Below are 55,716 nucleotides of genomic sequence, written 5' to 3' on the forward strand. Positions count from 1 at the left end.
GCGCCGACGCCGAGCCGTGTCGCTCAGGTGCCATCGACCGCGGTGCGGCCGTCACGGGTCGAGACCGTGGTTCGTCCGGCCACGCCGACGCTGGCCAGCCGCCAGTCGGCGACAGCGCCGGTGCGCTTCGAGTCCGCCGCCCCGATCATCTCCGATTCGCGTCGTTCTTCGTCCGGTCCCGACCCGCTGCGCAACCTGATCGACCAGCCGAGTGCCTCGGCACCCGCCCTGGCATCGATTCCGGTGGCGGCCTCGGTGCCCGACGCGGCAGCGGCGAGGCCTGAGCCCAGCCCTGTGTCGAGTTCCGTGTCGAGCGCGCCGTCCAGCGCGCCGTCCAGCGTGGCGAGCACGAACACCACCAGCGCGAATGCGAACAGCACCATCGCGCAGACCGGCGACTGGGGGGTCCAGGTGGGGGCGTTCAGCGACATGGACAGCGCGCGCAGCCAGGCCAGCCAGGCGGCCGATCGTCTGGCGGGCGAGATGGCCCACGCCCGGGTAGCGGTGGCGCGAGCCGACAATGCCAACATCTACCGTGCCCGCGTGGTGGACCTGCAGGAAGGCCAGGCCCGTTCGGCCTGTCGGCGACTGCTGCAGCAGGGCATGGACTGCATGGTCGTTCAGGCCAGCCTCTAAGCGTCAGTTCGCGCCACCTTCACGTCGTTCTCCGACAAGGCCCGCCTCTGGCGGGCCTTTTGCTGCATGGCATACACCAGTGCACAGTTCTGGTGCGTCTGTTCTTGCCAGCGAAGCGTTCGCCCCCTAACGTTGTCCCTGTTACCCCCGTCGGCCCCGTGCCGGCGGGGTTCGTTTTTAGGTCAGGTAGATGGTGGTCGTGAGCCACTTGCCATCAGTGCTGCGGACAGGGAGGAGAGCATGGGATCATCGTTCAAGGGTATCGGGTTCATGTGTCTTGGCGTGCTGTGCCTGGCGCTCGGTGACGCCATTTCCAAGTGGCTCGGCGAGGTGCATTCGCCGTTGCAGATCATCTTCTTTCGCACCCTGGTGTCGTTGCCGTTGATCATGCTGCTGGCGCACCAGGGGGGCGGCCTACGCACCCTGTCGACCCGACGTCCTGGGGTGCATCTGATCCGTGGTCTGATCTATACCGGCACCATGGGTTGCTTCGTGCTGGGGTTGACGATGATGCCGCTCGCCGAGGGCACCGCCATCGCCTTCGCCGCGCCGCTGTTTGTCAGCCTGCTGTCGGTCCCGCTGCTGGGCGAGCGGGTGAGCGTGCCGGTGGTGCTGGCGTCGTTGGTGGGCTTTGCCGGTGTATTGGTGATCGTGCGTCCAGGCAGTGAAGGCATCTCGCTGGGTGCTCTGTCGATGCTCGGGGCGGCGGTGTTCTATGCCTTGATGATGATCACCGCTCGGCGCTACGGCGCCCGCGAGCACCTGTGGGCGATGGTGTTCTACATGACCCTGGTGCCCTTTGTGGTGACCGGCGTCGCCCTGCCGCTGGTATGGCAGGCGCCGGCGCTGGAGCATTGGCCGGCCTTTCTCATGTCCGGGGTGCTCGGGGTCGGCGCCACCGCCTTTATTACCCTGGCCTTTCGTCACGCTCCGGCCGCTATCGCCGCCCCCTTCGACTATACCGCCATGCTGTGGGCGGTCCTGCTCGGCTGGATGATCTGGGACGAGGTGCCGGATCTCGGGGTGCTGATCGGCGGCACCCTGATCATCGCCAGCGGCCTGGCGATCGCCTACCAGGAGGGGCGCACCAGCCTCAAGCGGCGCCCTTCGGCCTGAGCTGGGCACTTGCCGTCCTAAGCTTGCCTTAAGTTGCTGCCGTCAGGCTGCCTGTTACGCGACAAGGCGTATCACCTTCAGGGAGCAGGACGATGGCATCGATTCCGTCACATTCAAAAAGCCGGCAGATCAAGGTGTGGGACCCGTTGGTCCGCGTCTTTCACTGGGCGCTGGTGCTGGGGTTTGCCCTCAATTACGCCGAAATTGGCCCTCATCGTTATATCGGCTACACCCTGATGGGGCTGATAGGGCTGCGTGTCGTCTGGGGGCTGGTGGGGCCCTGGTCGGTGCGCTGGTCGAGCTTCTGGCCGACACCCTCGCGCCTTGGAGCGGCGCTCAAGAGACAGGCCGCAGCACAGGAAGCAAAGGAAAACAGTTCCCCTCAGCGCATCACCCATACCCCGCTGGGGGCGGTGATGATGTTGCTGATGCTGGCCTTGCTGGTGGGGCTCGGTACCACCGGCATCTTGATGGTGCACACCGAGCGTTTCCACGATGTGCACTGGATGGAGGAGCTGCACGAGGGCCTCGCCACGGCGGTACTGTGTCTGGTGCCGTTGCACGTGGGCGGCGCCATCCTGGAGGGGCGACGACTGGGCGACAACCTGATCGCCGCAATGGTCCATGGGCGTCGAAGGGTCGGGCCTCGCGTCTGAGGGTCGCGTTCGGCGGTGGGCTGCCTGGCCGGGCTCCCAGGCCGGTTCAGCCTTCCCAGGCCGTCAGCAGGTCCCTCGCGGCGCACGCCGGGTCCGCCTGGCCGCAGATGGCGGAGACCACGGCCATGCCATCGGCGCCGCTTTGACGCACCGCCGAGGCGTGCTCGCGCTTGAGCCCGCCGATGGCCACGCTGGGCAGCGGGCTCGCCGCCACCAGCGAGGTAAGACCATCGAAGCCCAGCGGCGTGGCGTGGTCGCTCTTGGTCGGCGTGGCGAATACCGGCCCGAGTCCGAGATAATCCAGTGCCTGGACATCCAGGCGCGACAGCTGGTCGGGGTGCTGCACCGACAGGCCGATGATCGCCGTCTCGCCCAGCAGGCGGCGGGCTTCGCCCACGTCGCCGTCGTCCTGCCCCAGATGCACGCCGTCGACCTGTGCCTTTAGCGCGACCTGGACACGGTCATTGATGACCAGCGGGACGCCGTGTTCGGCCAGCACCGGTTTCAGTCGGCGCGCCAGTTGCACCAGTTCGTCATCGCTGGCGGTCTTGTCACGTAGCTGCACCAGGCTGACTCCGCCGCGTACCGCCGCCTCCACCGTCGCTTCAATCCCCATGGATGCGCACAGCCCGGGGTCGGTGACCAGATAGAGGCGAAGGCTGCGGGGGGCGAACGGGCGCGCATCAAGGCGTCGAGGAGAGTGGGTCACGAGGGGCTCCTGGTACATGAATCGGGTAGGGCGGTCGGGTCAGTCGAGAGACTCGATGGCGAGAGGTTCCCGCCGTAACAGCGTCTCGGGATTGAGCTGATGCAAGGCGTCGATAAAGGCGACGGCGAAGCTGCCAGGACCCTGGGCGGTGCGGCCGGCGCGACTGCCGGCTTCGCCATAACAGGCCAGGGCCGCGCAGGTGGCGACCAGCGGATCCTGATCGGCGGCGAGAAAGGCCGCGACCACACCGGACAGGGCGCAGCCCAGCGCCGTCACGCGGGGCATCAGCGGGTGTCCACCGGGCACGCGCACCAGCCGCCGGCCGTCGGTGACCAGATCGACCTCACCGGTTACCGCTACCACCGCCTCCTGGCGCCGGGCCAGGGCGACGGCCGCCTGCACGGCGTCGTCGCTGGCGGCAGTGGAGTCGACGCCGCGCCCGCCAAGACCGTCCTCGGCCAGGGCGATGATCTCCGAGGCGTTGCCGCGAATGACGCTGGGCCTCAAGTCCAGCAGCCTGGCGGCCGACTCTCGCCGATAGGCGGTGGCGCCAACGGCGACGGGGTCGAGCACCCAGGGGGTCTGGTGCTCGCCGGCACTGGTGGCAGCCTCGACCATGGCCTCGACCCAGTGAGGCGAGAGCGTACCGATATTGATCAGCACAGCGTCGGCCAATGCCGCGAACTCGGCCGCTTCCTCACGCGCATGGACCATGGCCGGTGAAGCGCCCACGGCCAGCAGCACATTGGCGGCGCTGTTCATGGCCACGTAGTTGGTCAGGCTATGGACCAGCGGCGCCGCCTGGCGCAGCCGGGTCAGCCGTGCGCCGATGTCGGCGCCGGTGAGTGTCGTCGTCATGACAGGCCTCCCTGGCGTTGGACGAAGGCGGTGAGGGTCGCCTTGCAGGGAGTCATGATCCGGTCACTGCGCGCCGCTGTAAAGCGGCGATGGCCTGAGATATCCCCCTTGAGCCGGGAGACGGTGAACCGCGACAGCTCGCCGGGCGTCAGCCCAGCAGTTGCAGTGCGATCAATACCCCCAGGGCGGCGAGGGCGAGCTCGCGAACCGGTACGCCGTTGCCGCTGTCTGTGGCGTCGTCTCGACGCTCCGAGCTTGCGGTTCGGGGCCACAGGGCGAGGCCACCGAGAATCAGGCTGAGGCTACCGAGGGGCAGGCTGATGGACGACCAGAAGGCCATCAGGGCGAGGCCGCCGACCAGGGCCAGAGAGATACGAAGAAGCCCCTTGGTGGCGAAGCGGGGGCGAGTACGGGAGACCTGCTGTAGGAAGGGCATGTTCGGAATTCCTTGTCGGTGCAGGGGGCGGGCCAGAAGACATCTACTGACACCATCGCTAGGGCTGCAGCGTAGCGGCTTTGCCTTAACGCGCGCTTAAGCTTTATTGAAAGATTTGTGACAAGGTCTGATGCGCGAATCTGCAAAATGTTCAGTCGGCGAGCTGCGACATTGGTCGAACGCCATTGGCAGAGCGTGGGAATCGTGGGGGCAGAGGGCGCGTCGCGCCTGGCTCCGTTCTCGCCTTCAAGGGTGACCTGCAAGGGCGACCTGAAAGGGTGACCAGCAAGGGTGATCTGCAAGGGCGACCGCAATGGCCTCCTGCCAAGGCGGTCTGTCTGGACGTGGATCAAACGCGTGCGTCAGGCGCGGATATAGGCCCAGCCCTGGCGCTGGCCCTCGGCCAGGGTGAGTACCGCTGCCTCGACGATGGCCAGTCCCCGGGTGTCGACGATGCCCTGGGCGTCGAGACTGTTGCGACACAGTCTTAACCATACGTCGGTGTCGTCCGGGGTGGCGACGGCGGCCGCCGCGCCGCCGGCATTGGTGATGATCAGCACCTCGGCCTCGGGGCTGGCGGCCTTGAGGTTGCGGGCATTGCGCCTGGCGCGGGCAAGGCTCTCGGCGCAGGGAGCGTGAAGCATCACCTTCAAGCGTGAATCACCCGCTTCGCGGGGGGGCAGGCCGGTATCGCTCATGACGCCTCCGGGGCGGCGCCGATCAATGTTTCCAGATGATGGACCTGGGCGCCGAAGTCGGAATGCTCACGGCGATTGTCGGTGGGCAGCGTGATCTCGAGGGTGTCGATGACCCGCGCCGGGGCCCCGCCCTGATGTCCACCGAGCACCATCACCCGGTCTGCCAGCAGCACCGCCTCTTCGATGTCGTGGGTAACGAAGACGATGGCGGCCTCGGTGCGCTGGCGCAGGTCGATCAACTCGTTCTGCAGGCGACGGCGAGTGATCGCATCCAGCGCCGAGAAGGGCTCATCCATGAACAGCACCCGGGGCTTTACCGCCAGCGCCCGGGCGATGCCGACACGCTGTTGCTGGCCGCCGGACAGGGTGGAAGGAAAGCGCTCGGCCATGTCGCCCAGGCCGACCAGCTCCAGCGGCGCAAGGGCGCGGCGCTGGCGCTCCTCCCGGGACAGCCCCAGTCCCTCGAGCCCGAGCGCCACATTGGCGCGGATGCGTCGCCAGGGAAACAGCCGCGGCGCCTGGAAGACCATCGACCAGGGCCGCGCTCCATCACGTGGGCTCTCGTCCAGCCAGCGCTCGCCTGCCACCGCCGGCAGCAGGCCGCAGAGTGCCCGCAGCAGTGTCGACTTGCCGACCCCGGAGGCACCGACGATGGCGATGAACTCCCGTGGAGCCAGGCGCAGGTCGACATGTTCGAGCACGCGCTGGCCGCCGAAGCCCAAGGCCAGGTCATGGGCCTTGAGCACGCAGGCGTCGGCGTTGCGTTCGGCTGTCAGGGTGTCCATATCAGCAGCCTTTTTTGCAGATGCAGGAAGCCCAGGTCGAACAGGGCGTAGAGCGCCGCAATGGTCAGCATGTAGACCACCACGATATCGGTGGCCAGCAGGCCCGAGGCCTCCATCATGCGCTGGCCGATGCCGGGAATGCCGAACAGTTCGGCCGCGACCACGGTCATCCAGCCCTGGCCGAGGCCGGCGCGCAGGCCACCGAGGATGCCGGGGGCCGCCGCTGGCAGGCTGACCTTGGTCAGGCGGGCCAGCAGCGAACCCTGGCCGAAGGCCCTGGCTACCTCGTCATAGCCGGGGTCCACCGCACGCACCGCGCTGTAGCTGGCGAAGTAGTTGATCCAGAACACCCCGATACTGATGATGAAGGCCGCCGCCGATGGCGTGATCCCGAACCAGATGATGGCGAAAGGGATCCAGGCCAGTGGCGGGATCGGGCGCAGCAGGCGCGCCAGCCAGGCGTGCAGGGCGTCGAACACCGGCAGCAGGGCCGCCGCTACGCCCATGGCGATGCCTGCCAGCGAGCCGATAGCCACCCCTACGCTGTAGTGAGACAGGCTCGAGCTGACGACTTCCCACCAGATGCCGTCGACCACCTCGCCCCAGAAGACCGTCGGGATCGCAGAGGGCAGCGGAACCAGATTGCCGGGCAGCAGCCCCAGGCGCAGTGAGATCTCCCAGAGTGCCACAAAGGCGACGAGCCCCAGCGCACCGAGGCCGGTGCGCCGGCTACGAGATACCGACTTCATGGGCTCGTGTCGCCTTCTTCGGCGTCTGCGTCAGCGCTTGCGGTCAGGTCGTCGTACCAGCGGGTGTCGAACAGGGTGTCGATGTCGAGGCCCTGCTTGAGGGTGCCGTTGGCCAGCTGGAAGTCATGCATGGTGCGGGTGCCCTCGACGATCGCGTGGGGATCGGCGCCGTAGTTGGCGAAGGGCGAGGACAGTGCAGCCTCTACGGTTTCCAGCGGCACCAGACGCTTGCCGACGAACTCGCGCACCGAGGGGGCGACCTGCTGTGGCGTATCGACCAGGGCGTGGGTCGCTCGCAGGTGAAGTTCGAGCAAGGTGCTGACGGCATCGGGGCGCTGTTCGAGCAGGCTTTCGCGTGCTGCCAGCACCGCGCCGGGTTGACCCGGCAACATGTCCGAGGCGTGGGCCACGATCTGGGCGTCGTCGAGGCGTTCGGTCACGGTGGAGAGTATCGGCTCCAGGGTCGAGGCGGCGTCCACTGCACCGGCCAGCAGCGCCTGCTGGACACGATCGGCGCCCATGGCGACGATCTCGACGGCGTCACTGCCGATGCCCAGGCGTTCGTCCAGCCAGTAGCGCAATACCGTGTCGGGTACCGAGCCCTTGGGGAAGGTGGCGATCTTGGGCCGACGGCCTTCGCGCTCGGTAAAGTCGGCGATGGCCTGGGCCGGGTCGGCGTCGGCCATCAGGCTGGCCAGTTCGCCGCGGGCGACCAGGCCGATCTGCTCCTGGATGGCGGCCGCCAGTACCTTGATCGGTACCCCGTTGGCGCGAGCCACCATGGCCGGGCCGATACCGAAGTACATGACGTCGAGATCACCCGAGGCCAGCGCCTGGACCATCGCCGGCCCGCTGGAAAAGCGTGTCAGCTCAAGTTCCAGGCCGGCCTCTTCGGTCCAGCCTTCGCCCTCCATCACGAATAGCTGAGCCACCGGCAGGATCGGCATATAACCAACCTCCAGCGGACCTTCGTCGGCGGCGATGGCGGTACCAGGCAGAAGCAGGGCGGCGGCGGTCAGCCAGCGGTAAAGGAGCTGGGGCATGGAGCCCTCCCGGAGCAATGAAGTTAATGATCAGCATGATAACGATCGGGGGACGAGGGCGACACGCAGGCGTGCGATCAATCCGTTATATGCTTATTAGGCGTCGGAAGACGCCGACACGACGATGGCCGCCCGGGGGCGGCCATCGCTGAGGGGACAGGCTGTCTGACGTAGCGGTAGATAGAGAGGGGGCGCTGCTCGTCCCTCCCTCGGCTACTTTCCGTCCTTACTTCTTGCCGGGCTGTTTGACAAAACGGTAGATAAAGAGAGGGGGCGCTGTTCGTCCCCCTCGGACGGTCTCAGTCCTGTTGCTGGTTACTTTTTGCCGGGCTGTTTGACAAAACGCAGGTACGGACGCTGTTCGTCCCAGCCCTCAGGGAACAGGGTCTTGGCCTCGTCGTTGGAGACGGCAGGCACGATGATGCAACGGTCGCCATGGTTCCAGTTCACCGGGGTCGCCACCTTGTAGCCGTCGGTCAGCTGCAGGCTGTCCAGCACCCTCAGGATCTCGTCGAAGTTGCGTCCGGTGCTGGCCGGGTAGGTCAGCGTCAGGCGCACCTTCTTGGCCGGATCGATGATGAATACGCTTCGCACCGTCAGGGTGTCGTTGGCGTTGGGGTGGATCATGTCGTATAGGTCACTGACCTTGCGATCGGCGTCGGCGAGCAGCGGGAAGTTGAGCCCGTGGCCCTGGGTGTCCTCGATATCGCCGGCCCAGGCGTGGTGATCTTCGATGGGGTCCACCGACAGGCCGATGGCCTTGGCGTTGCGTTTGTCGAATTCACCCTTGAGGCGCGACACTTCCCCGAGTTCGGTGGTGCACACCGGGGTGAAGTCCTTGGGGTGAGAGAACAGGATGACCCAGCTGTCACCGGCCCACTCATGAAAGTGAATGGTGCCGGCGGTGCTTTCCTGTGTGAAGTCCGGTGCGGTATCACCCAGTCGTAGCGTCATGGTCGTCTCCTTGGCGGTTGATGGCGACGGGCCCGGACGGACCCGTCGGGTCGATCGGTGAGACCGGGGCGCGGCCTCGTGGCAGCGAGCGTCAGGGCGCCGGCGCGGCCGCCCCGACGAAGCGATCCTGCCAATAGTCTATGGACAGCGAGGTGGTGGTGACCGTTCGCCCGCGTCCGGGCGCGTGGATCATCACATCGTCGCCGGCGTAGATGCCGACATGGCTGACCCCGGGACCCTTGCCGGTAGCGAAGAACAGAAGATCACCCGGCCGTGCCTCGTCGATGGGCGGCAGGCGCCGGTATTGCTCCCGGGATGAGCGCGGCAAGGGGATACCCGCCCGGGAATACGTCATCTGGGCCAGGCCGGAACAGTCCAGCCCGCGCGGATCGTTGCCGCCGAACCGGTAGGGGGTGCCGACGGCGCTGCGCGCCTCGGACAGGATCAGGGCACGTTCCATGGACAGTCCCTGGCCGCCGTCATCGGTGCTCAGCGGGGCCGAGGCACAGCCCCCCAGCAGCACCAGCAGCAGTGCCATCAGGGCTGTCCAAGAGGATCTGGTGTACCACGGCATCGAAGTGGTCATTGCGGCTTTCCCTGCACAGACGAGGCGCCCTCTACGGTACTCTGCCCTACCAGGCAGGCCAAGGGGGCCGAGGCGTAATGTGTCGCTGGCGCCGCAGGCGTAGCGACAACGACAATGACAAGGCGACCAGGCGACCAGGCGACCAGGCGACCAGGCGACCAGGCGACCAGGCGACCAGGCGCGGACGCGACCGACAGGCCGATGCCCCCTGACGACAGGAGATACGTGCCCCCTAACGAAAGGAGATGCGTGTGCCGTTGGCCAGCATCTCGTCGGGGGTCATGGCCTTGCCCTCCACGCCGATCATCTCGTCACCGCACTGGTCGGTCCAGGTCAGGACGCCATGGGTCAGGCCGACGCCGCCGAGTAACTCGCGGATCTCGCCGGTGCCGAGAAAGGTGCGGGTTCGCCCCTTGTCGTCGGCAAGCTCTGTGGTGCCGTTGGCGTGATGAAAGCGCACCGTGTAGATGCCATCCATCGACTCCACCTCGACGATGGGCGAAAACCCGCGGGACAAGGCCTTGGCGAGTGCCTTGAGGGTAATCTGGCGCTCCAGGGTGTAGTCGATGTCAGCCATCTTGGTGTTTCCTCCGGCGAAACGGGCCTCTTAAGACTGGTCCAGCAAAGGACTTCTGGCAAACAGGTAAGTGCGGTGCCGTGACCCAGTCGTTGAAGGCGCGTTCTTGAGGCGGTGTGCCGAGCCGGTATGGTTGATGGCTTCTACAGCTATCGACAGGTGAACCATGCGACACCATTCCATGCCCTTGGCCCTGGCGGCCTCGATTGCGCTCGCGGCTTCCTTCGGCGCCCATGCTCAGGACCAGGAAGATGCCCAGGTTCGTTTTTCCGTGCCCGCCTGGCCCGGTGTAACGGTCAAGACGGCCCTGGCATCCACCCTGCTCGAGACCCTGGGCTACGAGCCGGTCCAGGAAGAGCTGGGCTCCACCATCACCTATCAGGCCCTGCGCCAGGGAGAGCTCGACGCCTTTCTGGCGGCCTGGTTGCCGGCCCAGCAGGGCATGTACGACGCCAGCTTCGAGGATGGCGAGTCCAAGCTCGAGGACCTTGGCAACAACGTCGACGGTGCGCGCCTCGGCTTTGCCGTACCCACCTACGTCTACGAAGCCGGCGTGAAAACGGCGGAGGATCTGGACAAGGAAGAGTTTGCCGACAAGCTGGACCGCACCATCTATTCCATCGAGGTGGGCTCCGGCATGAGCGACTCGCTCAACAGCGCCGTGGATGAGGACACCTACGGTCTGGGTGACTGGAACCTGTCCGAGACCTCGACGCCAGGCATGCTGAGCGCCGTGGACGCGGCGATCGATCGTGAAGAGTGGATCGTGTTCGCCGCCTGGACCCCGCACTGGATGAACATCGAGTTCGACGTGCGTTATCTGGATGACCCCGAGGACATGTGGGGCCCGGAAGGCGGCCGCAGCGACGTGCGCACCCTGGTGCGCAGCGAGTTCGCCGAGAGCCACCCCAATGCCACCCGTCTGCTCGATCAGCTGGTGTTTACCGCCGATGACCAGAGCGCCATGATCCGTGGCTTCAGCTACGAAGAGCGCGAGCCGGAGGAGGTTGCCGTCGATTGGCTGCGTGAACACCCCGAGGAGACCAAGGGCTTCCTCGAGGGGGTCACCACGCGCGACGGCGAGGAGGCCTGGCCCGTGGTGCGCGATGCACTGGAGATCCCCGAAGCCTGATGTCGGTTGCCTCAAGCGTCGACTGAAGACCGCCGTTTGGAGCGAAAGATGAAAGGACCGCCCCAGGGCGGTCCTTTGTTTTCTGCAGGTCGACAGGACGGCGTGTGGCGTCCACTCGAGCTGTCGAGAGAGGCAGGATCAGTGGTCGTGGTCGTGGTCGTGGTCGTGGCCATCGTGGCTATCGTCATGACCCTCGGCATCGACCAACCCCTGATGCAGCACCTCGGCATTGTGCAGGATCATTCCCAGGTAGTGAGACGTCATCCCTTCTTCGGACAGGGCGCCGTTGTAGAGTGAGCCGGCGATGGGCACGCCGGTTTCCTCGGACAGTTGTTCCATCAGCGCCGGGCTGGACATGTTCTCGACAAACAGCGCCGGAATCTGGCGTTCACGGATGACGTCCACCATGCGCGCGATATCAGCCGCTGACGGTTCCGCTTCGGTGGACAGACCGACCGGCGACAGGAAGTCGATGCCGTAGGCCCGAGAGAAGTGGCCGAAGGCGTCGTGGCCGACGATGACCTGGGCGTGTTCCGGCAGGTCGTCGAGCAGCGCGAGCACCTGGTCGTGGGCCGCCTGGATATCCTCCATGTAGCTGTCGGCCCTGGACGCGTAGTGCTCGCTGTTGTCAGGGTCGACGGCGATCAGCCCGTCGCGGATATTGGCGACATAGATCAGTCCTGCCGACAGGTCGAGCCAGGCATGGGGGTCGTACTCGCCATGGTCGTGGCTGTCGTGATCATCGTGGCCGTCGTGATCTTCATGGTCTTCATGGCTGTCGTGATCACCGTGGCCGCCGTGCTCTTCATGGCTGTCGTGCTCTTCATGGCTGTCATGATCGTGGCCATCGTGCTCTTCATGATCGTGCTCTTTATGGTCGTGTTCGGCCCCTTCCTCTTTCTGGCGATGCAGCGATTGGCCGCCATAGGCCAGCAGCGGCACTCCGTCCGTGGCGACAACGGTCTTGCCCTGATAGCCGCTGGCGTCGAGCAGGCGCGTCATCCAGCCCTCGAACTGCAGGCCGTTGAGCACCACCAGGTCTGCCTCGGCCAGGGCCCTGGCGTCGGTCGGGCGAGGGGAGTAGACGTGGGGGTCGCTGTCGGGGCCGACCAGTGAGGTGACCTCGACCCTGTCGCCGCCGACGTTGCGTACCATGTCGGCCAATACACTGAAGCTGGCGACCACCTGGGTGGACTCGTCTGCCACGGCCTGGGGGCCAAGGGCGAGTCCCGTCAGGGCAATCCAGGCGTGGCGTTTGACGAAGGCATGAGGCAGTGACAGTGGCATGGACGTTGATCTCCGGTTGGTCAGGGGACGGCGGGGCGCGTCAGGCGTGGTCGTCGGCGCGCAGCGGTGTGGCGCGACGACGAAGGCGAGCAGAAAGACTGTGCTGGCGGCCAAACAGCGCCGACAGCAGATAGGCCACACCGGCCAGCAGGATGATGGCCGGTCCAGAGGGCAGGCTCAGGTGGTAGGAAATCAGCAGGCCACCGAGGCTGGCGCCCAGCGCGATCACCACCGACAGCACTATCAGGCCCTCGAGGCGCGTGCTCCAGAAGCGAGCGGTGGTGGCCGGCAGCATCATCAGACCGACCGCCATCAGCGTGCCCAGGGTCTGAAACCCGGCGGTAAGGTTGAGCACGACGAGCCCCAGGAAGACACCGTGGACCAGACCGCTTCTGGTGCCTTGGCTGCGCAGAAACAGCGGGTCGAGGCATTCCACCACCAGGGCGCGGAAGATCACCGCCAGGGTGATGACGATCAGGCTACTGATGCCGGTGATCAGCACCAGGGCGGTGGTGTCCACCGCCAGGATGGAGCCGAACAGCACATGGGTCAGATCGACACTGCTGCCGCCCAGGGCGACCAGCATGACCCCGGCCGCCAGCGAGATCAGGAAGAAGCTCGCCATGGCCGAGTCTTCCCGGTGGCCGGTGAGCTGGGACACGCTGCCGGCCAACAGCGCGATCAATAGCCCTGACAGCATGCCGCCAAGGCTCATGATGGGCAGCGAGAAACCGGCCATCAGAAAACCCAGCGCAACGCCGGGCAGGATGGCGTGGGACATGGCGTCGCCGATCAGGCTCATGCCGCGCAGCATCAGGAAGACCCCCAGCGGCGGCGCCGCCAGCGACAGCGCCAGGCTGGCCAGCAGTGCACGGCTCATGAAGGCATAGTCGAAAGGGGCGATCAGCCACAGGTACAGGGTGGAAAGCAGCGAGTCGAGCATTCAGACAGATCCAGGAAAGGTCAGCGGCAGTCGAGGTGGGCGGGTCAATTGACCGGTGTGACGCTCCACCAGCGCATCCGGCGTGGCCCAGCGGCCGTGGCCCTGGGACAGGATCAGGACGTCATCGGCCAGGCGTGCCAGTTGCTCCATGTCGTGCAGCACGATGATCAGGGTCGCCCCCTGTTCGGCCATCTCGCGCAGCACGTCCATCAGCATCTCGACGGTATCGACGTCGACGTTGGCAAAGGGTTCATCGAGCAGCAGCAGTTCGGCTTCCTGCATCAGCGTCCGGCCGATCAGGGCTCGCTGGCGCTGGCCTCCGGACAGCTCGCCCAGCGGGCGGTGGGCCAGCCGCGAGATGCCCAGACGTTCCATGATCTCGCGCCCACGGCGATAGTGAGCGGCGCAGTAACCCTTGAAGGCACCGTGGCTCGGCCAGGTGCCGGTCATGATCAGTTCCTCGACGCTCATCGGGAAGCTCAGGTCCAGCGCCAGCTGCTGCGGCAGCCAGGCGCGGCGCGCCGCCGGAACGGCGCATTCGACGCGGCCCGCGACCGGCGTCAAGTTGCCCATGATGGCCTGGATCAGGGTGCTCTTGCCGGCGCCGTTGGCGCCGATGAGCGCGGTGATGGCGCCATCCTGAAAGCGCCCCTCGAGATGTTCGAGCACGGTGCGCCCGCCGCGTGCCAACTGCAGATCATGCAAGACGAGGCGTGACATCAGTGCCACCATCCGGCGGACCAGGACACCGCCAGCCACAGTGGCAGCAGGGGAATCAGCACCAGCATCAGTCGGCGCCGCATGGACAGGGACATCAGCGAGAAGTGGCAAGGCCCTTCGGGGCGGTGACGATGGGTCATGCAGGATAGCTCCGGGGCAAATCGGTCGAGCAAAATGGTTGAAAGTTATAACATAACAATATCTGGGATTCCACGACTTCCCTCCCTCGGGCCATCCACTTGAGGTAGCCGCCAGAGCGTTCGAGGCAGGCGTGGAACTTTCCTACAATCGGTACTGCAAAGAATGTCTTCCCACGATAGACTGAAATAAGGTGTCAGGTGTGCCTGGTCTCGCACAACAGGACAACGTTTCTACGGAGTTTTCAGGATGTCACGGATATTGCGGCGGATGGCGCTGGTCGGGGCGGCCCTTGGGCTGGCCCTGCTGACGTCGACCCACTGCGTGGCGGGCGGCAGTACCGGCTTGTACGTCGGTGTCGGCGCCGGCCAGATGCAGGGCGATGACGACTTTGACGACGAGGCGTCGGCGGCCAAGGTCTTTGCCGGCTACAACTTCGGCTGGCTGCCCTTCCTCGACCTGGGGGCGGAGCTGTCCTACCTCAACGGCGGTGAGCTCGACGGTGAGGTCGACGGCACCTCGGCACGGCTCGAGGTGGAGAGCCTGCAGGCCATGGGCATCGCCGGCTTCAGCTTTGGCCCCTTCGGCGTCTACGGCAAGGCCGGCATGGCGGACTGGGACGCCGACCGCAGCGGCAATGGCCTGAACAAGGACTATTCCGGCACCGACCCGGTATTCGGGCTGGGCGCCCGGGTGCAGCTGTTCGATGTGACCGGGCGTCTGGAGGTCGAGCGCATCGATGCCGACGAGATCGGGCACGTCGATAGCCTGACCGGCAGCGTGGTCTATACCTTCTAGCCTGGTGGGTGCGACTCAGGTACCGGTTTCCATCAGGTGCGTTCTACCCCGCAGGGCCGACGCCAAAGCGTCGGCCCTGCGCTGTTTTGTCGTCACGTATCGGCCGTTGGTACTAGTCGATTGACGATTTTTCGTCGGTTCAGAGGACGTTCTGCACAAAACGTGATGTAGGTCATGCTGATTGTGTTGTAAGTGATTACGCACACAAAGGTCAGTCAAAGGGGGTAGGGGAGGAGCAGTATAGAGTATGAATATCTTCCTGCTCGGTGCTCCCCATGCTCACGCTGCCCCACCGGTTCCCACGGCTGCCCGCCCTGTCGACGGAACCTCGCCGCATTTGTCGATGGATGGCGCTTCTCGTGCTGGCCCTGCTGGCGCTGGTCAGCTTGGTGCCCCATGGCGTGCCCGTCGACCTGGCTATCTGGGCCGGGGTACTCAATGCCATGCTGTTGCCGAGCATGGATCTGGTGCTGGGTGTATTGCTCGAGGGGCTTCGCCCGCTGCTGACCTCCCTTGAGCGTCCGTGGACGCGCCTCCTGCTTGTCGTTTTGGTTGCCGCCGCGATGTGGTGCTTCGCCATCTTTCTGCTGCCGCTGGCGCTGGCCTGCCGTCATCTGCGCGGCCATGGAGCAGCGCAAGACTACTGAGATGGCCGTCAGACCGTTACCATGATGGCAACGCATCGACGCCATCGAGGAATCCCATGACGACAACGCCCTTCGACCAGGCCCAGGCAAGGCTCGACGCCCTGCATGCCGAGGACCCTCGCCGCGTGGAGGTGGGCGGGGCGTCACAGCCCCAGGAGCTGTGGCACGCTGGGCGCATGAGCGCCTGGCTCGAGCGACTCGATCCCGAAGCACCGGAGCTGGTGCAGCTTGCCGTGCACAACCAGCACCTGAAACGCTGGGAGGTGCCGCGCAGTGACTATGAAGAGGGCCGCATCGGCTATTTGACCTGGCGACGTGACCAGGGCAAGCGCGCCGGCCAACTGGCGGCGGAGGTGATGCGCACCTGCGGCTACAGCGACGCTGACGCCGAGGAGGTGGCGCGGATGATCCGCAAGCAGGGACTGGGGCGCAACCCCGGCACCCAGGCGGTGGAAGACTGCGCCTGCCTGGTGTTCCTCGAGAACTACTTCGCCGACTTCTCGCGTCAGGTCGATCACGACCACCTGATCCGCATCGTCCAGATGACCTGGAAGAAGATGTCCCCCGCCGCCCACCAGCTCGCATTGGGCCTGCCCATGAGCGACGAGGCCCGCGCCATCGTCGAGGAAGCGCTGGGGTAGCCGTAGTCCCTCTGCGGCGCGAGCCCTGAGCTGGCTTGGCCAACCGTCTGCCCGGGGCGCACGGTCATCGATGGGGATGTATCACCCGCCTGACCGTCAGAAAAGTCGGAACTTCGTCGCTGTCAAAGCTTAGCGCTCTAAATTGTGCCACAGTGAACATGTGGGCCAAGGAGGGCGCTGATGAACTACTTTCGCTATTGGGGCAAGGCCAGAGCCGAAGCGGGCGGAGAGCCCTGCCACCTATTGCCCTTTCACAGCCTCGATGTGGCGGCGGTCGGTTGGCAACTGCTGGCCCCGGAGAGGCCGCTTTCCCGGCACTTGGCATCCCGACTAAGACTCGATCCCGTCTCCCTGAGAACTCTGCTGGTCTTCGCCCTGGGGCTTCATGATCTGGGCAAGTTCGCCCGTTCCTTTCAAAGCGTTGCCCACGTCGATGGGGTTGAGCTTGTTCAACCTGTCTCGCGATTTACCTATTCGATTGAGGCCCGTCACGACCGGCTTGGCGCGGCGCTGTGGCGAGATAACTCCACTGACTGGGCTCGCGATGGCGCGCTGGGAGACTGCCCACTCCCCGAGGGGCGCCGAGAGAAACGAGCCGCAGTCAGTGCCATGGGGCTGCTCATGGCTCCGATGTTTGGCCATCATGGAGTGCCGGTGCAGGCGGGTAACCTGAATGTCGACGCCCACTTTACCGGCGATGAGACCAGCGATGACGTCCTGGCCGCCAAGGCGTTTGTCGCGGATTGGGCGGCATTGTTGCAGGTGTACTGGCCGCTTGAACGGATGCAGGGCGAGGACTTCGCGCGTCAATTGGCGCAAGCAAGCTGGGTGCTGGCGGGGTGGGCCGTGCTAAGCGACTGGGTCGGCTCCAACCGGGACTGGTTCGCCTATCGCTCTACCCCCATGGCGCTCGAGGACTATTGGTTTAACGAAGCGCTACCCCGCGCGCAGCAGGCGCTGGATGCGGTGGGGCTCGCTGAGTCGCCGCGACCACTGGCCTACGCCGGGATGGCTCCCTGGTTCTCTACCAAGGCGGTGACGCCGACGCCGTTGCAAGCGGCGGCCGAGACCCTTGTGCTCGCCGACGGCCCGCAGCTCTACATCCTTGAGGACGTGACCGGAGCGGGCAAGACCGAGGCCGCCTGTATCCTGGCCCAGCGGCTTTTGCATGCCGGGCACGGCGAGGGGCTCTACTTCGCGCTGCCCACCATGGCGACCTCCAATGCCATGTATCAGCGGATGGGCCCGTTGCATCGACACTTCTTTCATGAGGACTCGCGGCCATCGCTGGTGCTGGCCCACGGTGCGCGCGAGCTTAACGACGACTTTGCACGTGCCCTGGGCGCTGTTCAGCCACGAGAGCATCGCTACAGCCGGGAAGAAGACAACGCCAGCGCCCAGTGCAACCGTTGGCTGGGTGACTCGCGCAAGAAGGCGCTGCTTGCTGACGTTGGTGTCGGCACCATCGATCAGGCGCTGTCCGGCGTACTGCGGTATCGCCATCAATCCCTGCGTCTGTACGGCTTGGCACGCAAGGTGCTGATCGTCGACGAGGTTCACGCCTACGACGTCTATATGCAGACGCTGTTGCATGAACTGCTGCGCCACCATGCGCGCATGGGGGGCAGTGCCATTCTGCTGACCGCTACGCTACCACTGGCCTCGCGCCAGGCGCTGGTGCACGCCTGGAGTGAGGAGGTGGATGGCAACGAGCGGGAGACACGCAAGACGGATTTTCCATTGCTGACGACGGCGCGGCGCGAGGGAGTCGAAGAAATCCCCATCGACACCCGCCCTGAGGTCGAGCGGGAAGTGGGCTTGCAGTGGTTATGCGAAGAAGGGGAGGCCGTCGAGGCTGTGCTGGCCGCAGTTGACGCCGGTGAGTGTGTGGCGTGGGTACGCAACACCGTCGATGACGCCCTGCGTGCCTTCGATGTCATTTGCCAGCGGCATCCCGACTCCGAGCGCTGCCAGTTATTTCATAGCCGATTCGCTATGCAAGACCGTCAACGTATCGAGTCCGATGTGATCCAGCGGTTGGGAAAGCACTCAACGGCCCAGGAAAGGGCCGGACGAGTGATTATCGCCACCCAGGTATTCCAGGAGTCCCTGGACTGTGACGTGGATCTGATGATCAGCGATCTGGCGCCTGTCGATCTGCTGATTCAGCGTGCCGGTCGGCTGCAGCGCCACCAGCGCGTCGAGCCACGTCGCGCTCCCACCCTGATGGTGCTGGCACCCAAATGGACTGATGAACCGGATGCCCTGTGGCTAAGGCGGGCGCTACCCGGCACTCAGGCGGTCTATTCCGATACGTCCCTGTGCTGGCTGACCCAGAAGGTGCTACGTGAACGGGGCGCCATCCGTATGCCCGGAGAGGCGAGGGCACTGATTGAAGGCGTCTATGGTGCCAGCGCCGACGAGGTGCCGGATGAGCTGCATCAAGCCCGCTTCGAGCAAAAGGGCGAGGACAGGCGTGCCGGGAGCGTGGCGCTGTTCAACGTATTGGCACTCAACGAGGGCTACGGTGATGACAGCGATTGGTCATCGGAGCTGGAGTTCGGAACCCGGCTAGGCGATGAGCCTAGCGTCAATCTGGCGCTGGTGGAGCGGGTCGACGGCGAGCTGCGTCTGTACGCCCACGGCGAGCGACACGTAGCCATGTTGAGTCAGCTACGGCTGCGCGAGAGCCAGGTGCGACGCCTGGCCGAATTGCCGGAAACATGGATGCCCCAGTGGCAGTCCCTGGTCGCACGGTATCCCGCGCTGCGTTTTATTCAGCCGTGGTTGGTGGGAGGGGATAGCGACGCGGATTACAGCGCAAGCCGCGGGCTGGTGTTCTTGGCGAACGGAAGGCCATAGGCCTGCGCCTGCAGGAAACGTAGCTCCGAGCGGCTATGCACCGGGTCATCCCGGCACTTGCGGGAAACCTGCGTATTGTCTCATCTCGACAGTATCCAAACATTTCGGAGATGGGCTAGCATGAGATGTATATTAAATATTAACAATAAAACTAAATGTCTTTTATCTGTTTGTTTTTTTAAATGGTTTTTTCTTTTTGCGTGTCGGTGGCGTCTATGCTGCTTGTCAGAGGTAGCTGAGAGCGGTGGCACTGTGGTGCATGGGTTGCGCTAGTTGCTTGATGAGCTGGACGCTTGGGACTAGATGACCATGGTTGGGCGATGGCTGCTGAGAGGGGTGTTTCTGTGGGTGCTCAAGAAGACGTGTCATTGGGTAGTGTCGATCATCCTGCGAAGGAGGTAGGGCAATGAGCTTGCTGTACGCTGATTGGTTGCCGTTTCGTTATCAGGAGGGGCAGCTTCGCTATCGCTCGATCGAGGCGATCCTTGACCCCGAAGTGGTGGATCTGGCGCTGCCTCGGGAAGACTTTCAGGGGGCGGCCTACCAGTTTCTGATCGGCCTGCTGCAGACGGCGCTGGCCCCGACCGATATCGATGATTGGCTGGATGGCTGGGCCGAGCCTCCTGGTGTGGAGGCGTTTCGCGCGCGGCTCTCGCCGCTGGCGCCGGCGTTCTCTCTATTCGATAACTGCGGTAATGGTCCGCGCTTTATGCAGGACCTGGACGCCCTGGAGGACGTCAAGCCCTCGCCGGTGGCGGGGCTATTGATCGACTCCCCCGGCGCCAACGGCATCAAGCTCAATACCGACCATTTCGTCAAGCGTGGCCGGGTCGAAGCGATCTGCCCTGATTGCGCCGCACTGGCGCTTTTCACCCTGCAGATCAACGCGCCTTCCGGCGGCGCCGGGCATCGTGTGGGACTGCGCGGCGGCGGCCCCATGACCACGTTGGTGATGCCCGACGATCAGAGCGCCAGTCTATGGCAGCGACTGTGGCTGAACGTGGTGCCCGGCTTGGGGCGGACGCAAGGTAGCCATGACGGTCCGGTGTGTGCCAATGACGCCAGCCTGTTTCCCTGGATGGGGCCCACCCGCACCAGCGAGACCAAGGGGGCCATCCTTGTCCCCGAGGACATGCATCCGCTGCATGCCTACTGGGCGATGCCCCGGCGCTTTCGACTGATCGAAGAGCAGCGCGCTTGCACCTGTGACCTCTGCGGGCGCGACAGCGACAGCAGCGTCCGTGAGGTGCGCACCAAAAACTATGGCGCCAACTATGACGGGCCCTGGCGTCATCCGCTGACCCCCTACCGCCGTGATCCCAAGAAGCCCGCCGAGCCGCCGTTGTCGCTCAAGGGCCAGCCTAGCGGCATCGGCTATCGCCACTGGTCCCATCTGGTGCTGCGTGACGACACCGGAAGCGGCGCGCTGCCCGCACTGACGGTGGCCGACTATCTAAAGCACAAGGCCCATGCCGTCAGCCAGGCGCGCAAGGACGGTGAGGCGCTCGACCCGCTGGCCAGACAGGCCAGGCTGTGGGCCTTCGGTTTCGATATGGACAATATGAAGCCCCGCTGCTGGTACGGCGTGCAGCTTCCTCTGCTGGCGGTGCCGGTAGAGCGCCAGGCCGTGCTGCGTGACTGGGTGGTGTGTTTTACCGAGCTGGCGCGAGAGGCAGTCAGCGAGACCCGCCACTGCCTCAAGGAGGCCTGGTTCAATCGGCCAAAGGATGCAAAGGGGGATCTGAGTCAGTTGGACGCCGAATTCTTCGATGCCACCCAGCCGGCGTTCTTTCATGCGCTGACCGAGTTGGTCGAGGCGCTCAAGGATGACCGCTGCCAGCATATGCCCAGCCCTGCCGCGAAGGCCTGGCACGCGGCCCTCAGACGCGAGGCACTTGGGCTGTTCGATGCCCGGGCGCTGAGCGGTGGTGAGATGGATAAGCGGCTGATGCGCGCAGTCAAGGCTCGCCGGACGCTGGTGTACTGGTTTGGTGCCGGTAGCAGGGCCAAGTCGGTACGTAAGTTTTTCGAGAAGGGCGACTTTCTGCCCAACGAGGCGTTGCCCGAGGATGGGGCCTCGCTCCTAGAGGAGAATCCCGCATGACCGATATCGCCAGGCAAGCTGGCGCCGGTGAGTCCGCCACGAAAGAGGATGTCTGGCCGCTGACGGCCCAGGAGGCCCGGATCATCCGACGCTGGTGGATCAGGTTGACCCAGACCCAGCCGGCCATCGAGGCCATCAAGGTTGCCGAGGGTTGGCCAGAAGGCGCGGACACCCGCCCCTTCCCCAACGGTGTCCGCGCGCGCCTCAGGCGCTGCGCCACCCCCGAGGCGGCGATGCTCAGTGAAGGTTTTCGCCTGCTGTGGAGCCAGCGAGAACTGCTTGTCGACTCTGCGTGCGAGCCTCGCCAGTGGCGGGAAGAGGCGCTTTTGCGCTGGGCCTGTATTGCCCTGGTGCTCGCTGATCTGCGCAGCGAGCAAAGCGAGAGTGGCAAGAATAAAGGCCCTCGTCCGCTGGGGGAGTGCCTTGGCAGCAAGAATCCCAGCACCGACCTGCCCATGATGAGCGAGCTGCGCCTGGAGCGACTGATGCGGGTACGTGATCCCGCCGAGCTTGCCATGCGCCTTCGTCGGGCGCTGGGGCTGGTCAGGCAGCGAGGCGTCTGCGCGCTTTCCATCGCCAGGCTGGTCGCCTTGTGGTTCAGCGAACAGCGCTCCGAGGCGCCTGCGCAGCCCACCCGACGCTACGCCTTTGTGCTGGCCAATGACTACTTCAAGGCGTCGGGGCGCTAAGGCCGCTGGCAGCCGTTCTTGAACGCCTCGCGTACTTTCGTTTCACGTGAAAGGAATCCCTCCATGAGTCATTTTCTGCAACTGCACCTGTTGACCTCCTACCCGCCCGCCAACCTCAACCGCGATGAGCAGGGGCGCCCCAAGACCGCCATGATGGGTGGCGCCCAGCGGCTTCGCGTGTCGTCCCAGAGCCTCAAGCGCGCCTGGCGCACCAGCGAGCTGTTCGAAGAAGCGCTGGCGTCCCATATGGGCAAGCGAACCAAGAGAATTGGTGTCGAAGCCTGCAAAAGGCTGATGGACCAGGACATCAAGGAGAAGCAGGCCAATGAGTGGGCCGCTAGCATCGCCACGGTTTTCGGCAAGGTCGAAAAAGGCGCCTTGGAGACGGGGCAACTCGTCCACGTGGGGCCGGAGGAGTGGAGTGCGGTAAACGCGCTGGTCGATACATTAGCGCAAGAACAACGGGCGCCCACCAAGGAAGAACTGGATCTGTTACGCAAGCGCCCCGCCGCCGTCGATATCGGCCTGTTTGGCCGTATGCTGGCGGAGCATCCCTCGTTCAACGTCGAGGCGGCCTGCCAGGTGGCCCACGCCATCACCGTTCATGCGGCCGAAGTGGAGGATGACTACTTCACCGCGGTGGATGACCTGAACACCGGTGATGAGCATCGCGGTGCCGCCCACGTGGGCGAGGCGGGATACGGCGCTGGCCTGTTCTATCTCTATCTATGTATCGATCGTCGGCTGCTTGAGGAAAACCTCAACGGTGACAAGGCCCTGGCGGACCAGGCCATCGTTGCACTGACTCAGGCGGCGGCGCGTATCTCGCCCAAGGGCAAGCAGAACAGCTTTGGCTCGCGGGCCCAGGCCAGCTATGTGCTGGCGGAGAGCGGCGACCAGCAGCCGCGTTCTCTGTCGGTGGCCTTTTTGCGCCCGGTGCGCGGGGAAGATATGGCCGGGCAGGCCATCACCGCTCTGGAGCAACAGGTAGAGGCCTTCGATGGTGCCTACGGCCCGGGGGCAGATCGTCGTTTCGTCCTTTGCGCCGTGCCGGGTGTTGAAGCGGCCAAGCTGAGCGGCGCCGAGCGCGGCAACCTCGACGGCCTGACGCGCTTTATCACCGAACAAGGCTAAGGAGCTGGCAATGACCGACTACCTGGTCTTTCGACTCTACGCGCCACTTGCGAGCTGGGGGTCTCCAGCGGTGGGGGAGCGCCGCCCCAGCGCGGACCATCCTGGTCGCGGCGCGTTGTTAGGCCTTATCGGCGCCGCCATGGGAATCCGCCGTGACGACAGCGATGCCCTTGCACGGATCGACAAGGGGCTGGCCTTCGGCATCCGCCAGCGGACGTCGGGCACGCTGCTGCGCGACTATCACACCGCCCAGGTGCCCTCGAGTGAGCGTAACGTTCGCCACCGCACTCGACGCGACGAGCTCAGCGGCCCCGGTCATCGACTCAACACCGTACTGTCGACCCGGGACTATCGCTGCGACGGCCTGTGGACGGTGGCCGTCTGGCTCACACCTGAGGCCCAGATATCGCTCCAGGAGGTGGAGCAGGCGCTGTTGACGCCGCGCTTCGTGCTTTACCTGGGGCGCAAGGCCTGCCCACTGGGGGCACCGCTGGCGCCGCGCATTGTGTCGTGTCGCCATCTCAAGCAGGCGCTCGATATCGACTTTCCCGCGCTCACGCTGCGCCCAGGCGACCTGGCGCAAAACGCCCGTGACTCGGCCAAGTCAGATGCCGCCAGGCGGGAGGTGAGTGCGCTGAGCCTGACGGGGGCGGACCAGTACGTCTGGGAAGGCGAGGCTACTTTTCTGGATGGCAACGAGGACGGGGTGGAGGCCAATCACGTCTGGGATCAACCGCTCGATCGCCAGCGCTGGCAGTTCGGCGCGCGCAGCGAGTTTAGCCGTACCCAGCAAATCGACCGTACCTCAACGGAGGCGCACTGATGTACTTGTCGAAGGTTCGACTGGACCTCAATCAACTGTCCCGTGAGCGGCTGTTCGCGATCATGGAAGGCAACGCCTATTCGGCGCACAAGCTTCTATGGGAATTGTTTGCAGACGATGACGAAACGCGCGACTTCCTGTTCCGTCAGGAGCTGGAAGAAGGCGAGTCGCCTACCGCCATCAAGGGACTGCCGCTGTTCTACGTGCTGTCGCGGCGCCTGCCTAAGACCTCGCTTGCCCACCTGGAGGTGACGACCCAGGCGTTTTCCCCGCGCCTCAGCGTCGGCCAGACCCTGGCCTTCCGCCTACGCGCCAACCCTACCGTGGCCAGGTGCGGCAACGGTGAAGGGCGTTCTCATCGCTGCGACGTGCTGATGGATGCCAAGCGCCGGTTTGCCAAAGAGCAGCGCTCAAGCACCCAGTGCATCGAAGCGATGGACCAGGCGGCCAGGGACTGGCTGCTAAAGCGAGTCGACCGGCTGGGTGTCGACATCGATACCGACACCCTGGCGGCGGGGAGCTACCGCCAGCACCTGTTCTACAAGACGCCTGACGGCAAGGAAAAGCGAGGGCGAGAGGTCCGCTTTTCCAGTGTCGACTACGAGGGCCGACTGACGGTGACCGATCCCGAGCGATTGCTCGAGACCTTGTCCCAGGGGCTTGGCCGGGCCAAGGGCTTCGGTTGCGGCATGTTGATGGTGCGTCCGGCGTAGATCAGATCGGCGTCGATGTATCCCCCTGAATGCTGCTGGAGGGTTGTCGTGACCTTTATTCCGCTCAAGCCCATTCCTATCAAGGACCGAGTATCGATGGTCTTTGTCGGCAAGGGGCAGATCGACGTGCGAGATGGCGCCTTCGTCGTGATCGATGAGGTCAATGGCGAACGCATGCATATCCCGGTGGGAGGCGTCGCCTGCCTGCTGTTGGAACCGGGGACCCGTGTATCTCACGCAGCAGTCAAGCTGGCAGCAGCGGTTGGCACTCTGCTGATCTGGGTCGGCGAGGCTGGCGTCAGGCTGTATAGCGCTGGACAGCCCGGTGGCGCGCGATCCGACAAGCTGCTGTACCAGGCTCGGCTGGCGCTGGATGAGGGGCTGCGCCTCAAGGTCGTGCGCAAGATGTTCGAATTGCGCTTTGGCGAGCCGCCGCCAAGTCGGCGTAGCGTCGATCAGCTTCGGGGTATGGAAGGGGCCAGAGTGCGCAAGACCTATCAGACGATGGCGCGCCAATATGGCGTCAGTTGGCAGGGGCGCCGCTATGATCCGGCAAGTTGGAACACCGCTGATGTTCCCAACCAGTGCCTGTCGGCGGCAACGGCGTGCCTGTACGGCGTTACCGAAGCCGCCGTGCTGGCCGCAGGCTACGCCCCCGCCATCGGTTTTCTGCATACCGGCAAGCCCTTGAGCTTTGTCTACGATATTGCCGATATCGTGAAGTTTGAAACTGTGGTGCCGGCGGCTTTCAAGGTGGCGGCAGATAACCCCCGCCAGCCCGAGCGAGAGGTTCGAGTCGCCTGTCGCAAGGCCTTTCGCAAGGCACGCCTGCTGGAACGGCTGATACCGATGATCGAAGAGGTATTGGCTGCCGGGGAGATCGAGGTGCCAGCGCCCCCTCAGGACGCCGTGCCACCAGCAATCCCCGCCGCCGCACCGAGCGGTGACGACGGTCACAGGAGCTGATGCGATGGCGATGCTGGTGGTAGTGACCGAAGCGGTTCCGCCGCGCTTGCGTGGGCGCTTGGCGATCTGGCTGCTCGAGCTGAGGGCCGGTGTCTACGTAGGGGACGTCAGCCGTCGTATCCGAGAAATGATCTGGGAGCAGATACAAGCCCTGGCGGAGGACGGCAATGTGGTGATGGCCTGGGCCTGGGCCTGTGCCGAGGAATCAGGTTTTGACTTCCAGACCTACGGCGATAATCGGCGTTTTCCGGTAGACCATGACGGACTACGGCTGGTGCGCTTTATTCCCAATTTTACAACCGATTGATTTTTATGGCTCTTTAAAAATCAGTAATAGCTAAAACGGCTGGTGGAAAGTTGCTTTAAGATTTTTCACTGCTAAAACAATCGTCTACGATTAGTCCGTTCCCCGCAGGCGCGGGGATCAACCGCAATCGGGCGACGTGGTGGTCGAGTCGTTCAACCGTTCCCCGCAGGCGCGGGGATCAACCGCGAACTCCTCATGCGTCACCCCCGGCGCGATACCGTTCCCCGCAGGCGCGGGGATCAACCGGCCGACCAGATGGGCTTCTGATAGCGCACGCCCCGTTCCCCGCAGGCGCGGGGATCAACCGACGGGGTGCCGCTGCCCCGGTTACGCACACCCCCGTTCCCCGCAGGCGCGGGGATCAACCGACTCAGGCACCGGGCAGACCTTTGACGAGGCGCCGTTCCCCGCAGGCGCGGGGATCAACCGGTCCACCCGGACTGGGTCTCCAGGGTCATGCGCCGTTCCCCGCAGGCGCGGGGATCAACCGATGGCGTAACCTTCGTCCGTGTAGGAGGTGCCCCGTTCCCCGCAGGCGCGGGGATCAACCGACAACGCTATGACTGGGAGGCGATCGAGCGCGCCGTTCCCCGCAGGCGCGGGGATCAACCGCGCACCGGATACGTCCCGTTCACCCGCTATGGCCGTTCCCCGCAGGCGCGGGGATCAACCGGTGCCAGTATTTCCTTGACTGGTACGAGGGCGCCGTTCCCCGCAGGCGCGGGGATCAACCGTTCTCCGGCGACCAGTCCTTCAGCACGGTCTGCCGTTCCCCGCAGGCGCGGGGATCAACCGGAGTAAACATCATGTGAGCACTGATCTTGATCCCGTTCCCCGCAGGCGCGGGGATCAACCGTCTTCAACGACTTCCTGTACTCGGCAGCCACCCCGTTCCCCGCAGGCGCGGGGATCAACCGGCCCCCATAGCACTTACTTGTTAGCGTCGAATCCGTTCCCCGCAGGCGCGGGGATCAACCGGCGGCTCCGAGATTTACATGATGCTGACGGCCCCGTTCCCCGCAGGCGCGGGGATCAACCGTACTTGCTCAGTGACAGCGGGCGCCCGTTGTTCCGTTCCCCGCAGGCGCGGGGATCAACCGAATGTTGCCTGGCAATCGCACATCCATGACGTCCCGTTCCCCGCAGGCGCGGGGATCAACCGCACACAGACCAAGAAGTCATCGAGGCGCTGGACCGTTCCCCGCAGGCGCGGGGATCAACCGCGCGCCTTTCATAAAAGGGTAAGAGATGACCGCCGTTCCCCGCAGGCGCGGGGATCAACCGTTGGCGAAGACTCGGCCGCCCTCGGCATTGAGCCGTTCCCCGCAGGCGCGGGGATCAACCGTGAAAGACCAGGCAAAGAAGAATGCGGCAACGCCGTTCCCCGCAGGCGCGGGGATCAACCGTAGGATGGGGTGTCGATCGACGGCGCTGCCGTCCGTTCCCCGCAGGCGCGGGGATCAACCGGTCGGCACCTCGACCTTTCCGGGAGGCGAACACCGTTCCCCGCAGGCGCGGGGATCAACCGGCCGACGCTTTCCCTTATCGTACCCGTCCTCACCGTTCCCCGCAGGCGCGGGGATCAACCGGTTGAGTAGACGCCGATGTCCTTGAACGCCTTCCGTTCCCCGCAGGCGCGGGGATCAACCGGCGTCGGTCTGACACAGTACGGCGGTGATCTCCCGTTCCCCGCAGGCGCGGGGATCAACCGTCGTCGCGCAGCACCCGCACCTGCTCCAGGTCCCGTTCCCCGCAGGCGCGGGGATCAACCGGACGGATGATGCGAGAGACCACAAAGCAGTGCCCGTTCCCCGCAGGCGCGGGGATCAACCGCCTGAACCCCCTACAAGCATCATCGCCGTGATCCGTTCCCCGCAGGCGCGGGGATCAACCGGCGTATCTGCCACTAGTAGTGTTGCTTTCGATCCGTTCCCCCGCATGCGCGGGGATCAACCGCGTTCTGCGCGGAGCATATCGAGCGCTATCAGCCGTTCCCCGCAGGCGCGGGGATCAACCGACGAGGTGCAGTGCAGCCTGCCGGGCGACCAGCCGTTCCCCGCAGGCGCGGGGATCAACCGGGCGGGTGCTCAGGCTCGTTTTTACGACACACCTGTTCCCCGCAGGCGCGGGGATCAACCGGGCGTGATGCGGTACGTGGTCGAGAGTGGCGACCATTCCCCGCAGGCGCGGGGATCAACCGGCCGGGCACGTTGCCCAGGTCAGAGCAGAACGCCGTTCCCGGCATTAGCAGGGATTAACCGAGATCGATGTGGACTTAACCACCGGCGGGACTCCATTCCTTACAGGTACGGGGCCAAATGGCGCCAGAGTCCACGAGGCGAGAGGGTGGCTGTGGGCTCTGTGAACGCGAAGAAAGATCTGGGGCTAGCGGTATCGCCAGCGAATCAGTAGCAAGCTCACGCCGAAAACGACGGCGGGCATGAGCCCCAGGACAATGATGGCGGCATTGTGACTCATGAGCTGCCTCCTTTGACGGCGTCTTCGGCCGCGCGTAGATGACCGAGGTAAGTGGCAATCCCCGCCAGGGTCACTGTGGCCAGGCCTATAGCCAATAGTAACAGGCCCACCGGGGCGTGCCTGTTGATATCACCAGAACCAGGGGTGTCGGTCGAGTTACGGATGCCTGCGCAGGTCCTGAAGGCGCATGATCAGCATGCCGACCAGATAGACCAGTGCAGGCGACAGGCCGATGGCGGCGCCAAGCAGGAGTTCGTTGAGTGTCATGCCTTACCCTCCTCTGTCGCGTCCTCATTGGCTCGAAGGGAGCCTAGCCGGTACGCGATCAGTGCCATCAGCAGCATGCCAAGCCCAATGGCGACCAGGGAAGTGGCCATCTGGGCCCTGGGGTTGATCAGGGCGCCAATGGTAGAGCCAATGATGACCCCTGTGGTGACCTTTTCAGATGCCTCCAGCAGTGCCTTCTCCCGATGATGTCTGACATTCATTGTAGCTCCATGGGGTCCTGGTCTCCACGAGGGGCCGTCGGCCCGCAGGAGTCGCCTGAGGACGCAAGCGCCGAGCACAACATGGTTGAGCGTAGCAGCCATGGTGCCAGTCCTCAGGTTCTCTGCTGGATGTTGCCTAGACACCATCTCTCCTAATCGGCCACAAACTTCACATCAGGCGGTTTGTAGCCGATTCTTGCCTTGTCTAGCCATCGCTCGTCGACTTTTTGTATGAAGCCTAGAACCCCTTGGCCTGCCCTCTGGGCCTAGCCGGGGTGGGCTTGTCGCAGCGCAGGAACTGGCCGTCACCGGCTTGGCCGCAGGGCTTGCCGTCGCGGGCGACGACCTGGCCTCGGCACAGCGCCATGACCACCCGCCCGGTCAGCTCCAGGCCTTCGTAGGGGGTGTAGTCCACCGCGTGGTGCAGATCGTCGTTGCGCACCGTGACCCGGGCCTCGGGGTCCCATAGGGTCAGGTCGGCGTCGCTGCCCACGGCGATGGTGCCCTTGCGCGGATAAAGGCCGTAGATCTTGGCCGGGTTGGTGGCGGTCAGCGCGACGAAGCGGGTGGCGTCGATGCGCTGCTTGACCACGCCCTCCGAGAACAGGATCGCCAGGCGCGTCTCGAGCCCCGGAATACCGTTGGGGATGCAGGAAAAACTCGCCTCCTCGCCATGCAGCTTCTTGCCCTTGTCGTCCTCGTAGCGGAAGGGCGCATGGTCCGACGAGAACACCTGGAAAACACCGCTTTCCAGCGCCTCCCACACCGCCTGCTGGGCCGCCGGGTCTCGGGGCGGTGGGCTGCACACGCACTTGGCGCCTTCGAAGCCGTCCTGGTCCAGGTCATCGGCGGTCAGCATCAGGTACTGGGGGCAGGTCTCGCCGTAGACCCGCAGGCCACGGCTCTGGGCCCAGCGGATCTGTTCGATCGCCTGGGAGCCGGAAACGTGGACGATCAGCAGCGGTACGTCGATCAGCTCGGCCAGCGAGATCGCGCGGTGGGTGGCCTCGCGTTCGGCGATGGAGGAGTGGGCCTCGGCGTGGTAGCGCGGGGCGGTGTGGCCCTGGGCTTCCAGCAGTTCGGTCAGGTAGGCGATGCAGTCGGCGTTTTCGGCGTGGACCATGACCATGGCGCCCTCGCGGCGGGCCAGCGCCAGCACTTCGAGCACCTCGCGGTCGTTGAGCTTCAGGTCATCGTAGGTCAGGTAGATCTTGAACGAGCTGTAACCCTCCTCGATCAGCGCCGGCAGCTCCTCGCGCAGCACCGTCTGGTTGGGGTCGGTGACGATCATGTGAAAGGCGTAGTCGATCATCGCCTTGCCGTCGCTCTCGCGGTGGTAGTCCTCCACCGCCGCGCGCAGCGACTGTCCCTTGAACTGGGCCGCGAAGGGAATCACCGTGGTGGTGCCACCGGCCGCCGCCGAGCGGGTACCGCTGGCGAAGTCATCTGCCATCACCGCGCCGTCACCCAGCGGCTGGGCCAGGTGGCAGTGGGCGTCGATGCCGCCGGGCATCACCCACAGGCCGCTGGCGTCGATGGTCTCGCCGACTGGGCCTGCACCCTCGGCGAGTCCTTCGCCGAGGGCGACGATACGCCCGTCGCGAATGCCGATATCGGCGACAAAGCGGTCGGCGGCGGTGATCACGGTGGCGTTGGTGATCAGAGTATCGAGGCGTTGCATCTTGCTCTCCAGAGACCGGCTCGCGCCGGAGTTATTCATTGTTGTTCAGGTGCTTGGTGCCAAGGCGTGGCGGATATCGCCGATCATCCCATCACCCCCGGCAGCCACAGCACGATGGCCGGCCATGCGGTGATCAGGGCGACGAAGGCGAGCATCACCGCGAGGAAGGGCAGGCTGCCGATCATCACGTCGACGATCGAGCCGCGTCCGCGCACCCCCTGCACCACGTAGAGGTTCATGCCGATGGGCGGGGTGATCAACGAGATTTCCATCATGATCACCAGAAATACGCCGAACCACACCGGATCGAAGCCGAACTGCACCACCATGGGCACCACGATGGGTACGGTGGCGATCATCATCGACAGGGTCTCGAGAAAGCAGCCCAGCACCAGGTAGAACACCACCAGTGCGAGGATCAGCCCCAGCGGCGACAGTCCCAGTTCCGAGACCCACTGGGTCAGGGCGAAGGGGATGCCGAGAATGCCGACGATATAGTTGAGAAAGAACGCCGCAGAGATGATCAGCATGATCATGGCGGTGGTACGTGCCATGGACAGAAAGCACTCGTGAAGCATGGCGATGGTCAGCTTGCGGTTGAGCGCCGCGAGCAGCAGTGCTGCCACCACCCCCAGGGCGGCGGCCTCGGTGGGGGTCGCCCAGCCGCTGTAGATGCTGCCGATGACGATGGCGAAGACGAACGCCGGCGGCAGCAGATCGACCAGCGAGCGCAGACGTTGGGCCAGCGGCACGCGCGGCTCGCGCTCGCCGGCGACCCCGGGGCGCAGCAGGCTCATGCCCATGATCACCAGCATGAAGGTGGCCGCCAGGGCAAGCCCGGGCACGATACCGGCGATAAACAGGGCGCCGATGGAGGTGTTGGTGATCGCCCCGTAGATGATCATGTTGATGCTGGGTGGAATCAGGATGCCGAGCGTCGCCCCTGCGGCCAGGGTGCCCAGCGCCAGGCGCTCGCTGTAGCCGCGCTCGGCGAAGGCCGGCAGGGCCACGGTGCCGATGGTGGCGGCGGTGGCCACCGACGAGCCGGACATGGCGGCGAACACCGATGAGGCGCCGATGTTGGTGTGCAGCAGACCGCCAGGCAGGCGGTTGAGCCACACCGACAGCGCCGAGTACATGCGCTCGGTGATGCCGGCCCGCAGCAGCAGCTCGCCGAGCAGGATAAACAGCGGAATGGCGGTCAGGATGAAGTCGTTGAGGGTGCCCCACAGCAGGTCGCCGAAGGAGAACAGCAGCGGGGTACCCAGGTAGAGCATGGCGCCGAGGGCGGCGGTGGTGAAGATGGCCACCGCCACATGGATGCCCAGCGCCATCATGGAAATCATCAGGCCAAAGCCCAGCAGTACCTCGGTGACGGAGATCATGGTGTCTTCTCCCGGCCGGCTATCTGGCCATCCGCCGAATGGCCAGGCGTGGCAGCCTCCGCTGCAACATAGTGGCGGCGTGCCTCGTCGAGCTCGTCATCGGCGCTGAGCGGGTCGCAGCCGGCGTTGAGCGCGTCGATCTGGCCGCGCGCCAGCTGGACTCCGGCCCGGACGGCGGCGCGCAGGGTGACGATGGCGAACACCGAAAGCCCGATCAGCCACAGCGACTGGGGGATCCACAGCGGGGTCTGCAGTGGGGTGCTGGCCAGGCTGGAGAACTCCAGGGTCTCGCCCAGGGTCGCGCCCGCCCGCCACAACATAAACAGCGAAAACACGCACAACAGCACCAGCGCCACCAGGTTGAGCAGGGCGCGCAGCCGGGGCGGCAGTCGCGTCAGCAGGACGTCGACCCGGGTATGGGCGCGCTGGGTCAGGGCGAAGGCGAAGCTGAAGGCGACACCGATAGCCAGCACATAGCCACCGATCTCGTCGACCCCCTGCAGCGAGAAGGCGAAGAACTTGCGCGCCAGCACCTCGAAGGTGATCAGCGCAGACAGCAACAGCGCGCCGTAGCCGGCGGCCAGAGCGGCACCGCGGGACAGTCGGGTGAGTCCCCGGTCGAGCCGGGAGTCCGGCGATGCAGCCGTCGAGGCGGCAACGGATGAAGCGCCGGGCGATCTGGCGTCGGGTGGCGGATGCGCACCGGAGGGACGGGAATCGGACATCGGGATGCTCCTGGGGTCGGGGCCGCCGCATGGGCGGCCCCTGGTCGTGGGCGACAGGGTCGATCAGCCGCCGCTCAGGGCGCGCTGGCGCTCAGGCCGGTGACCTCGCCGACGCTTGCGTTCCACAGCGCGGTGCACTCGGGGTAGCGGGCGTCGCAGGTCTCCGCCCACACCGGCAGCACCGCCTCGGAGGTGATCTGTTCGATGCGCGCGCGGGAGTCCTCGTCGATGTCCACCAGGGTCATGTCGTAGGCGGTGTGGTTCTTGCAGCTCGGCTGACCGGTATTGCAGGCGATGGCATCGTCGTTGACGGTGTAGGCCAGGTCCCACATCTGGTCCTCGAGGCGGGCGAAGGCTTCGCTCAGCGACGCCTGCTGCTCGGCGTCGAAGCCGTTCCAGGTGTCCAGGTTCATGAAGTGGCCCTGCACCGAGTAGGACAGCGGCAGCGGCACGAAGTGATCGGTCACCTCCGGCCACTTGCCGTTACTGCCGGCCGACGGTGCGGTCACTCCGCAGTCGGCGACGCCGCGCTGCAGCGCCAGGTAGACCTCGCTGAACTGCAGCGTCACCGGCACCGCGCCGAGTCCTTCCACCAGCCGTGACATCGACGGCGTGAACACCCGCACCTTCTTGCCCGCCAGGTCGTCGGCACCGTTGATGTCACCGTTGCAGAACATCATCTGCGGGCCGAATGGCCACAGCGTCATCAGCTTGGCGTTGAAGCGTTCCTGCAGGCGGGCGTCGAAGTCGGCGCGGAACGCGTCCACCGCCTCGCGCTGCTGGTCCAGGTCGGCGGTGACCCCGGCCAGATCGATGCCCTCGAAGAACGGCTCGTCGCGGGAGGCCATACCGATCTGCACCGACATCACGTCGAAGGCACCGGAGCGTATGTTGCGCAGGGCGTCCGCGGCTTCCACGCCGATGGCGTCCATCGGGTTGTAGCTCACCGCCAGGTCGTCACGGGCATCGAGCTCGGCGAAGAAGGGCCGCTCCACGTTGTCCACGTGCAGCTTGTTGCCGGAGAAATTGCCGGCTACTCGCAGCAGGGTTTCGGCCTGGGCCTGGCTGGTGGCCACCAGCAGGGGGGCGGCGATCAGGGCGCCGAGGGTAAGCCGGCGGGTCGCCGTCACGAGGGTGGGAGTCGTCATGGGAGAACCTCATCTTGTTGTTGGTGGTTGTTGCAGGTGCTGATGTTGCTATTGCTGTTTCTGTCGAGAGGGCAGGGGAGTGTCAGCCGAGCCGAGGGTCGTGAAACAGCTGGCCCCAGCCGTTGATGGCGCTGGGGTCCTGGCCTGCCAGCAGCAGGCTCTTCCACACGGTGACGCTGACCGAGTCGTAGATGGGAATACCGAGTTCCCGCTCCAGCTCCTCGACGATGCCGGCCCCGCGCAGGTTGGTGCACAGGATGGTGATCGCCTCCGGCTCGGCTCGGGCGACCTCGCGGACCATCTCGGCCAGGGTCTGCTCATCGTATTCGGAGAACGAGAAGTTGCCGCGGTCGTTGAGGTGACGCTCGGCCACCACCTCGACTCCTTCACGCCGGTAGTTGTCGACGATGGCGGTCTGGATGTCGTCAAGGTATGGGGTGACCAGCCCTAGACGCTTGACCCCGGAGCGCTCGAGCACCTCGTTGAGCGCCAGCACGCTGCTGGTCGCCGGTATGCCGGTGGCTTCGGTGATAGCGGCGCACAGGCGGCGGTCGGCGTCGAACCCGAGCCAGCTCGAGGAGGTGCCATTCCAGGCGATCACGTCCATGCGGGCATCGCTGAGCAGGCGGGCGGCGTCAAGCTGTGGTGCGGGGTCGAACTGGGCCAGGGCCGCCTCGCTCAGCGAGATTTCCTTGACCGTGAAGCGCTGAAAGTGGGCACTGACCGCTGGCATGAGGTCTCGCAGGATGGCGCTGGTGTAGGGCTCCAGCACGGTGTTCGACGAGGGGGTCAGCATTCCGAGAAGGGTGCGTTGCATGGGCGTGGCGATCCTGTGCAAGGTCGTGTTGTTGTTGTGTGGGGCGTGCCCCGGAGGCGGATCGGCGGTGGCCGGTCTTGCCTGTGGCGCGCTACACTGAATCTTGAAAGAAATTCGGAATTCCAAATTTCTACGACCTTTTCAGCATTGCATAACATCGAGTTTTTGCAAGTACACTGCATCAATCGCCGTGACATCTTGCTGTGAAGGCGGCAGTGAACACCTGGCGACCGTCGTGGAATCCGCGCCTTGGGATCTTCGATGGGGGGTGGAAACAACTTTGATTTCAGCGCTTTGTTGAGTGCTGGTGGTCGATGGTCGGCGTGCTGAGCACTCGGTGCCCGCTCCAGGGCGCTGTGGGCTGAAGCGACGCCCGAGTCCTCCGCAAGCAGTCAGCATGAGCACCCAGGAGCACCGAGGAGCAAAAGGAGCCGCCATGAACGAGTCCCTGGATCAGGACGTGCTGTCACCGCCTCGCCCGGCGCCGCTCAAGCGCTCGAGCCTTTACGAGGCGGTGGCCGAGCGCCTGCGCGAAATGGTACTGGAAGGAGAGCTGGCCCCCGGCAGCCGGATCGCGGAAAAACCGCTGTGCGAGGCCTTTGGGGTGTCGCCGACGCCACTGCGCCAGGCGCTCAAGGTGCTGGCCAGCGAAGGCTTGGTCGAGATGCTGCCCCATCGTGGGGCCCGGGTGACCAGGGTGGATCGTGACGAGGTACGTGATCTGTTCGAGGTCATGGCGGCACTGGAGTCGCTGGCGGGCAACCTGCTGGCGGTGCGCGCCTCTGATGCTGACATCGCCGAGATCCGCCGACTCCATGACGAGATGATGGGCTATTTCGCGGACAATCAGCGCAAGCGCTACTTTGCCCTCAATCAACGCATTCACCAGCGTCTGGCGGACCTGTCCGGCAATCGGGTGCTGAAGGACCTGGAGCAATCGCTGACGTTGCGTATTACCCGGGCGCGCTACATGGCCAACCTGGACGCCAGCCGCTGGGAGGAGTCCGCTCGCGAGCACAGCTACTTCGTCGAGGCGCTTGAGGCGCGGGACGCCCAGGCGCTGTCCGAGGCCCTGAGCCTGCATATGCGCAAGACCGGCCAGGCCGTGCTGCAGGGGCTGCCCGACAACGCTGGCGACGACTGACCGCGAGCGTTGCCTGGCGAGGGGCCGCAGGTGCTGGCCGCGCCGTCCCCCGAACCCTTTCTGCCGAACCTTTTCTCCCGAACGCTTTCTCCTAAACCTTTGCCCTCGAGCCCCTTTTCCCAGGGCTCTTTTCCCTTCGAGCCTCCCCTCAAGCCCTGCATCAAGGGGCTTGGTCTCACTGCTCCTTGCTACCGGACACTCCCCGCCGTGCACGGCTTGCCACCCATGGTTCGCCACCCACGGCTCGGCGCCCGGAAGATCTCCTTCCGCATGGCCTCCGCATGTCATAAGTCGCTTCTTGCTGAATTGGAAAACAATAACTATCTGATAAATAAAGTGTTTAAAAAAAATAGTATTCAAGATTTGGAATTCTTGAGTGTGTTCGACTAAGGTCAAAGCAGGTGGGCTCGCTTGAGCGTTCCATCACCGATTCCTTACCCAATACCAACAACAAGGATTGCGACATGACGACTCCCTCCCGTCTTTCCCTGCTGGGTGCCGGCGCGCTGGCCCTGGGTCTTTGCACACCGCTGCTGGCCCAGGCCGAAGACCTGCGCTTTGGCGGCAACTTCACCGATGATCACTCCAGCAGTCGCGCCATGGTGCGCTTCGCCGAGACCCTGGCGGAGCAGAGCGATGGCGATCTGACAGCCCAGCTGTTCCCCAACATGCAGCTTGGCGGCGCCGGCGAGAATCTCGATCAGGTCAGTTCCGGCGCCATCATGGGCAGCTGGATCGGCATCTCCTACCTGTCGCGTACCGTGCCGGAACTCGAGGCGCTGAGCCTGCCGTTCGCCTTCGACAGCCGCGAGGACGCCTTTGCGCTGATCGACGGCGAGGTCGGCGAGCTGCTCGACGAGAAGCTCGCCGAGGCCGGGTTCGTGGCGCTGGGCTACATGGAGCTTGGCTTCCGCCACGTCACCAACGCCGAGCGGCCGCTTGAGTCGATCGAGGACTTTCAGGACCTGAAGATCCGCCTGCAGCCCAACCAGACCCACCTAGACACCTTCCGCGCCATCGGTGCCAATCCGGTGTCGATGGACATCAAGGAGGTCTACGGCGCGCTGCAGCAGGGGGTACTCGATGGTCAGGAGAACCCCTACAGCATCATCGAGACCAAGCGTCTGGACGAGGTGCAGCCGTACCTGTCCGATACCGGCCACTTCTACGACTACATCGTGGTGGTCGCCAATCGCGACAAGTTCGAAGACCTGAGCGACGACCAGCGTGCCACCTTGATGGCGGCCATGGACGAGGCGGTGGCCTGGCAGCGTGAGACCGCGGCGGCCGAGGATACCCAGGCCCGCGAGACGCTGATCGAGCGCGGCATGCAGTTCACTCCGATCAGCGACGAGACCCGCGCGGCCCTGCGCGAGGCCAGCCAGAGCGTAGTGGATGATCTGCGCGAAAAGCTCGGCGCTGAGCTGGTCGACAAGGTGCTCGAGGAGCTGGGGGCATGACACGGGCCTGGCAACGCCTGGAGGCCCACGCGGGCCATCCGGTTCGGCGCCATTTCCTGCATCTGCTGGCATGGCTGGACCGTGGCTCCTACTACGCCATCCTGCTGGCCATGGGCCTGATGACGGTGCTGGTGTGCGCCCAGGTGGTGGCACGCTACCTGCTCGGCACCAGTATCGACTCCGCCGATGAGCTGTCCCGGTTGTGCTTTGTGTGGGCGATCTTTCTGGCCATTCCCCACGGTATCAAGAGTGGCATCCACGTCGGTATCGATGCCCTTGTCAGCCACTTGCCCGCCGGCGCCCAGCGCCGGCTGGCCCAGCTGATGGCGGCGTTGGGGGTGGTACTGATGGTGATCCTGGGGGTGGTGGGAACCGGTGCGGTGATCGACAAGTGGCCGCAGCTGATGCCAACCATGCCGATCACTGCGGCGGTGTTCTATATCGCGGTGCTGATCTCGGCGATCCACTGTGCGCTGCATCTGATCGCCCAGTGCCTGGAGCTTGAGCCGCTGCCTTCCGCCCCGGTTGGACCCGACTCAGGCCATGACCGCGGTGAGGAGGTGCGCCCATGACCCTGGCGATTATTCTGAGCTTTGCGGTACTGGCGCTTCTGCGTATGCCGCTGGCCTTTGCCCTGGGCCTTGCCTCGCTGGTGGGGCTGGTCGTTGGCGGCATGGACCTGGCGGTGCTGCCACAGCGCATGATGCACTCGGTGGACAGCTTTCCGCTGATGGCGATTCCGTTGTTCATGCTGGCCGGCGAGTTGATGGTGGCGGCAGGGATTCTTCAGCGCCTGGTCGATTTCGCCAACTCGTTGATCGGCCGCGTCCACGGTGGGCTCGCCCACGTGGCGATCGTCGCCGGCATGGTGCTGGCGGCGGTCAGCGGGGCGGCGGTGGCCAGTGCCAGCGCCCTGGGCAGTTCGCTGGTGCCGTCCATGCGTCAGCAGTACGACACCGGCTACAGCAGCGCGGTGGTCGCTTCGGCGGCCAACCTGGGGGCGATCATCCCGCCCAGCAACGCGATGATCGTCTACGCCTTGATGGCCGGCTCCAGCGTCTCGGTAGGCGGGCTGTTCATGGCGGGTATCGTGCCGGGACTGGTGCTGGCGCTGGGCTTCATGGGCCTGGCCAGCTTCCTGTCGATGCGCCGTGGCTATCCGCTGGCCGGCGGAGTCATCGGGCTGCGCCACGTGCTGGTGCAGACCTGGCGGGCGCTGCCCATTCTGCTGATGCCGATCGTCGTGGTCGGCGGCATCGTCGCCGGTGCTTTCACCCCGACGGAGGGGGCCGGCATTGCCGTGCTCTACGCGCTGGTGATCGGCTTCTTCGTCACCCGCCAGCTACGCCTGTCGCACCTGCCGCGGGCGATGTTCAACGCCGCGGTCACCGCCGCCATGGTGGGGGCGCTGATCGCCTTCGCCTCGACCATGACCTTTGCCTTCACCATCGATCTGGTGCCGATGCGTCTGACCAGCGCCCTGCAGGGGCTGACCAGCGACCCGCTGATGTTCCTTCTGCTGGTGATGGGGCTGTTGATCCTGGTCGGCATGTTCGTCGAGTCCAACGCCGCCTACATCATGCTGGTGCCTCTGCTGGCACCGATCGCGCTGTCCTACGGCATCGATCCGCTGCTGTTCGGCTTTCTGTTCGTGATGAACCTGGTGGTGGGCATGATGACGCCGCCGGTGGGGGTGCTGCTGTTCGTGATGTGCGGCATCTCCAATATCAGCCTGAACGAGCTGATGAAGAGCGCCTGGCCCTTCATCGTCTTCCAGTACGTGGTGCTGGTGGCGTGTATCGCCTTCCCCTCGCTGGTCACCTGGCTGCCGCGGGCACTGGGGTACTGAATGATCGAGGTACTGACGTCTGAGGTACTGGCGACTGAAGTACGGCATCGACCGAACGACAAGCTACGAAAAGGCCGAGGTGTCGCATCCGCCGCCTCGGACCGGCCCACTACAAAGAGACTGCCATGAAGCTTCTGGTCATCAATCCCAATATCTCAGACGACGTCAGTGCGCTGATCGAGCGTGAAGCACGGGCAAGCCTGCGCCCGGGCAGCGAGCTGAGCATCGCCACCGCGCCCTTCGGTGTGGCCTACATCGAGACCCGCGCCGAGGCGCTGATCGGCGGCTATGCGACCCTGGGTCTCGCCGCCGAGCGCTACCCCGGCCACGACGCTGTGGTGGTGGCCGCCTTCGGCGATCCCGGTCTGCCCGCGTTGCGCGAGGCCCTGCCGATCCCGGTGGTGGGGCTGACCGAAGCGGCGCTGATGAGCGCCTGTCAGTACGGCGGGCGTTTCTCGATCATCGCCATCTCCCAGCGCATCCAGGCCTGGTACCGCGAAACCGTGGACAGCTACGGCCTGGGCTCGCGGCTGGCCAGTATCCGCGCCCTGGATGAACCTCTGGCGGCCATCGGTAGCGTGCAGCAGGACCAGGGCGGGCGCCTGATCGAGCTGGCCGAACAGGCGGTCAGAGAGGACGGCGCCGATGTGCTGATCCTGGCCGGGGCCCCGTTGGCGGGGTTGGCCCGCCAGGTCGCCGCCGAGCTGCCGGTGCCGGCGCTGGACGGCGTGACCTGCGCCATCACCCAGGCCCAGGCGCTGGTCGATCTCGGTCGCGCCAAGGCCACCGTCGGCAGCTACGCCGCACCCCCCGACAAGCCGCACAAGGGCTTGAGCAGGGAGCTGGCAACGCTGATCGGCCGGCGCTGACCTCTCGTCTCCGGGCCAGCCCCGTCGCTATACTTGGACGCTGGCCCTATCCTTGTTCCTTTCCCTCACCGGTCGCTGGATCCTGCCCATGACGTCGACAACCGACGACGCCACCGTCGCTTCACCCTCCGAGAGAGGCGCGCGTCAGCGAGCGCCTCACCGCCGCCGCATCCAGGCGCCGTCCCTGGCCGATGAAGCCTACGACTTGCTCAAGGGGCTGATCGTCCACGGTGAGCTGGCCCCGGGGGAGCGTCTGCTGGAGCCGGCTCTGTGTCGGCGTCTGGGCATCTCGCGCACGCCCCTGCGCGATGCCTTGAATCAGCTGGCGGGTGAAGGCCTGGTGACCCTGCGGCGCAATCGCAACGCCCTGGTCACCCTGCTTGATGGTGACGAGCTGCGTCATCTGTTCGAGGTCGAGGCCGGGCTCGAGGCCATGGCGGTGGAACTGGCGGCCGGGCGCATGACAGAGACCGAGCTCAAGCGGCTGGCCTCACTGCAGACTCGCCTGGAAAAGCAGCACGCCAAGGGCGATCGCGACGGCTACTTCGCCACCAATACCCGTATCCACGCGCTGCTGGTCGAGGCGGCGCGCAATCCGGTGCTGGTGGAAACCCACCAGCGCCTGCTGGGTCGGTTGGAGCGGGCGCGTTATCTGGCGCTGAATCGCCTCGGCCGCTGGCAGGAGTCCACCGATGAGCATCGCGCCATCCTCGATGCCTTGATCGCCAGGGACGCCGACCTTGCCCGCCGCCACATGCACGAACACGTCATGCACACCGGTGTCGCCATCAGCGCCTTGCTGACACGCTGAGTCTTGCGACAGACATGGCGACGGTCGCCTGCTTCTTCTGGTCGCTGAACAGCGATGATCAGGACGAGCCTTGACAGGCCACCCAAACACGACCATATTTCAAATGTTAATGATTCTCATTGTTTTGGGCTATCAGCGTCTGCAGGAGGTCGTCATGTCCTATCGCATCAAGACCGCGCTTCACGGAGCCAACCCGACCCTCGAGATCTTCGACGTCAGCTCGGGCTCCATGCGCATGGCGTGGAAGTACCCGAAGGAGGTGGGCAGCGAAGAGAAGGATCCCGAACTCGCCTCGCTGCGCCGAGAGGAGGCGATCCACGAGCTGTTTCGGCGGCTGTTTCTGCTGACCACCGAACAGTACCTGAAAGGCGAACTCGGCAGGGACGGAAGCGAGGCGTCAGGGTCACACGGCGGTGGGCACAAGGCGCATTGAATGGGTGGTCTGGCAGGGCTTGCCGTGGCGTAGCCACAGCACCTTGTCGGTCAGGTCCATGACCACGCTGAACAGCGTTTCCATCCGCTCGGCTTCAGCGACGCTCGGGTCGAAGTGGCGACACAGGCTGTCCTCGCCGGGGGTATGATCGCCGAGCAGATCGAACAACCGCTCGGCGTCGAGGGTGGCGCTCTCGTTGGGGGCTGTGCTCGCTGTACCCCGTTCTGTCCCCCTCTCATCCGCACCCGAGCCATCCATACCCAGGTCGTCGAGCAGTTGCTCGACCAGCGCGTCGAGACGACTCAGGCGGGACCAGGAGTCCGGCTTGGGGAAGTCCTCGACCCAGTGGGTGGCGGTGTCACTGACCAGGTGATTGGTATGGGTGACGACCCCGCGAGCCGATGCGATGGTTCCCGGTTGCCCGGGGTGAACCTCGAGCCCTTCCGCCTGGCCGCTGCCGTCGGCCAGCAGGAAGTGGGCGGGTGCACAGACACCGTCGTGGGCGATCTGCCGGGCGGCGTCGAGGGTCTCGCACTCGAGCATGGCGCGCAGGGCGATATGGATCGGCAGACCCTCGCCACAGGTCGCCGAGCGGATGGCATTGAGTCCGACTCCGACGCCATTGGCGTTGAGTCCTATCTTGCCGACCATGCCGGCCTCGCCCACGCTGATCAACGGCGGCGCGCCGGGAGCCTGGATCTCGAGGATCACCAGATGGTCGAGTTGGTCGGCGCGCCAGTCCCAGTTCTGGGCGAGCCACTGGCGGCCGGCGTGATAGAGCGAAAAGGCCGAGCAGCCACCGCCGGCGCGGGTCAGCGACACCTCGCTGCGACAGTTGAGGGTAAGCACGTCGGCCAGATCACCGCCGATGCCCTGGGCGATGCCGTCTAGCTCCTCGAGGATGGCCGGGTAGCGCCGCTCGATCATCGGCAGGAAGCGTTCGGCGTCGCGTCGCGCCTCGTGCCAGCGCAGGCCCGCCAGGTCATGAAACAGTCGGTCGTAGACGTCGATGCTGGCAAGGATCGCCTCACGGTGCTGGCTGCCGTGGGCACGGCCGATGTCGAGGCGGCTGCCGGAGAGCCTGGTGGGTGTCAACGACGAGCAGGAGGGGGTGGGAGAGGACGTGGAGGGGGTCATGAAGTGCTCCCTGCGATCGAAGCGGCTGGCGCCGGGTCGCTGACATGGGTGGATATCCCCTCAGCGTAGCAGTTCTGCGCTTGGCATGGCGTCGTAGAGGTGGCCATCGAGGTGTCTTGGATGAATTTTAATATATTGATATCGTTCAGTTTTTACACGATTCGCTACCCTTCTCGACAATTCCTGGCGAGACTCCCACAGAGCGTTTCACTTTATTAGTCTGCGAAGTTGTATGCTGCCAGAGAGCCTTACCGGCCATCTCAGGAGACACAACATGAAGACCAGAAACGCGCTGCTCGTATTGGCCCTCTTGGCCCTGCCGTTGTCCGCTCAGGCAGGTGTTGTCGACGGCAAGATCGCCAAGCTGGCTGAGCCGCTGGCCCCTGCAGAAGGGCCCTGCGCCAATCATCACACCACTTACTGCGCGGCTGAACACGCTGGTGCCACGCAGGATGCCGACTTCGACGCCCGCGAGACGGCAAGCCAGGAGCAACAGGGCCACAGCTGAAAGCGATGATGCTGGCGGAACCCTGAACGACGATGCCCCGGCCAACTGGCCGGGGCATCGTCGTCTGGCAGGGGCTCGGGGTGCTGGTCAGGTCTTGTTGGCGGCGTTGTAGACGTTCTCGTCGAGTTCGCCTTCGCTCTTGCCGACCAGGGTGGTGACCATCAGGTCTCCGGCCACGTTGACGCTGGTACGGGCCATGTCGAGGATGCGATCGACGCCGGCGACCACCGCCAGGGCTTCCAGCGGCAGGCCGATCTGGGCCATGACGATGGACAGCATCACCAGGCCGGCGCCCGGGACACCGGCGGTGCCGATGGAAGCCAGGGTGCCGGTGACGATGATCATGCCGTAGTCGGCCAGGCTCAGGTCGACGCCGATCAACTGGGCGATGAATACCGCCACCACCCCCTGATAGATGGCGGTGCCATCCATGTTGATGGTGGCGCCCACCGGCAGCACGAAGCCGGCGACACCCTCGGACACGCCGAGGTTCTTCGTCGCGCAGCGCAGCGAGACCGGCAGGGTGCCGGACGAGGACGCCGACGAATAGGCCACCACCAGGGCATCGAGAATGCCCTGCAGGTAGCGCACCGGATTGAGACGACCGAGCAGCGACAGCAGACCGGAGTAGACCACCAGCACGTGGACGACGCTGGCCAGGTAGGCCACGCCGATCACCTTGACCAGGGGCAGCAGCACCTCGGCGCCGTAGCTGCCGGCGACGTGGGCGATCAGACCGAACACGCCGAAGGGCGCCAGCGCCATCACCAGGCTGGTCAGCTTGACCATGGCCTCGGCGAAGCTTTCGAACACCTTGACCACCGGCTCGCCCTTCTCGCCGATCAGGGTCAGCGAAACACCGAGGCCAATGGCGAACACGATGATCTGCAGGATATTGCCGCTGGCCAGGGCGTCCACCGGGTTCTGGGGCACCAGGCCGACCACGATCTGCACCAGGCTGGGGGCTTCCTTGGCCGCGTCTGGGTTGGCCTCGAAGGTCATGTCGAGGCCAACGCCAGGCTGAAACAGCCAGGAGGCGGCCAGGCCGATGGCGATGGCGAAGGCGGTGGTGACCAGATACAGCGCGATGGTCCGCGCGCCGATGCGGCCCATCTTCTGGGGGTCACGCATGGCGGTGATACCGACCACCAGGGTAGAGAACACCAGCGGCACGATCAGCATCTTGATGGCGCTGATGAAGATGTCACCGATGGGCTTGAACACGCTGGCGCTTTCGCCCATCAGGGTGCCGACGAGGACACCCAGGGCGAGGCCGACCAGGATCTTCTGCCATAGCGGGATACGGCGCCACAGGCCGGGGGAACGATCGGGGGTGGACATGGGGAGGCTCCAGAAGGACAGGGTGGATGGCCTGCCGTGCAAGGTGGGAAGACGCGATACCCATCGATAGCCAGCAAAATGTTCTCGTTGACTGCTATCGAATGGGCGATCGGCACGATGGAGGCGGATTCTACCGAATAATCTGCCTCGGTGTTTTCATCCGTTGCACACCTTCTGGTGCTCAGAGGCCACCTGGGCGCGGCTTCCAGGTGGCCGGGCTGTTGACGACGCTAGCGGTTCAGCCCTGATCCTGCTGTTCCAGGGCGCGCCGCAGCAGCTGGTGGAAGGCCGCCCAGGAGGCCTGGTCGGCCCGAGCCTGGTAACGATCGCTGCCGAACACCGTGAAGGCGTGGGGAGCACCGGAGTAGACCTGGATCTCATAGGGGGCGCCAGCCGCCTCCAGCTCCTCGGACAGCGCCGCCACCTGGTCCATGCCGATGGAGGCGTCGGCACCACCGTGGGCGACCAGGATCGGTGGCGTATCGGCGGAGTAGCCCTGGCCTTCCGGTGTGTCGAGGCCGCCGTGGAAGGTAGCGAAACCACGCACACCTTCGTCGGCGTTGGCGCGGGCCATCTCCAGCACCACGGCGCCACCGAAGCAGTAGCCCATCACCACGGTGTCTTCGCCGGCGCCCTGTTCACGGGCCTGGGTCAGCCCCGCCAGGGTCAGCCGGCGCATGCGTTCACGGTCATCGTAGAGCACCGCCATCTCGGCCTTGCGCGCGTCGATCTCCTCGGGGCGGTTGCCGGCGCCGTAGAGGTCCACGGCGAAGGCGTCGTAGCCCGCCTCGGCGAGCATGTCGGCACGCTTTCTTTCATAGTCGGTGAGGCCATCCCAGTCGTGGATGATCAGCACGCTGCCCTTGGAAGAGGACGTGGCGGGGGCGAAATAGCCCTGGAAGGCTTCACCGTCCACCTGGTAGTCAACGTTTTGTCCGGCCATGGCGCCGGCGCTGGCGAGAACAGAGCCGAGACCGATCAGGGCAGGGGCGAGCAGGGCGCAACGAGACATGGTGTGCTCCTTGGCGAGTGAGGGGCGTTGGCCCCGCCAGATGGCAGGGCCTGTGCTGAGTATAGAAGCCTGGCCACAGACGTCAGTCCTGAACCCCGTCTTGTTGCATCCAGCCGGCCTAGCGTTGGCGGCGGGGACTTGAGTTTTCCCCGGCGGCCTTCCAGATTGGGGGTATGAAGATCGAGTGGGCGAGCCGCGGCTGACCGCGCTCGTCTCGGCTTCATCTCAGGACAACCAGAGCGAGACCAACAATCATGAAAAAGCGCGTACTGGCGACCGCCGTGGCTGCAACCACCCTGGCGGTCGGCTCCATGGCCCACGCAGAGGTCAAGATCGGATTTCTCGGCGGCTTCACCGGGGGGATCGAGAGCCTGACGCCGCCGATCTACGACGGCGCCCAGCTGGCGGTTGACCATATCAACAACCAGGGTGGCATCCTCGACGGCCAGGACGTGGTGATGCCGACCGGCGACACCACCTGCGGCGACGCTTCGGCGGCGTCCAACGCGGCTGACCGCATGGTCAACACCGAGCAGGTCACCGCCATCGTTGGCGCGCTGTGTACCGGTGCCACCATCGCCGCGGCCAACAACGCGGCGATTCCGGGTGGCGTGACCATGGTGTCTCCGGCCTCCACGGCGCCGGCGGTCACCGACCTCGACGACAATGACCTGGTGTTCCGCACCGTGCCCTCCGATGCCTTCCAGGGCGAGATGCTGGCCAAGTTGCTGATCGACAAGGGCATCGAGGAAGTCGCCGTCACCTACGTCAACAACGACTACGGACGCGGCCTGTCCGACGCCTTCAGCTCGGCCTTCGAGGACGGCGGCGGCAGCGTGCTGGAAAACCTCGCCCACGAGGACAACCGCGCCGACTACCGCAGCGAACTCGGCACCCTGTCGGCCACCGGCGCCCAGACCCTGGTGGTACTCGCCTACGCCGATACCTCCGGCCAGACGGTGGTGCGCCAGGCCTACGAGAGCGGCATGTTCACCCAGTACGTGGGGGCCGATGGCATGGTCGGCGACAGCCTGGTCGAGGCCATCGGCTCCGACGTGCTCGACGGCATGATCGCCACCCGTCCGGGCAGCCCGGACCTTCCCGGCACCGAGATCTTCACTGAACTTGCCAACAACGCCGACATCGACCCCACCGCCGTATTCGCCGCCCAGGCCTACGATGCGGCCTTCCTGCTGGGGCTGGCCATCCAGCAGAACGGCAGTGCCGAGCGCGAGGGTGTGTCTGAGGCGCTGCGCAGCGTGTCCTCTCCCCCCGGTGAGGTCATCCTGCCCGGTGAGTGGGAGAAGGCGGTGGAGCTGATCGCGGCGGGGACCGAGATCAACTATGAAGGCGCCTCCGGTACCCAGGACTTCGACGACAACGGCGATGTGCCTGGTGTGGTACAGGAAATGGCCGTGGAAAACGGCACTTTTACCGGCAAGGGCTTTGTTGAATAGCCGCCATGACGTAAAGTAAGGCGAGTCGTCGACGGACGACAACGCATCCGGGCGGTCGCCTCCGCCCAATGACCGCGCCAATGCTCGCAACAGAGGCGCTCAAGGAAAGCCCCCGGCCATCTGGCTGGGGGCTTTATCGTTGGTAGGGGCCTGTCATTGGCGTCGAGCTGGCGATGTCGTGCGAGATGGCCAGTGATGGGGCAAGAGGCGTGAGAGGCGGGCCCTGGCGACCCTGGGCCGCCAGGATGAGACCATCAGTGACGACGACCGGCGTCAGGCACTGTCCGCAGTAGCGGTGTCGACGGACACGCCTCAGTCATGGTGCTTGACCTTCTCCGGCAGCAGCCCTTTGGGGGCGACGCGCAGCACCACCGTGATCAACAGCCCGATGACGAATACCCTGGCCTGCAGGGCTCGGCTTTCCAGGTTGCTGGGTAGCTCCCAGCCGAAGCTGGCCTGGCCGAAGTGGGCGATCAACTCCATCACGTAGAGCGCCAGCGGCTCTGACATGATCCAGATGATGTACACCGCCACCGCGCCGAACAGGGTACCGAGATTGTTGCCCGGCCCACCCAGGATGACCATCACCAGCACCAGGAAGGTGTGGTTGAGCGGCAGGTAGCCGTTGGGGTCGAAGATGCTGTTGAAGCTGCCGAGTGCCGCGCCGCCGAGGCCCATCAGCACGCAGCCCAGCACGAAGATCTCGAGCCGGCGGCGATTGATGTCCTTGCCCATGGCGGCAGATGACACCTCGTTGTCGCGAATCGCCCGGATCATGCGGCCCCAGGGGGCGTTGTAGGCTCGGTTGAGCAAAAAGAAGATGCCCAGGATCATCACCGCCGTCACCGACAGATAGAGCGCCCGCGCCAGGGTGAAGCCGACCTCGCCGGGATCGGGTACCGGCCACGGCAGCGGCGACACGGTAGCGGTGCCACGGGTCAGCCAGTCAGAGTTCTTGAGAAAGGCCTTGATGATCTCGGCGATGCCCAGGGTGGCGATGGCCAGATAGTCGCTGCGAAGCCCCAGGCAGACGTGGCCGATAAAGTAGCCGATACCGCCGGCCAGCGCTCCGCCGACCACCCAGCCGACCCACACCGGCAGGCCGAACCCGCCGATGAAGCCCATCTGGCTTTCGATGGCGTCGGTGACCTCGCGCAGTTCACTGATCACCACCATGTAGACGACGAGGCCGATCACCACGGTGATCAGGGTGCGCAGCCAGGACGGCACGCCCAGACGAGTCATGCGCGACAGCGCGAATACCAGCGCGATGCCGACGGCCAGATACCCCAGCACCTTGGCCAGCTCACCGGGCAGCGGGCTATCCCAGAAGGCCGGATTGACCGGCACGCTGAAGGTCATGGCGCAGAAGCCGCCGAGGGCGACGAAGCCCATGACGCCTGCGTTGAACTGGCCGGCGTAGCCCCACTGGATGGTCAGGCCCAGGGCCAGGATGGCGTAGCAGCTGGCTTCCACCAGCATGCGTGTCGAATAGGCCGAACCCATGGCCATGTAGACCGCGCCGACGGCGACGGCGAGGACCACCAGGAGGCTGAGTTCGCGCACCGGAAAGCGGCTCTGGGGCGCGGTGTTGGCGTCGTCGCGGCGATGAAAGTTGTTGGTCGTCATCAGATCACCTTGCCCTTGAAGATGCCGGTGGGGCGCCACACCAGGATGGCGACGAGGATGAAGAAGGGCACCACGATCTTGTACTCGGTGCCGACGAAGGCCAGGTTACTGGGCAGCTCGAGCCACTCGGGCAGGCTGTCGCTGAAGGGCCGCAGCAGCACCCGCCAGTTGAACACCGCCAGGGTCTCGGCGAAGCCCACCACGAAGCCGCCGGCGATGGCGCCGAAGGGGTGGCCGACACCGCCGACGATGGCGGCGGCGAAGATCGGCAGCAGCAGGTGGAAGCTCAAGTCCGGCTTGAACGTCACGTCCATCGACAGCAGGGTGCCGGCGATGGAGGCCAGGCCACCGACGATCACCCAGGTCACGGCGACGATGGTGTTGGTGTTGATGCCCGATGCCCGGGCCAGGTCCGGGTTGTCGGACATGGCGCGCATGGCCTTGCCGAGCCGGGTACGCGACAGAAACAGCTGCAGCCCGATCACCGCCACCAGGGTCAGCACGAACAGATAGATCTGCGGCTCGGTGATCACCACCGGCACCCGGGCGCCCTCGAAGGGCAGCGCCAGGCGGAAGATCTCCTTGCGGTCATCGACGTACAGGCTCTGGCCGCCGGTGCCCGAGAACAGCCGGATCAGGCCCTGCAGCATCAGGGTCACGCCGAGGGAGCCGATGACCATCACGATCGGCTTGACGCCGTGGGCGCGCAGCGGCTTGTAGAAGGCCTTGTCGATGCCCACCGCCAGCGCCGCCGTCAGCACCATGGCCAGCGGCAGCATGACGATGGCGGTGGGCACACCGATGACGTCGCCGGCATGGGGGAACAGCGTCGCCAGCAGCAGCACCATGAAGGCGCCGAAGGTCATCATGTCGGCGTGGGCGAAGTGGGCAAAGCGCATGATGCTGAAGACCAGCGTCACGCCCACCGCGCCGATGGCGTAGATCGACCCGGTGACGCTGCCGGCGATCAGCACGTTGTTGATGAAGAACACGAATTCGTTCAAGGCGATATCTCCGCGCTAGGACTCGGCGTCAGCCGCCGAGGAAGCTCTTGGCCACGTCAGGATCGGCAAGCAGCGCCTGCCCCGTGTCGGTGAAGCGGTTCTGGCCGGCGGCCAGCACGAAGCCCTTGTCGGCGATGGCCAGGGCCTGCTTGGCGTTCTGCTCCACCATCAGGATGCCGACGCCGGCGGCGTTGACCTCCTTGACCCGGTCGAAGATCTCGTACATGTACTTGGGCGACAGCCCTGCAGTCGGCTCGTCGAGCAGCAGTAGTTCGGGTTCGGCCATCAGCGCCCGGCCCATGGCCACCATCTGGCGCTGGCCACCGGACAGCTCGCCGGCAGGCTGATGACGCTTTTCGTGAAGGGGCGGGAAGAATTCGTAGACCTTGGACAGCATGCGTTTCATGTTTCCCGGCTTGAGGAAGGCCCCCATCTCGAGGTTTTCCTTGACCGTCAGGCTGGGAAAGACGTTGTGCTCCTGGGGCACGAAGCCCATGCCCAGTTCTACCAGGCGGTTGGTGGGCAGGTTCTGGATCGGTTCACCGCGCAGCAGGATATCGCCCTGGGTCACGTTCAACTGGCCGAAGATGGCCTTGAGCATGGTCGACTTGCCGGCGCCGTTGGGGCCGACGATGACGCCGATCTGGTCGGCCTCGATGGCCATGTCCACCCCGTTGAGGATGTTCATGCCGCCATAGCCGCCGTGCACCTCGCGTGCATCGAGTAGAGGCATAGTCCTGTTCTCTGCATAAGAGCGCCTGTCGCGCCCTGGTTGTTGTTATCGCCGCGCCTGCAACGGGAGGGTGCCCCGGGTGGCGCGGAGTCTGTTGCCGGGCCGCTGTCAGGCCGCGCCGGCGCCGAAATAGGCTTCGATGACCTCGGGGTTGTTCTGGATCTCCTCGATGGAGCCCTCGACCATCACCGAGCCCTGGGCCAGCACGATCACCGGATCGCACAGCCTGGCGATCATGTCCATGTCGTGCTCGATGACCAGGAAGGTGTAGCCGAACTCGCGGTTCATCCGTTCGATATTGCCGATCAGGTCCCCCAGCAGGGTGCGGTTGACCCCGGCGGCGATCTCGTCGAGCAGCACCACCCGAGCGTCGGTCATCATGGTGCGGCCGAGCTCCAGAAGCTTCTTCTGGCCGCCGGAGAGGTTGCCTGCCAGCTCGTTGCGCACATGATTGAGGCCGATGAACTCGATCACCTCCTGGGCCCGGCGCTTGACCTCGGCCTCCTGTGCCCGCACCGCCTTCGGCGCGAACCAGGCCTTGGCCAGGGACTCGCCGGGCTGGTTCGGGGGCACCATCATCAGGTTTTCCAGGGCTGTGAGCTGGGAGAACTCGTGGGCGATCTGGAAGGTGCGCAACAGGCCCTTGTGAAACAGCTCGTTGGCCGGACGATTGGTGATGTCCTCGCCGTCCAGCAGGATCTGCCCGGAATCCAGCGGCAGGGCGCCTGCGATGATGTTGAACAGGGTCGACTTGCCCGCACCGTTGGGGCCGATCAGACCGGTGACGGAGCCTTCCTCGACCTGAATCGAACAGTCGTTGATGACGTGAAGGCCGCCGAAGGCCTTGTTGACGTGTCGTACATCGATGATGGCTGACATCTTGGGTCCCGCCGTGTTGTCTATTGTCGTTGTTGCGTTGTTGCGTTGAGGCGTTGGTGTCGTTGCGGTCTTGATTGTCGGGCTTCCCGACGTCCCTCAGCCGCTGGCGGCGTGCTGCTCGGCCATCAGCCGGTAGGCGGCGAAGGCGCCTACCAGTACGCAGGCACCGATGGTCGGCAGCCAGTAGCCCTGGACATAGGGCAGGGCACGCAGAAAGACGAAGGCGACCCCGGTCGGCGCGATGAAGCGCACCAGAAACCGCCACAGCCTGAGCCAGCTGGAGCGGGTGTGCATTTCCTTCATCGATTCGGACTGGGTCAGCGACCAGCCGGCGAACAGCGCCACCAGCAGGCCGCACAGGGGCAGCGTGATGTGGGTCACCAGTTCCAGCACGGCGAAGGCGCTGCGACCGAACACGTCATGCACGGGGCTGGCCTCGGCCCAGACGTTGAAACTCGCCACCGTGGCGAGCCCCAGCCCCCAGGCCAGCACCGACACCAGGGCTACCGCCAGTACGCGACTGAGGTCGAAGCGCTCGACCAGATAGGCCGCGACCGGCTCGATCAGCGAGATCGCCGAGCTGATCGCGGCCCCCAGTACCAGTACGAAGAAGATGGCGCCGACCAGCGAGCCGGAAGGCATCACCGAGAATGCCAGCGGCAGTGACACGAACATCAGTCCTGGCCCTTCGTCGGCGGCAAGTCCCGCACCGAACACCAGGGCGAAGATCGCCAGCCCCGCGATTACCGCCACCAGTGTGTCGATCAGGGCGATGGCGAAGGCGGTCAGGGTCAGCGAGGTCTCGCTGGGCATGTAGGCGCCATAGGCCATGATCGCGCCCATCCCCAGACTCAGCGTGAAGAACGACTGCCCCATCGCCTCGAGCCAGCCTTCCAGGCTCAACTCGGACAGCGAGAAGGACAGCATGAAGCGACTGGCTGCCGCCATGTCGCCGCTGGTCGCGGCGTAGAACAGCACCACCAGCAGAATGACCAGCAGGGTCGGCATCAGGATGCGCAGGGCGCTCTCCAGCCCACGATGGACACCCCGGGCGACGATGTAGGCGCAGATGGCGAGAAACAGCGTGTGGTAGAGCGTCAGCTTCAGCGGCGAGGCGATCAGGTTGGCAAAGTTGTCGGCCAGCATGGCGGCGTCGGCGTCGCGCAGTGACCCGGTCAGCATCTCGCCAAGATAGTGCAGCGCCCAGCCGCTGATCACCGAGTAGAAGCTCAGGATCAGCAGCGCGGACAGGCCACCGAGCCAGCCGATGGTCTCCCAGGCGCGGGAGGTGCGATGACAACGGGTGAGAAAGCGCATGCCCATGATCGGGCAGCGCCGGCTGTTGCGCCCAAGCATGATCTCGGCGATCAGGATCGGGATGCCGACGGCAAAGACGCACAGCACGTAGACCAGCAGAAAGGCGCCACCACCGTGCTCGCCGGCCAGGTAGGGAAAGCGCCAGAGGTTACCCAGGCCCACCGCCGAGCCGACGGCGGCCAGCAGGAAGGTGCCTTTGTGGGTCCAGATGTTATCGCTGCTCATGGGGCTTCCGTCGACATGTCGGCGTCGCGACGCGGTAATGGCTGACCGGGCCGAGGCCCGGTCTGACATGTCAACTTTGCGATACAACCATGGCGCCTGACTAGGGGCGATGCGTTTAGCAGGCGTTGGCGGGACGGGTTTCCGTCACTGGCGGGTTCTGGAACTCGTCGTCAGCTGCTGGTATGGGGAGCCAGGGCGCGGTGATCGTCGCCAAGACGCACGGTATCGCCGATCGACAGGTCGCCGATATTCTTGGTGCGCTCGCCTGTGCGCACGGAGATCAGGGCGACCACGTCGCCGATGCTGGCGGTGTCGTCGTCGACCCTGGCTTCCACCCTGACCCTGACCGAATAGCCATGGTAGCGGCCGGCGATGATACTGCCGACGTGGGCGGTGGGGTATTCGTCGGGCTTGTCGGCGAAGTAGCGCTGAACGCTGTCAGCGCCGGGATCATCCCATTCGACGTGCTTGTGCATTCGCGTATCTCCTTGTTCGCGAAGGATGACGGTGCCCCATTAGCATAGACCGCAACTAGGGCGGTCGCCGTCTTCACCCCTAACGGTTATCAGTCTGCATCAATTGTGGCAGCGCTCGGCCCGGAAAGTTCCTGGATCAGACGGGTGGTGAGATACAGTCGCGGCACAATGCTGTCGAGCTCGATGAATTCCTCGTCGCTGTGGTAGCGCCCCCCGACCAGACCGAGGGACTCCAGCACCGCGGGTTGGCCGGTTTCGGGGTCGTAGGCGTAGCCCGCATCGGTGCCCCCACCGATCTCGGCCAGGGCGAGCGTCTGGTCGAGTTCCTGGCGGTAGATAGACTGGGCGAGGGCCGCCAGTTGCTCGGTGGCCGGATTCGGCGGCAGCGGCGGGCGCCCGCGCTCGAGCCGAAACGCTACCTCGGTGTCCGTGACTCGCTGCTCGGCAATAATCGACTGGGCTTCGGCCATGACGCGCTCGTACTCGGTATGATCGAAGTAGCGCATGTCCCCTTCGGCCCTGGCCGAGTCCGGGATGATATTGCGCTTGGTGCCACCCTCGACAATGGTCCAGTTGAGGGTGGTGCCCTTGTCGCTGTCGCCAAGGTCATCGAGCTGGAGCAACTGGTGGGCCAGCTCCATCACCGCATTGCGGCCTTCCTCGGGGGCGCCGCCGGCGTGGGACGCACGTCCCTCGACCTCGAGAAAGGCGTAGTTGATGCCCTTGGTCACGGTGGTGACCGCTGACTCGCCGGGCTTGCCCAGGGTGGGCTCGAAGGACAGGACCGCGTCCTGTTCGCTGGCCAGTTCGGCGATCAGCTCACGGGATCCAAAGGAGCCTTTTTCCTCGTCGGGGTTGAACACCACGGTCAAAGTTCCCCAGGGCGAGAGCCCGAGGTCAGCGAGCAGGCCCAGGCTATGCAGGATGACCGCGATGCCGCCCTTGGCATCGCCGACGCCGGGGCCATAGGCCCTGGAGGCGTCGCTGGAAAAGGGGCGCTTTGCCACAGTGCCTGAGGAAAAGACGGTGTCGTAGTGGATCATCAGCATGAGATCGGCGTCGCCGCTGCTCTGGTGTCGAGCCACCAGCGTGTTGCCGCCGAAGGCCTCGGCCGGGTGCTGTTCGACCTCGAAGCCGAGTTCGACGAGACGTTCCTGCAATAGCGCCTCGACGCGAGCGAGGTCGTCGACATCGCCGGTACCGGAGTCGAGATTGACCAGCGACTCCAGGGTCTCGAGAAAGGCCGAGCGCTCCTGCTCGGCATTGGCGAGCAGGGTGTCATCGGTGGATGGCGAGGCCAGGGCAAATGCTGGCAGCAGGGACAGTAAGGCGATGAAGCGTCGGGCGGCCATGGTGAGCCTCCTTGCTGGGTGGTCACCAAAGGATAGTTCAGTCCGGCCAGGGTGCCGTCCTCACCCCAAATACTGATGTCTCCACTTGCAGACGACACTGGCCGCCATCGGGCGCCGGGCATCGATATTGTCTATATGAGCATTGCCGCAAAACGATGATGCCCGCCATGAACAGCCGGGCATCGATATTGTCTATTCCGCAAAACGACGATGCCCGTCATGAAGAGCCGGGCATCGCTAGAGAGGCCGAAAACAACGATGCCCACCAGGAGGCGGGCATCGATGAAGCGAGAAACGCAGCGCTTACTTCTTGGTGGCGCGCTTGCGCTCGTTCTCGGTCAGGAACTTCTTGCGCAGACGGATATGGTTCGGGGTGATCTCGACCAGCTCGTCGTCATCGAGGAACTCGATGGCCTGTTCCAGGGTGAAGCGCACCGGCGGGGTCAGCACGATGTTCTCGTCGTTGCCGGAGGCGCGCATGTTGTCGAGCTTCTTGCCCTTGGTGGGGTTGACCACCATGTCGTTGGCGCGGTTGTTGATGCCGACCAGCATGCCTTCGTAGACCTCGGTGCCGTGGTCGATGATCAGCTTGCCGCGCTCCTGCAGGGCGTACAGGGCGTAGGCCAAGGCCTTGCCCGGAACCATCGACACCAGCACGCCGTTGCGACGCTCGATGGAGGCGTCGGGCTTGAGCGGGCCGTAGTGGTCGAAGCGGCTGGTCAGGATGCCGGTACCAGAGGTCAGGGTCAGGAACTGACCACGGAAGCCGATCAGGCCGCGCGCCGGGATGATGAAGTCCAGGCGGACCCGGCCCTTGCCGTCCGGGTTCATGTTCTTGAGCTCGCCCTTGCGGTAGCCGAGCTCTTCCATGATGGCGCCCTGATGCTGCTCTTCGCAGTCGATGATGACTTCTTCGTAGGGCTCCTGCTTCTCGCCGTCGATCTCACGGATGATGACCTCGGGACGACCCACGGCCAGCTCGAAGCCTTCACGACGCATGCTCTCGATCAGCACCGACAGGTGCAGCTCGCCGCGGCCGGAGACGATGAACTTCTCCGGGGACTCGCCCTGCTCGACACGCAGCGCCACGTTGTGGATCAGCTCCTGGTCGAGACGATCGCGAATGTTGCGGCTGGTGACGAACTTGCCGTCCTTGCCGGCAAACGGCGAGTCGTTGACCTGGAAGGTCATCGACACGGTGGGCTCGTCGACGGTCAGTGCCGGCAGCGCCTCGACGGCGGCCGGATCACAGATGGTGTCGGAGATCGCCAGGTCGTCGATGCCGGTGATGCAGACGATGTCCCCGGCGGTGGCCTGCTCGGTCTGTACCCGCTCGAGACCCAGGTGGGTCATGACCTGGCCGACCTTGCCCTTGCGGGTCTGGCCTTCCTTGTTGATGACCACCACCTGCTGGTTGGGCGAGATGGCGCCGCGGGTGATGCGGCCAAGGCCAATGACGCCGACGTAGCTGGAGTAGTCGAGTGCCGAGATCTGCATCTGCAGCGGGCCGTCGAGTTCCACCTTGGGCGGCTCGACGATGTCGACGATGGACTGGAACATCGGCGTCATGTCGTCGGACAGCTGGTCAGGCTCGGGACCGGCGATGCCGTTGAGGGCGGAGCAGTAGATGATCGGAAAGTCGAGCTGCTCG

Annotated in this window: 55 protein-coding genes and 1 CRISPR repeat array (2 of these 56 running past the window's edge); of the genes, 24 read left to right on the plus strand and 31 right to left on the minus strand. The window is 65.0% G+C overall.

Going from position 1 to position 55,716, the window contains the following annotated elements; genetic code table 11:
- The 3 genes from EBB56_RS20645 to EBB56_RS20655 all read left to right on the plus strand — a co-directional run.
- Positions 1-636: the 3' end of a D-alanyl-D-alanine carboxypeptidase gene (locus EBB56_RS20645; RefSeq protein ID WP_045993505.1), read on the plus strand. Its footprint begins 909 nt before the window's first position; 636 of the gene's 1,545 nt are visible here — the last part of the coding sequence; the start codon falls outside the window, past its left edge; it ends in the stop codon at positions 634-636.
- A gap of 240 nt (positions 637-876) precedes the next feature.
- Positions 877-1,752, plus strand: a complete 876-nt coding sequence (locus EBB56_RS20650; protein ID WP_045993504.1) for a DMT family transporter — start codon at positions 877-879, stop codon at positions 1,750-1,752.
- A gap of 92 nt (positions 1,753-1,844) precedes the next feature.
- Entirely contained in the window at positions 1,845-2,408 is a 564-nt protein-coding gene (locus tag EBB56_RS20655) for a cytochrome b/b6 domain-containing protein (protein ID WP_045993503.1), read from the plus strand.
- A 46-nt stretch (positions 2,409-2,454) separates the two neighbouring features.
- On the opposite strand, the gene thiE is transcribed toward EBB56_RS20655, so the two are convergent.
- The 10 genes from thiE to EBB56_RS20705 all read right to left on the minus strand — a co-directional run bounded on the left by thiE (position 2,455) and on the right by EBB56_RS20705 (position 9,803).
- On the minus strand, positions 2,455-3,117 hold the full coding sequence (thiE, locus tag EBB56_RS20660; RefSeq protein WP_260425405.1) for a thiamine phosphate synthase: 663 nt from the start codon (positions 3,115-3,117) through the stop codon (positions 2,455-2,457).
- Positions 3,118-3,156: 39 nt separating this feature from the next.
- The gene (thiM, locus tag EBB56_RS20665) at positions 3,157-3,975 is read right to left on the minus strand and encodes a hydroxyethylthiazole kinase (protein WP_045993502.1); all 819 of its coding nucleotides are present in this window, start codon (positions 3,973-3,975) and stop codon (positions 3,157-3,159) included.
- Between the two features lie 148 nt (positions 3,976-4,123).
- Entirely contained in the window at positions 4,124-4,411 is a 288-nt protein-coding gene (locus EBB56_RS20670) for a hypothetical protein (RefSeq protein WP_045993501.1), read from the minus strand.
- Between the two features lie 362 nt (positions 4,412-4,773).
- A complete protein-coding gene (locus EBB56_RS20675; protein WP_124805220.1) occupies positions 4,774-5,109 on the minus strand; it encodes a hypothetical protein in 336 nt (111 codons plus the stop codon).
- Positions 5,106-5,894 carry an ABC transporter ATP-binding protein gene (locus tag EBB56_RS20680; protein ID WP_124805221.1) on the minus strand — a complete coding sequence of 263 codons (789 nt, stop codon included), beginning with the start codon at positions 5,892-5,894 and terminating at the stop codon, positions 5,106-5,108. Before EBB56_RS20680 ends, EBB56_RS20675 begins: the two co-directional genes overlap by 4 nt.
- A complete protein-coding gene (locus tag EBB56_RS20685) occupies positions 5,882-6,643 on the minus strand; it encodes an ABC transporter permease (protein ID WP_108132144.1) in 762 nt (253 codons plus the stop codon). The genes EBB56_RS20680 and EBB56_RS20685 overlap by 13 nt, the downstream gene beginning before the upstream one ends.
- Complete coding sequence (locus EBB56_RS20690; RefSeq protein WP_045993498.1) at positions 6,640-7,686, minus strand: ABC transporter substrate-binding protein; 1,047 nt, start codon at positions 7,684-7,686, stop codon at positions 6,640-6,642. Before EBB56_RS20690 ends, EBB56_RS20685 begins: the two co-directional genes overlap by 4 nt.
- A gap of 315 nt (positions 7,687-8,001) precedes the next feature.
- Positions 8,002-8,640 carry a peroxiredoxin gene (locus tag EBB56_RS20695; protein WP_108132145.1) on the minus strand — a complete coding sequence of 213 codons (639 nt, stop codon included), beginning with the start codon at positions 8,638-8,640 and terminating at the stop codon, positions 8,002-8,004.
- A gap of 91 nt (positions 8,641-8,731) precedes the next feature.
- Positions 8,732-9,178: a C40 family peptidase gene (locus EBB56_RS20700; RefSeq protein WP_240184218.1), complete on the minus strand. Its 447-nt coding sequence runs from the start codon at positions 9,176-9,178 to the stop codon at positions 8,732-8,734.
- Positions 9,179-9,458: 280 nt separating this feature from the next.
- Complete coding sequence (locus EBB56_RS20705) at positions 9,459-9,803, minus strand: hypothetical protein (RefSeq protein WP_045993496.1); 345 nt, start codon at positions 9,801-9,803, stop codon at positions 9,459-9,461.
- Positions 9,804-9,969: 166 nt separating this feature from the next.
- Here EBB56_RS20705 and EBB56_RS20710 point away from each other — a divergent pair, with 166 nt between their 5' ends.
- Positions 9,970-10,935: an ABC transporter substrate-binding protein gene (locus EBB56_RS20710; RefSeq protein ID WP_124805222.1), complete on the plus strand. Its 966-nt coding sequence runs from the start codon at positions 9,970-9,972 to the stop codon at positions 10,933-10,935.
- Positions 10,936-11,073: 138 nt separating this feature from the next.
- On the opposite strand, the gene EBB56_RS20715 is transcribed toward EBB56_RS20710, so the two are convergent.
- The 4 genes from EBB56_RS20715 to EBB56_RS21955 are packed head-to-tail and all read right to left on the minus strand — an operon-like array spanning position 11,074 to position 14,025.
- Entirely contained in the window at positions 11,074-12,222 is a 1,149-nt protein-coding gene (locus tag EBB56_RS20715) for a metal ABC transporter solute-binding protein, Zn/Mn family (protein WP_124805223.1), read from the minus strand.
- A 40-nt stretch (positions 12,223-12,262) separates the two neighbouring features.
- Positions 12,263-13,165 (minus strand): metal ABC transporter permease, encoded by a 903-nt coding sequence (locus EBB56_RS20720; protein WP_108132148.1) that lies wholly within the window; start codon positions 13,163-13,165, stop codon positions 12,263-12,265.
- Positions 13,166-13,885 (minus strand): metal ABC transporter ATP-binding protein, encoded by a 720-nt coding sequence (locus tag EBB56_RS20725; protein ID WP_045993493.1) that lies wholly within the window; start codon positions 13,883-13,885, stop codon positions 13,166-13,168.
- On the minus strand, positions 13,885-14,025 hold the full coding sequence (locus EBB56_RS21955; protein ID WP_181248609.1) for a hypothetical protein: 141 nt from the start codon (positions 14,023-14,025) through the stop codon (positions 13,885-13,887). Before EBB56_RS21955 ends, EBB56_RS20725 begins: the two co-directional genes overlap by 1 nt.
- A 247-nt stretch (positions 14,026-14,272) precedes the next feature.
- Here EBB56_RS21955 and EBB56_RS20730 point away from each other — a divergent pair, with 247 nt between their 5' ends.
- The 11 genes from EBB56_RS20730 (at position 14,273) to cas2e (ending at position 25,707) form a co-directional block, all read left to right on the plus strand.
- Positions 14,273-14,821 carry an outer membrane beta-barrel protein gene (locus EBB56_RS20730; RefSeq protein WP_052704403.1) on the plus strand — a complete coding sequence of 183 codons (549 nt, stop codon included), beginning with the start codon at positions 14,273-14,275 and terminating at the stop codon, positions 14,819-14,821.
- A gap of 275 nt (positions 14,822-15,096) precedes the next feature.
- Complete coding sequence (locus tag EBB56_RS20735) at positions 15,097-15,468, plus strand: hypothetical protein (protein WP_124805224.1); 372 nt, start codon at positions 15,097-15,099, stop codon at positions 15,466-15,468.
- Between the two features lie 56 nt (positions 15,469-15,524).
- Positions 15,525-16,109 (plus strand): DUF4202 domain-containing protein, encoded by a 585-nt coding sequence (locus EBB56_RS20740; protein WP_045993490.1) that lies wholly within the window; start codon positions 15,525-15,527, stop codon positions 16,107-16,109.
- Positions 16,110-16,289: 180 nt separating this feature from the next.
- Positions 16,290-18,971 carry a CRISPR-associated helicase Cas3' gene (gene cas3, locus EBB56_RS20745; protein WP_124805225.1) on the plus strand — a complete coding sequence of 894 codons (2,682 nt, stop codon included), beginning with the start codon at positions 16,290-16,292 and terminating at the stop codon, positions 18,969-18,971.
- 406 nt (positions 18,972-19,377) lie between these two features.
- Positions 19,378-21,075 (plus strand): type I-E CRISPR-associated protein Cse1/CasA, encoded by a 1,698-nt coding sequence (gene casA, locus EBB56_RS20750; protein WP_124805226.1) that lies wholly within the window; start codon positions 19,378-19,380, stop codon positions 21,073-21,075.
- Entirely contained in the window at positions 21,072-21,764 is a 693-nt protein-coding gene (casB, locus tag EBB56_RS20755) for a type I-E CRISPR-associated protein Cse2/CasB (protein WP_124805227.1), read from the plus strand. The genes casA and casB overlap by 4 nt, the downstream gene beginning before the upstream one ends.
- Before the next feature lie 63 nt (positions 21,765-21,827).
- Positions 21,828-22,898, plus strand: a complete 1,071-nt coding sequence (cas7e, locus tag EBB56_RS20760; protein WP_124805228.1) for a type I-E CRISPR-associated protein Cas7/Cse4/CasC — start codon at positions 21,828-21,830, stop codon at positions 22,896-22,898.
- A gap of 10 nt (positions 22,899-22,908) precedes the next feature.
- The gene (cas5e, locus tag EBB56_RS20765) at positions 22,909-23,721 is read left to right on the plus strand and encodes a type I-E CRISPR-associated protein Cas5/CasD (RefSeq protein WP_124805229.1); all 813 of its coding nucleotides are present in this window, start codon (positions 22,909-22,911) and stop codon (positions 23,719-23,721) included.
- Positions 23,721-24,434, plus strand: a complete 714-nt coding sequence (cas6e, locus tag EBB56_RS20770; protein WP_124805230.1) for a type I-E CRISPR-associated protein Cas6/Cse3/CasE — start codon at positions 23,721-23,723, stop codon at positions 24,432-24,434. The genes cas5e and cas6e overlap by 1 nt, the downstream gene beginning before the upstream one ends.
- Positions 24,435-24,482: 48 nt before the next feature.
- Complete coding sequence (cas1e, locus tag EBB56_RS20775) at positions 24,483-25,400, plus strand: type I-E CRISPR-associated endonuclease Cas1e (protein ID WP_124805231.1); 918 nt, start codon at positions 24,483-24,485, stop codon at positions 25,398-25,400.
- 4 nt (positions 25,401-25,404) lie between these two features.
- Complete coding sequence (gene cas2e / locus EBB56_RS20780; protein ID WP_124805232.1) at positions 25,405-25,707, plus strand: type I-E CRISPR-associated endoribonuclease Cas2e; 303 nt, start codon at positions 25,405-25,407, stop codon at positions 25,705-25,707.
- Positions 25,708-25,802: 95 nt separating this feature from the next.
- A CRISPR array of direct repeats spans positions 25,803-27,907; the repeat unit is 29 nt; unit sequence CCGTTCCCCGCAGGCGCGGGGATCAACCG.
- Between the two features lie 541 nt (positions 27,908-28,448).
- Here cas2e and EBB56_RS20785 read toward each other — a convergent pair.
- The 6 genes from EBB56_RS20785 to EBB56_RS20810 form a co-directional block, all read right to left on the minus strand.
- Positions 28,449-28,673 (minus strand): hypothetical protein, encoded by a 225-nt coding sequence (locus EBB56_RS20785; RefSeq protein ID WP_108132150.1) that lies wholly within the window; start codon positions 28,671-28,673, stop codon positions 28,449-28,451.
- Positions 28,674-28,911: 238 nt separating this feature from the next.
- The gene (gene hydA, locus EBB56_RS20790; RefSeq protein WP_124805233.1) at positions 28,912-30,393 is read right to left on the minus strand and encodes a dihydropyrimidinase; all 1,482 of its coding nucleotides are present in this window, start codon (positions 30,391-30,393) and stop codon (positions 28,912-28,914) included.
- Between the two features lie 44 nt (positions 30,394-30,437).
- A complete protein-coding gene (locus EBB56_RS20795; RefSeq protein WP_108132151.1) occupies positions 30,438-31,739 on the minus strand; it encodes a TRAP transporter large permease in 1,302 nt (433 codons plus the stop codon).
- Complete coding sequence (locus tag EBB56_RS20800; RefSeq protein ID WP_124805234.1) at positions 31,736-32,464, minus strand: TRAP transporter small permease subunit; 729 nt, start codon at positions 32,462-32,464, stop codon at positions 31,736-31,738. Before EBB56_RS20800 ends, EBB56_RS20795 begins: the two co-directional genes overlap by 4 nt.
- 74 nt (positions 32,465-32,538) lie before the next feature.
- Complete coding sequence (locus EBB56_RS20805) at positions 32,539-33,612, minus strand: TRAP transporter substrate-binding protein (protein WP_124805235.1); 1,074 nt, start codon at positions 33,610-33,612, stop codon at positions 32,539-32,541.
- Between the two features lie 82 nt (positions 33,613-33,694).
- Positions 33,695-34,429, minus strand: a complete 735-nt coding sequence (locus EBB56_RS20810) for an aspartate/glutamate racemase family protein (RefSeq protein ID WP_124805236.1) — start codon at positions 34,427-34,429, stop codon at positions 33,695-33,697.
- A gap of 436 nt (positions 34,430-34,865) precedes the next feature.
- On the opposite strand from EBB56_RS20810, the gene EBB56_RS20815 reads away from it, so the two are divergent.
- The 7 genes from EBB56_RS20815 (at position 34,866) to EBB56_RS20845 (ending at position 40,995) form a co-directional block, all read left to right on the plus strand.
- Positions 34,866-35,573, plus strand: coding sequence for a GntR family transcriptional regulator (locus EBB56_RS20815; RefSeq protein WP_045992404.1), 708 nt, complete (start codon positions 34,866-34,868; stop codon positions 35,571-35,573).
- Between the two features lie 464 nt (positions 35,574-36,037).
- On the plus strand, positions 36,038-37,033 hold the full coding sequence (locus EBB56_RS20820) for a TRAP transporter substrate-binding protein (protein ID WP_124805237.1): 996 nt from the start codon (positions 36,038-36,040) through the stop codon (positions 37,031-37,033).
- A complete protein-coding gene (locus EBB56_RS20825; protein WP_124805238.1) occupies positions 37,030-37,605 on the plus strand; it encodes a TRAP transporter small permease in 576 nt (191 codons plus the stop codon). The genes EBB56_RS20820 and EBB56_RS20825 overlap by 4 nt, the downstream gene beginning before the upstream one ends.
- Entirely contained in the window at positions 37,602-38,882 is a 1,281-nt protein-coding gene (locus tag EBB56_RS20830) for a TRAP transporter large permease (protein ID WP_108132155.1), read from the plus strand. Before EBB56_RS20825 ends, EBB56_RS20830 begins: the two co-directional genes overlap by 4 nt.
- Before the next feature lie 125 nt (positions 38,883-39,007).
- Positions 39,008-39,751 carry an aspartate/glutamate racemase family protein gene (locus EBB56_RS20835; protein ID WP_045992402.1) on the plus strand — a complete coding sequence of 248 codons (744 nt, stop codon included), beginning with the start codon at positions 39,008-39,010 and terminating at the stop codon, positions 39,749-39,751.
- Positions 39,752-39,839: 88 nt separating this feature from the next.
- The gene (locus tag EBB56_RS20840; protein WP_124805239.1) at positions 39,840-40,562 is read left to right on the plus strand and encodes a GntR family transcriptional regulator; all 723 of its coding nucleotides are present in this window, start codon (positions 39,840-39,842) and stop codon (positions 40,560-40,562) included.
- 154 nt (positions 40,563-40,716) lie between these two features.
- Positions 40,717-40,995 carry a hypothetical protein gene (locus tag EBB56_RS20845; RefSeq protein ID WP_124805240.1) on the plus strand — a complete coding sequence of 93 codons (279 nt, stop codon included), beginning with the start codon at positions 40,717-40,719 and terminating at the stop codon, positions 40,993-40,995.
- Here EBB56_RS20845 and EBB56_RS20850 read toward each other — a convergent pair.
- Positions 40,966-42,132 (minus strand): C45 family peptidase, encoded by a 1,167-nt coding sequence (locus tag EBB56_RS20850; protein WP_124805241.1) that lies wholly within the window; start codon positions 42,130-42,132, stop codon positions 40,966-40,968. The genes EBB56_RS20845 and EBB56_RS20850 overlap by 30 nt on opposite strands.
- A gap of 274 nt (positions 42,133-42,406) precedes the next feature.
- On the opposite strand from EBB56_RS20850, the gene EBB56_RS20855 reads away from it, so the two are divergent.
- A complete protein-coding gene (locus EBB56_RS20855) occupies positions 42,407-42,640 on the plus strand; it encodes a hypothetical protein (protein ID WP_045992398.1) in 234 nt (77 codons plus the stop codon).
- An 87-nt stretch (positions 42,641-42,727) separates the two neighbouring features.
- On the opposite strand, the gene EBB56_RS20860 is transcribed toward EBB56_RS20855, so the two are convergent.
- Positions 42,728-43,981 (minus strand): dicarboxylate/amino acid:cation symporter, encoded by a 1,254-nt coding sequence (locus EBB56_RS20860; protein ID WP_045992397.1) that lies wholly within the window; start codon positions 43,979-43,981, stop codon positions 42,728-42,730.
- A gap of 238 nt (positions 43,982-44,219) precedes the next feature.
- A complete protein-coding gene (locus EBB56_RS20865; protein WP_124805242.1) occupies positions 44,220-44,993 on the minus strand; it encodes a dienelactone hydrolase family protein in 774 nt (257 codons plus the stop codon).
- A 251-nt stretch (positions 44,994-45,244) separates the two neighbouring features.
- Between EBB56_RS20865 and EBB56_RS20870 the strand changes: the two genes are divergently transcribed.
- Positions 45,245-46,450, plus strand: a complete 1,206-nt coding sequence (locus EBB56_RS20870) for an ABC transporter substrate-binding protein (protein WP_124805243.1) — start codon at positions 45,245-45,247, stop codon at positions 46,448-46,450.
- Positions 46,451-46,762: 312 nt separating this feature from the next.
- On the opposite strand, the gene EBB56_RS20875 is transcribed toward EBB56_RS20870, so the two are convergent.
- The 8 genes from EBB56_RS20875 to typA all read right to left on the minus strand — a co-directional run.
- A complete protein-coding gene (locus EBB56_RS20875; RefSeq protein ID WP_045992394.1) occupies positions 46,763-48,079 on the minus strand; it encodes a branched-chain amino acid ABC transporter permease in 1,317 nt (438 codons plus the stop codon).
- Entirely contained in the window at positions 48,079-49,083 is a 1,005-nt protein-coding gene (locus EBB56_RS20880) for a branched-chain amino acid ABC transporter permease (RefSeq protein ID WP_124805244.1), read from the minus strand. Before EBB56_RS20880 ends, EBB56_RS20875 begins: the two co-directional genes overlap by 1 nt.
- Positions 49,084-49,111: 28 nt before the next feature.
- A complete protein-coding gene (locus EBB56_RS20885) occupies positions 49,112-49,816 on the minus strand; it encodes an ABC transporter ATP-binding protein (RefSeq protein WP_124805245.1) in 705 nt (234 codons plus the stop codon).
- Positions 49,817-49,924: 108 nt separating this feature from the next.
- Positions 49,925-50,695, minus strand: a complete 771-nt coding sequence (locus EBB56_RS20890; RefSeq protein WP_124805246.1) for an ABC transporter ATP-binding protein — start codon at positions 50,693-50,695, stop codon at positions 49,925-49,927.
- Between the two features lie 96 nt (positions 50,696-50,791).
- Entirely contained in the window at positions 50,792-52,237 is a 1,446-nt protein-coding gene (locus EBB56_RS20895; protein WP_045992390.1) for a sodium-dependent transporter, read from the minus strand.
- 170 nt (positions 52,238-52,407) lie between these two features.
- Positions 52,408-52,713: a hypothetical protein gene (locus EBB56_RS20900; protein WP_108132161.1), complete on the minus strand. Its 306-nt coding sequence runs from the start codon at positions 52,711-52,713 to the stop codon at positions 52,408-52,410.
- Between the two features lie 89 nt (positions 52,714-52,802).
- Positions 52,803-54,065 carry a glutamate carboxypeptidase gene (locus EBB56_RS20905; protein ID WP_124805247.1) on the minus strand — a complete coding sequence of 421 codons (1,263 nt, stop codon included), beginning with the start codon at positions 54,063-54,065 and terminating at the stop codon, positions 52,803-52,805.
- A gap of 303 nt (positions 54,066-54,368) precedes the next feature.
- A protein-coding gene (typA, locus tag EBB56_RS20910; protein WP_197037093.1) for a translational GTPase TypA crosses the window boundary here: on the minus strand, positions 54,369-55,716 show its 3' portion. 479 nt of this gene lie beyond the right edge of the window; 1,348 of the gene's 1,827 nt are visible here — the last part of the coding sequence; its start codon lies off the right edge, out of view; its stop codon occupies positions 54,369-54,371.

Origin of the sequence: Halomonas sp. YLB-10 (assembly GCF_003856855.1) — a bacterium.
Taxonomy (GTDB): Bacteria; Pseudomonadota; Gammaproteobacteria; order Pseudomonadales; family Halomonadaceae; genus Halomonas; species Halomonas litopenaei.

Bases quoted from the DNA above. Each gene is read 5' to 3' on its own strand.
- EBB56_RS20650 (WP_045993504.1), top strand. From the start codon at position 877: ATGGGATCATCGTTCAAGGGTATCGGGTTCATGTGTCTTGGCGTGCTG.
- EBB56_RS20655 (WP_045993503.1), top strand. From the start codon at position 1,845: ATGGCATCGATTCCGTCACATTCAAAAAGCCGGCAGATCAAGGTGTGG.
- thiM (WP_045993502.1), bottom strand. From the start codon at position 3,975: ATGACGACGACACTCACCGGCGCCGACATCGGCGCACGGCTGACCCGG.
- EBB56_RS20670 (WP_045993501.1), bottom strand. From the start codon at position 4,411: ATGCCCTTCCTACAGCAGGTCTCCCGTACTCGCCCCCGCTTCGCCACC.
- EBB56_RS20675 (WP_124805220.1), bottom strand. From the start codon at position 5,109: ATGAGCGATACCGGCCTGCCCCCCCGCGAAGCGGGTGATTCACGCTTG.
- EBB56_RS20680 (WP_124805221.1), bottom strand. From the start codon at position 5,894: ATGGACACCCTGACAGCCGAACGCAACGCCGACGCCTGCGTGCTCAAG.
- EBB56_RS20685 (WP_108132144.1), bottom strand. From the start codon at position 6,643: ATGAAGTCGGTATCTCGTAGCCGGCGCACCGGCCTCGGTGCGCTGGGG.
- EBB56_RS20690 (WP_045993498.1), bottom strand. From the start codon at position 7,686: ATGCCCCAGCTCCTTTACCGCTGGCTGACCGCCGCCGCCCTGCTTCTG.
- EBB56_RS20695 (WP_108132145.1), bottom strand. From the start codon at position 8,640: ATGACGCTACGACTGGGTGATACCGCACCGGACTTCACACAGGAAAGC.
- EBB56_RS20700 (WP_240184218.1), bottom strand. From the start codon at position 9,178: ATGGCACTGCTGCTGGTGCTGCTGGGGGGCTGTGCCTCGGCCCCGCTG.
- EBB56_RS20705 (WP_045993496.1), bottom strand. From the start codon at position 9,803: ATGGCTGACATCGACTACACCCTGGAGCGCCAGATTACCCTCAAGGCA.
- EBB56_RS20710 (WP_124805222.1), top strand. From the start codon at position 9,970: ATGCGACACCATTCCATGCCCTTGGCCCTGGCGGCCTCGATTGCGCTC.
- EBB56_RS20715 (WP_124805223.1), bottom strand. From the start codon at position 12,222: ATGCCACTGTCACTGCCTCATGCCTTCGTCAAACGCCACGCCTGGATT.
- EBB56_RS20720 (WP_108132148.1), bottom strand. From the start codon at position 13,165: ATGCTCGACTCGCTGCTTTCCACCCTGTACCTGTGGCTGATCGCCCCT.
- EBB56_RS20725 (WP_045993493.1), bottom strand. From the start codon at position 13,885: ATGTCACGCCTCGTCTTGCATGATCTGCAGTTGGCACGCGGCGGGCGC.
- EBB56_RS21955 (WP_181248609.1), bottom strand. From the start codon at position 14,025: ATGACCCATCGTCACCGCCCCGAAGGGCCTTGCCACTTCTCGCTGATG.
- EBB56_RS20730 (WP_052704403.1), top strand. From the start codon at position 14,273: ATGTCACGGATATTGCGGCGGATGGCGCTGGTCGGGGCGGCCCTTGGG.
- EBB56_RS20735 (WP_124805224.1), top strand. From the start codon at position 15,097: ATGCTCACGCTGCCCCACCGGTTCCCACGGCTGCCCGCCCTGTCGACG.
- EBB56_RS20740 (WP_045993490.1), top strand. From the start codon at position 15,525: ATGACGACAACGCCCTTCGACCAGGCCCAGGCAAGGCTCGACGCCCTG.
- cas3 (WP_124805225.1), top strand. From the start codon at position 16,290: ATGAACTACTTTCGCTATTGGGGCAAGGCCAGAGCCGAAGCGGGCGGA.
- casA (WP_124805226.1), top strand. From the start codon at position 19,378: ATGAGCTTGCTGTACGCTGATTGGTTGCCGTTTCGTTATCAGGAGGGG.
- casB (WP_124805227.1), top strand. From the start codon at position 21,072: ATGACCGATATCGCCAGGCAAGCTGGCGCCGGTGAGTCCGCCACGAAA.
- cas7e (WP_124805228.1), top strand. From the start codon at position 21,828: ATGAGTCATTTTCTGCAACTGCACCTGTTGACCTCCTACCCGCCCGCC.
- cas5e (WP_124805229.1), top strand. From the start codon at position 22,909: ATGACCGACTACCTGGTCTTTCGACTCTACGCGCCACTTGCGAGCTGG.
- cas6e (WP_124805230.1), top strand. From the start codon at position 23,721: ATGTACTTGTCGAAGGTTCGACTGGACCTCAATCAACTGTCCCGTGAG.
- cas2e (WP_124805232.1), top strand. From the start codon at position 25,405: ATGGCGATGCTGGTGGTAGTGACCGAAGCGGTTCCGCCGCGCTTGCGT.
- EBB56_RS20785 (WP_108132150.1), bottom strand. From the start codon at position 28,673: ATGAATGTCAGACATCATCGGGAGAAGGCACTGCTGGAGGCATCTGAA.
- hydA (WP_124805233.1), bottom strand. From the start codon at position 30,393: ATGAATAACTCCGGCGCGAGCCGGTCTCTGGAGAGCAAGATGCAACGC.
- EBB56_RS20795 (WP_108132151.1), bottom strand. From the start codon at position 31,739: ATGATCTCCGTCACCGAGGTACTGCTGGGCTTTGGCCTGATGATTTCC.
- EBB56_RS20800 (WP_124805234.1), bottom strand. From the start codon at position 32,464: ATGTCCGATTCCCGTCCCTCCGGTGCGCATCCGCCACCCGACGCCAGA.
- EBB56_RS20805 (WP_124805235.1), bottom strand. From the start codon at position 33,612: ATGACGACTCCCACCCTCGTGACGGCGACCCGCCGGCTTACCCTCGGC.
- EBB56_RS20810 (WP_124805236.1), bottom strand. From the start codon at position 34,429: ATGCAACGCACCCTTCTCGGAATGCTGACCCCCTCGTCGAACACCGTG.
- EBB56_RS20815 (WP_045992404.1), top strand. From the start codon at position 34,866: ATGAACGAGTCCCTGGATCAGGACGTGCTGTCACCGCCTCGCCCGGCG.
- EBB56_RS20820 (WP_124805237.1), top strand. From the start codon at position 36,038: ATGACGACTCCCTCCCGTCTTTCCCTGCTGGGTGCCGGCGCGCTGGCC.
- EBB56_RS20825 (WP_124805238.1), top strand. From the start codon at position 37,030: ATGACACGGGCCTGGCAACGCCTGGAGGCCCACGCGGGCCATCCGGTT.
- EBB56_RS20830 (WP_108132155.1), top strand. From the start codon at position 37,602: ATGACCCTGGCGATTATTCTGAGCTTTGCGGTACTGGCGCTTCTGCGT.
- EBB56_RS20835 (WP_045992402.1), top strand. From the start codon at position 39,008: ATGAAGCTTCTGGTCATCAATCCCAATATCTCAGACGACGTCAGTGCG.
- EBB56_RS20840 (WP_124805239.1), top strand. From the start codon at position 39,840: ATGACGTCGACAACCGACGACGCCACCGTCGCTTCACCCTCCGAGAGA.
- EBB56_RS20845 (WP_124805240.1), top strand. From the start codon at position 40,717: ATGTCCTATCGCATCAAGACCGCGCTTCACGGAGCCAACCCGACCCTC.
- EBB56_RS20850 (WP_124805241.1), bottom strand. From the start codon at position 42,132: ATGACCCCCTCCACGTCCTCTCCCACCCCCTCCTGCTCGTCGTTGACA.
- EBB56_RS20855 (WP_045992398.1), top strand. From the start codon at position 42,407: ATGAAGACCAGAAACGCGCTGCTCGTATTGGCCCTCTTGGCCCTGCCG.
- EBB56_RS20860 (WP_045992397.1), bottom strand. From the start codon at position 43,981: ATGTCCACCCCCGATCGTTCCCCCGGCCTGTGGCGCCGTATCCCGCTA.
- EBB56_RS20865 (WP_124805242.1), bottom strand. From the start codon at position 44,993: ATGTCTCGTTGCGCCCTGCTCGCCCCTGCCCTGATCGGTCTCGGCTCT.
- EBB56_RS20875 (WP_045992394.1), bottom strand. From the start codon at position 48,079: ATGACGACCAACAACTTTCATCGCCGCGACGACGCCAACACCGCGCCC.
- EBB56_RS20885 (WP_124805245.1), bottom strand. From the start codon at position 49,816: ATGCCTCTACTCGATGCACGCGAGGTGCACGGCGGCTATGGCGGCATG.
- EBB56_RS20890 (WP_124805246.1), bottom strand. From the start codon at position 50,695: ATGTCAGCCATCATCGATGTACGACACGTCAACAAGGCCTTCGGCGGC.
- EBB56_RS20895 (WP_045992390.1), bottom strand. From the start codon at position 52,237: ATGAGCAGCGATAACATCTGGACCCACAAAGGCACCTTCCTGCTGGCC.
- EBB56_RS20900 (WP_108132161.1), bottom strand. From the start codon at position 52,713: ATGCACAAGCACGTCGAATGGGATGATCCCGGCGCTGACAGCGTTCAG.
- EBB56_RS20905 (WP_124805247.1), bottom strand. From the start codon at position 54,065: ATGGCCGCCCGACGCTTCATCGCCTTACTGTCCCTGCTGCCAGCATTT.